At 67.5% G+C, this 57,671-nt stretch carries 47 protein-coding genes; 20 read left to right on the top strand and 27 right to left on the bottom strand.

Translation table 11 applies throughout. The annotated features are described in order from the left end of the window. Window positions 1-740: 740 nt before the first annotated feature. The 8 genes from WKC72_RS40175 to WKC72_RS40140 all read left to right on the top strand — a co-directional run bounded on the left by WKC72_RS40175 (window position 741) and on the right by WKC72_RS40140 (window position 10,543). Window positions 741-1,505 carry a DeoR/GlpR family DNA-binding transcription regulator gene (locus WKC72_RS40175; protein ID WP_370185521.1) on the top strand — a complete coding sequence of 255 codons (765 nt, stop codon included), beginning with the start codon at window positions 741-743 and terminating at the stop codon, window positions 1,503-1,505. Window positions 1,506-1,595: 90 nt separating this feature from the next. Then, complete coding sequence (locus WKC72_RS40170) at window positions 1,596-3,119, top strand: amino acid permease (protein ID WP_370185519.1); 1,524 nt, start codon at window positions 1,596-1,598, stop codon at window positions 3,117-3,119. After that, window positions 3,116-4,546 carry an FGGY family carbohydrate kinase gene (locus WKC72_RS40165; RefSeq protein ID WP_370185517.1) on the top strand — a complete coding sequence of 477 codons (1,431 nt, stop codon included), beginning with the start codon at window positions 3,116-3,118 and terminating at the stop codon, window positions 4,544-4,546. The genes WKC72_RS40170 and WKC72_RS40165 overlap by 4 nt, the downstream gene beginning before the upstream one ends. Then, window positions 4,543-5,991 carry an NAD(P)/FAD-dependent oxidoreductase gene (locus tag WKC72_RS40160; protein ID WP_370185515.1) on the top strand — a complete coding sequence of 483 codons (1,449 nt, stop codon included), beginning with the start codon at window positions 4,543-4,545 and terminating at the stop codon, window positions 5,989-5,991. Before WKC72_RS40165 ends, WKC72_RS40160 begins: the two co-directional genes overlap by 4 nt. Further along, window positions 5,988-7,235 (top strand): NAD(P)/FAD-dependent oxidoreductase, encoded by a 1,248-nt coding sequence (locus tag WKC72_RS40155; protein WP_370185513.1) that lies wholly within the window; start codon window positions 5,988-5,990, stop codon window positions 7,233-7,235. Before WKC72_RS40160 ends, WKC72_RS40155 begins: the two co-directional genes overlap by 4 nt. Window positions 7,236-7,536: 301 nt before the next feature. Then, the gene (locus WKC72_RS40150) at window positions 7,537-7,920 is read left to right on the top strand and encodes a DUF1937 family protein (protein WP_370185511.1); all 384 of its coding nucleotides are present in this window, start codon (window positions 7,537-7,539) and stop codon (window positions 7,918-7,920) included. A 663-nt stretch (window positions 7,921-8,583) separates the two neighbouring features. Continuing rightward, complete coding sequence (locus WKC72_RS40145) at window positions 8,584-8,805, top strand: hypothetical protein (protein WP_370185509.1); 222 nt, start codon at window positions 8,584-8,586, stop codon at window positions 8,803-8,805. A 613-nt stretch (window positions 8,806-9,418) separates the two neighbouring features. Continuing rightward, window positions 9,419-10,543 (top strand): calcium:proton antiporter, encoded by a 1,125-nt coding sequence (locus WKC72_RS40140; protein ID WP_370185507.1) that lies wholly within the window; start codon window positions 9,419-9,421, stop codon window positions 10,541-10,543. A 112-nt stretch (window positions 10,544-10,655) separates the two neighbouring features. Here the strand turns inward: WKC72_RS40140 and WKC72_RS40135 are convergent, their stop codons facing one another. Both WKC72_RS40135 and WKC72_RS40130 read right to left on the bottom strand, forming a co-directional pair. Beyond that, window positions 10,656-11,819, bottom strand: coding sequence for a sorbosone dehydrogenase family protein (locus WKC72_RS40135; protein ID WP_370185505.1), 1,164 nt, complete (start codon window positions 11,817-11,819; stop codon window positions 10,656-10,658). Window positions 11,820-11,943: 124 nt separating this feature from the next. Beyond that, window positions 11,944-14,649: a cation-transporting P-type ATPase gene (locus WKC72_RS40130; protein WP_370185503.1), complete on the bottom strand. Its 2,706-nt coding sequence runs from the start codon at window positions 14,647-14,649 to the stop codon at window positions 11,944-11,946. Window positions 14,650-15,123: 474 nt separating this feature from the next. Between WKC72_RS40130 and WKC72_RS40125 the strand changes: the two genes are divergently transcribed. From WKC72_RS40125 to WKC72_RS40105, 5 genes are all read left to right on the top strand, one after another. Next, window positions 15,124-16,083 (top strand): HAMP domain-containing sensor histidine kinase, encoded by a 960-nt coding sequence (locus WKC72_RS40125; protein ID WP_370185501.1) that lies wholly within the window; start codon window positions 15,124-15,126, stop codon window positions 16,081-16,083. Between the two features lie 2 nt (window positions 16,084-16,085). Beyond that, complete coding sequence (locus tag WKC72_RS40120) at window positions 16,086-16,742, top strand: response regulator (protein ID WP_370185499.1); 657 nt, start codon at window positions 16,086-16,088, stop codon at window positions 16,740-16,742. Window positions 16,743-16,792: 50 nt separating this feature from the next. Then, window positions 16,793-19,759: a UPF0182 family protein gene (locus WKC72_RS40115; protein WP_370185497.1), complete on the top strand. Its 2,967-nt coding sequence runs from the start codon at window positions 16,793-16,795 to the stop codon at window positions 19,757-19,759. Window positions 19,760-19,990: 231 nt separating this feature from the next. Beyond that, window positions 19,991-20,248, top strand: a complete 258-nt coding sequence (locus WKC72_RS40110; RefSeq protein ID WP_370185495.1) for a hypothetical protein — start codon at window positions 19,991-19,993, stop codon at window positions 20,246-20,248. Between the two features lie 218 nt (window positions 20,249-20,466). After that, on the top strand, window positions 20,467-21,774 hold the full coding sequence (locus WKC72_RS40105) for a hemolysin family protein (RefSeq protein ID WP_370185493.1): 1,308 nt from the start codon (window positions 20,467-20,469) through the stop codon (window positions 21,772-21,774). A gap of 1,155 nt (window positions 21,775-22,929) precedes the next feature. Here the strand turns inward: WKC72_RS40105 and WKC72_RS40100 are convergent. The 16 genes from WKC72_RS40100 to WKC72_RS40025 form a co-directional block, all read right to left on the bottom strand. Next, window positions 22,930-23,343 (bottom strand): hypothetical protein, encoded by a 414-nt coding sequence (locus WKC72_RS40100; RefSeq protein ID WP_370185491.1) that lies wholly within the window; start codon window positions 23,341-23,343, stop codon window positions 22,930-22,932. 277 nt (window positions 23,344-23,620) lie between these two features. Next, window positions 23,621-23,782, bottom strand: a complete 162-nt coding sequence (locus WKC72_RS40095) for a hypothetical protein (RefSeq protein ID WP_370185489.1) — start codon at window positions 23,780-23,782, stop codon at window positions 23,621-23,623. A gap of 897 nt (window positions 23,783-24,679) precedes the next feature. Beyond that, a complete protein-coding gene (locus WKC72_RS40090; RefSeq protein ID WP_370185487.1) occupies window positions 24,680-25,033 on the bottom strand; it encodes a hypothetical protein in 354 nt (117 codons plus the stop codon). Next, on the bottom strand, window positions 25,030-25,491 hold the full coding sequence (locus WKC72_RS40085; protein WP_370185537.1) for a hypothetical protein: 462 nt from the start codon (window positions 25,489-25,491) through the stop codon (window positions 25,030-25,032). The genes WKC72_RS40090 and WKC72_RS40085 overlap by 4 nt, the downstream gene beginning before the upstream one ends. Before the next feature lie 145 nt (window positions 25,492-25,636). Continuing rightward, window positions 25,637-27,838, bottom strand: a complete 2,202-nt coding sequence (locus tag WKC72_RS40080; protein WP_370185485.1) for a heavy metal translocating P-type ATPase — start codon at window positions 27,836-27,838, stop codon at window positions 25,637-25,639. After that, window positions 27,822-28,109 (bottom strand): DUF1490 family protein, encoded by a 288-nt coding sequence (locus WKC72_RS40075; RefSeq protein WP_370185483.1) that lies wholly within the window; start codon window positions 28,107-28,109, stop codon window positions 27,822-27,824. The genes WKC72_RS40080 and WKC72_RS40075 overlap by 17 nt, the downstream gene beginning before the upstream one ends. A gap of 135 nt (window positions 28,110-28,244) precedes the next feature. After that, complete coding sequence (locus WKC72_RS40070; protein ID WP_370185481.1) at window positions 28,245-29,774, bottom strand: ABC transporter ATP-binding protein; 1,530 nt, start codon at window positions 29,772-29,774, stop codon at window positions 28,245-28,247. Then, a complete protein-coding gene (locus tag WKC72_RS40065) occupies window positions 29,771-30,613 on the bottom strand; it encodes an ABC transporter permease subunit (protein ID WP_370185480.1) in 843 nt (280 codons plus the stop codon). Before WKC72_RS40065 ends, WKC72_RS40070 begins: the two co-directional genes overlap by 4 nt. Next, a complete protein-coding gene (locus WKC72_RS40060; protein WP_370185478.1) occupies window positions 30,610-31,560 on the bottom strand; it encodes an ABC transporter permease in 951 nt (316 codons plus the stop codon). Before WKC72_RS40060 ends, WKC72_RS40065 begins: the two co-directional genes overlap by 4 nt. Then, window positions 31,557-33,137: an ABC transporter substrate-binding protein gene (locus WKC72_RS40055; RefSeq protein WP_370185476.1), complete on the bottom strand. Its 1,581-nt coding sequence runs from the start codon at window positions 33,135-33,137 to the stop codon at window positions 31,557-31,559. Before WKC72_RS40055 ends, WKC72_RS40060 begins: the two co-directional genes overlap by 4 nt. Before the next feature lie 63 nt (window positions 33,138-33,200). After that, window positions 33,201-34,037, bottom strand: coding sequence for a trans-aconitate 2-methyltransferase (locus tag WKC72_RS40050; protein WP_370185474.1), 837 nt, complete (start codon window positions 34,035-34,037; stop codon window positions 33,201-33,203). Beyond that, the gene (locus tag WKC72_RS40045; RefSeq protein WP_370185472.1) at window positions 34,034-35,290 is read right to left on the bottom strand and encodes an MFS transporter; all 1,257 of its coding nucleotides are present in this window, start codon (window positions 35,288-35,290) and stop codon (window positions 34,034-34,036) included. The genes WKC72_RS40050 and WKC72_RS40045 overlap by 4 nt, the downstream gene beginning before the upstream one ends. Further along, window positions 35,287-36,318, bottom strand: a complete 1,032-nt coding sequence (locus tag WKC72_RS40040) for an enolase C-terminal domain-like protein (protein ID WP_370185470.1) — start codon at window positions 36,316-36,318, stop codon at window positions 35,287-35,289. The genes WKC72_RS40045 and WKC72_RS40040 overlap by 4 nt, the downstream gene beginning before the upstream one ends. Beyond that, window positions 36,315-37,388: a PLP-dependent cysteine synthase family protein gene (locus tag WKC72_RS40035; RefSeq protein ID WP_370185468.1), complete on the bottom strand. Its 1,074-nt coding sequence runs from the start codon at window positions 37,386-37,388 to the stop codon at window positions 36,315-36,317. The genes WKC72_RS40040 and WKC72_RS40035 overlap by 4 nt, the downstream gene beginning before the upstream one ends. Then, a complete protein-coding gene (locus tag WKC72_RS40030; protein WP_370185466.1) occupies window positions 37,385-38,218 on the bottom strand; it encodes a Rossmann-like domain-containing protein in 834 nt (277 codons plus the stop codon). The genes WKC72_RS40035 and WKC72_RS40030 overlap by 4 nt, the downstream gene beginning before the upstream one ends. Beyond that, complete coding sequence (locus WKC72_RS40025; RefSeq protein ID WP_370185464.1) at window positions 38,215-39,498, bottom strand: ATP-grasp domain-containing protein; 1,284 nt, start codon at window positions 39,496-39,498, stop codon at window positions 38,215-38,217. The genes WKC72_RS40030 and WKC72_RS40025 overlap by 4 nt, the downstream gene beginning before the upstream one ends. Window positions 39,499-40,211: 713 nt before the next feature. On the opposite strand from WKC72_RS40025, the gene WKC72_RS40020 reads away from it, so the two are divergent. Together WKC72_RS40020 and WKC72_RS40015 are read left to right on the top strand one after the other, a co-directional pair. Continuing rightward, window positions 40,212-40,697 carry an Rrf2 family transcriptional regulator gene (locus WKC72_RS40020; protein WP_370185462.1) on the top strand — a complete coding sequence of 162 codons (486 nt, stop codon included), beginning with the start codon at window positions 40,212-40,214 and terminating at the stop codon, window positions 40,695-40,697. A gap of 67 nt (window positions 40,698-40,764) precedes the next feature. Then, a complete protein-coding gene (locus tag WKC72_RS40015) occupies window positions 40,765-41,982 on the top strand; it encodes an NAD(P)/FAD-dependent oxidoreductase (RefSeq protein ID WP_370185459.1) in 1,218 nt (405 codons plus the stop codon). A 539-nt stretch (window positions 41,983-42,521) separates the two neighbouring features. Here WKC72_RS40015 and WKC72_RS40010 read toward each other — a convergent pair. The 8 genes from WKC72_RS40010 to WKC72_RS39975 form a co-directional block, all read right to left on the bottom strand. Continuing rightward, on the bottom strand, window positions 42,522-43,325 hold the full coding sequence (locus tag WKC72_RS40010; RefSeq protein ID WP_370185458.1) for an alpha/beta fold hydrolase: 804 nt from the start codon (window positions 43,323-43,325) through the stop codon (window positions 42,522-42,524). Next, window positions 43,318-44,451: a cupin domain-containing protein gene (locus WKC72_RS40005; RefSeq protein WP_370185456.1), complete on the bottom strand. Its 1,134-nt coding sequence runs from the start codon at window positions 44,449-44,451 to the stop codon at window positions 43,318-43,320. The genes WKC72_RS40010 and WKC72_RS40005 overlap by 8 nt, the downstream gene beginning before the upstream one ends. A gap of 26 nt (window positions 44,452-44,477) precedes the next feature. After that, entirely contained in the window at window positions 44,478-45,458 is a 981-nt protein-coding gene (locus WKC72_RS40000) for an aldo/keto reductase (RefSeq protein ID WP_370185454.1), read from the bottom strand. Then, window positions 45,458-46,387, bottom strand: coding sequence for an NAD(P)-dependent oxidoreductase (locus tag WKC72_RS39995; RefSeq protein WP_370185452.1), 930 nt, complete (start codon window positions 46,385-46,387; stop codon window positions 45,458-45,460). The genes WKC72_RS40000 and WKC72_RS39995 overlap by 1 nt, the downstream gene beginning before the upstream one ends. A gap of 89 nt (window positions 46,388-46,476) precedes the next feature. Further along, a complete protein-coding gene (locus WKC72_RS39990; protein WP_370185450.1) occupies window positions 46,477-47,196 on the bottom strand; it encodes a FadR/GntR family transcriptional regulator in 720 nt (239 codons plus the stop codon). Between the two features lie 120 nt (window positions 47,197-47,316). Continuing rightward, window positions 47,317-48,705, bottom strand: a complete 1,389-nt coding sequence (locus WKC72_RS39985; RefSeq protein ID WP_370185448.1) for an MFS transporter — start codon at window positions 48,703-48,705, stop codon at window positions 47,317-47,319. Between the two features lie 63 nt (window positions 48,706-48,768). Continuing rightward, on the bottom strand, window positions 48,769-49,557 hold the full coding sequence (locus tag WKC72_RS39980; RefSeq protein WP_370185446.1) for an HpcH/HpaI aldolase/citrate lyase family protein: 789 nt from the start codon (window positions 49,555-49,557) through the stop codon (window positions 48,769-48,771). A 130-nt stretch (window positions 49,558-49,687) separates the two neighbouring features. Then, window positions 49,688-50,749 (bottom strand): ester cyclase, encoded by a 1,062-nt coding sequence (locus tag WKC72_RS39975; RefSeq protein WP_370185444.1) that lies wholly within the window; start codon window positions 50,747-50,749, stop codon window positions 49,688-49,690. 110 nt (window positions 50,750-50,859) lie between these two features. Here WKC72_RS39975 and WKC72_RS39970 point away from each other — a divergent pair, with 110 nt between their 5' ends. From WKC72_RS39970 to WKC72_RS39950, 5 genes are all read left to right on the top strand, one after another. After that, window positions 50,860-52,251, top strand: a complete 1,392-nt coding sequence (locus WKC72_RS39970) for a four-carbon acid sugar kinase family protein (RefSeq protein WP_370185442.1) — start codon at window positions 50,860-50,862, stop codon at window positions 52,249-52,251. A 58-nt stretch (window positions 52,252-52,309) separates the two neighbouring features. After that, window positions 52,310-53,167, top strand: a complete 858-nt coding sequence (locus WKC72_RS39965) for a class II fructose-bisphosphate aldolase (RefSeq protein ID WP_370185440.1) — start codon at window positions 52,310-52,312, stop codon at window positions 53,165-53,167. 53 nt (window positions 53,168-53,220) lie between these two features. After that, window positions 53,221-54,222: an ester cyclase gene (locus WKC72_RS39960; protein ID WP_370185439.1), complete on the top strand. Its 1,002-nt coding sequence runs from the start codon at window positions 53,221-53,223 to the stop codon at window positions 54,220-54,222. 121 nt (window positions 54,223-54,343) lie between these two features. After that, on the top strand, window positions 54,344-55,675 hold the full coding sequence (locus tag WKC72_RS39955) for a lyase family protein (RefSeq protein ID WP_370185438.1): 1,332 nt from the start codon (window positions 54,344-54,346) through the stop codon (window positions 55,673-55,675). Continuing rightward, window positions 55,675-56,688: an asparaginase gene (locus WKC72_RS39950; RefSeq protein WP_370185436.1), complete on the top strand. Its 1,014-nt coding sequence runs from the start codon at window positions 55,675-55,677 to the stop codon at window positions 56,686-56,688. Before WKC72_RS39955 ends, WKC72_RS39950 begins: the two co-directional genes overlap by 1 nt. 683 nt (window positions 56,689-57,371) lie before the next feature. Here WKC72_RS39950 and WKC72_RS39945 read toward each other — a convergent pair. Further along, window positions 57,372-57,506, bottom strand: coding sequence for a hypothetical protein (locus WKC72_RS39945; protein ID WP_370185434.1), 135 nt, complete (start codon window positions 57,504-57,506; stop codon window positions 57,372-57,374). Window positions 57,507-57,671 lie beyond the last annotated feature (165 nt).

The following is a 57,671-nucleotide window of genomic DNA, read 5'->3' as shown; positions in this document are numbered from 1 at the left end:
GCCGTCGGCCAGACCGGCCGATCCCGCGCTCATACCAGTTTCTGGTCCTTCACTAGGGCACGCACAATGGCGCGATCGGTCGGACGCCACGGCCACTGCCTGTCCCGCGGACCGATATCGGTCGCGGCGCCGGCCAGGAAGGTGCCGAGCCGCCTTCGCGTGGCCCTAGACGGCGGTCGATTCCGAGATCTGTTTCTATGACTACACGCGCGGATAGCCCGGTACCGCCCCGGACGCAGTCCTTGGGGAAGATCGGTGACCACCCGGCCCGCGAAGCGTTCGAGTTCCAGATCCAGGCCGTTGCCGGGTCGAGGAACTGAGCGCCACCGACGGGATCGTAATCGGCCTGTTCTGCGGTACGACGTCTACCCTGTCGACCCCTCCCTGGTGTCATCCCGTCGTTCAAGCACAGCGCGGTGCCTACTTGACGATGCGCTGAGGTCGGCCCCGCAACCTTCCCGCCGATGGCGGGAAGCAATCTAGGCATCGCGCGACTCTGCCTGCCGGAGGTTGCTTCCCATGCACCGGGCTCCAGCGGCGTCCGACCGGGCGAGAATCGCCAACTCGCCCGACGGGTACGGATTTCCCGGAAGAGGGCCGGAGAGTGCCCCTATCGCGGTGTCAGTGTCAACAGGTCCGTTCGTGGTGTGGCCCAGTTCTCATTTCCGGGTTGACTCCCGACGGGCGAAATAGCACACTTACAGTCACATACAGTCAGTCGCCCACAAGGACGGTCACCGATGCTTCCCGTTGAACGCCACAAGGCCATCGTGAACGCACTCAATTCCGCGGGCGTGGTCAGCACTGAGGGGCTGGTGCAGCTGTTGGGCGTTTCCCAGGAGACCGTCCGGCGCGACCTCGCGTTGCTCGAGGAGCGCGGCACACTCCGGCGGGTGCACGGCGGAGCCGCGAGCCTTGTTGCCCGCGGCGGTGAGGAGCCGTCCTTCACCGAGCGCTCCCAACTCGAACACGAGGCCAAGGCGGAACTCGCCCAGGCCGCGGTCAGCTTGATCCACACCGGTCAGACCATCGTGATCGACATCGGAACGACCGCGGTCGAGGTCGCCCGCGCGATTCCCCACAGCTTCCGCGGAACCGTTGCGACGCCGTCGCTACTGGTGGCCGCGGAACTCGCCGAACGTCCAAGCGTCGACCTGCTGGTCTGCGGCGGCCGGGTACGCAAAGGCGATCTGGCGTGCGCGAATGCTCACGCCAAGGCGTTCTTCACCGATCTGTACGCCGATCTGGCGTTCGTCAGTTCCGGTGGGCTCGACACGGAGATCGGTTTGACCGACTTCCATCTCGACGAGGTCGATGTCCGCAAGACGATCCTCGCCAACAGCGCACACAGCTACGTGCTCGCCGATTCCTCCAAGATCGGCCGGGTGGCTCCGCACCGGGTATGCACTCTCGACACCTTGGATGGCCTGATCACCGATTTCCCTGTCTCACAGGACATTGCCCAGGCATTCAAGGACGCCGGTGGAGTGATCCTGACGGCGTGAGCGCGGGAGCCACCACCCCAAATGAAAGCGGGCGACGTTGCAGCGTCGCCCGCGGGATCGAACACCCAACTCCAGTCAGAAAGACGATCCATGAGCCATCATTCCACACCCCCAGATTCCACTGGTGTCGGTGAGTTCGGCTATACCGAGTCCCTCGAGCGCTCCACCGGCCGTTTCGCCTCGTTCGCTGTCGCCTTCGCTTTCGTCTCCATCGCTACCGGCATCTTCACCACCTACGGCAGCGTGCTCACCACCTCCGGCCCGCTCGGCATCTGGACCTGGCCGATCGTCGTCGTCGGACAGCTGGCGGTCGCATTGATCCTCGGGTCCCTCGCCGCCCGCATCCCGGTGACCGGTTACGCCTATCAGTGGGTGTCGCGACTGGCCAACCCGGTGCTCGGATGGATCACTGGATGGATCTCGTTCACCTTCTTGGCCATCGTCGTCGTCGCGGTCGACTACACCGTCGCCTCCACCGTGCTACCCGCATTGTTCGAGTTCCACGGCACCGCCACCACCAGTTTCGTCATCACCGGGATCGTGCTGATCCTGCAGGGCCTGTTGGTCGGGCTGTCCACCAAATGGACCGAGCGGGTCAACAATTTCGCGGTCACCGCGGAACTGATCGGCATGGTGGCGCTGGTCGCATTGCTGCTGATCGTGGGCGTCGTCGCCCACAAGCTCAACATCGGCAACCTGTTCGAACGTGGGGACATCCCCGCGGAGGGGTACTGGAGCTTCGGTACAGCCACCTCCGCCGGGCCGTGGATGATGGGCTTTCTGCTCGGCGCGTTCACCATCGTCGGCTTCGAATCCGCGGCCAATCTCGCGGAGGAGACCAAGCGGCCCGAGATCGTCGTTCCGAGGGCGATGTGGCAAGCAGTGCTCGCCTCCGGCGGTCTGGGGTTCCTGTTCCTGCTCGCGGTCACCGCATTAACCGACGACCCGGTCGCACTCGCGCAGTCCGGCACACCGGTCGCCGACGTCATCCGTTCGGTGCTGGGCTCCTACGTCGGAACCGCGCTGCTGGTACTGGTCGCCGTCGCGATCTTCGCCTGCGGGCTGGTCATCTTGATGACCGGTGTGCGGCTGGTGTGGGCGATGTCGCGAGACGAGCGCTTCCCCGCCTGGCAGTACCTGCACAAGGTCTCGCCCCGGTTCAAGACCCCGCTCAACGCGACCGTCCTCGTCACCATCGTCGCCGCGCTGATCCTCGGGATCTTCTCCACCCGCACCGACGCCCTGTTCAACCTGTTCGCCGCCGCCACGTTGTTGCCGTCGATCATCTACGCCATCACCGTCGCGCTCTACATCGTCAAGCGACGCTCACTCCCCCCGACCAACGGATTCCAGTTGGGGCGCTGGGAAATTCCCGTCCTCGCGGTCTCCGTGGTGTGGTTGGTGTTCGAGCTGTCCCTCTTCCGCGACGCCTCGTTCCGCGACCCGTGGCTGTACGTCCTGGTCATGGTCGTCCTCGGCGGCCTCTACCTCGGATTCCTCCTGATCACGCGCGGCACCCACGGCCTGCGGATGCCCGAAATGCGGTCGATCGACGCCGAACTCGACGCCACCGCCACCGAGACCGAAGACACTGGATTGGAGTCGGCGAAATGACCGTCCTCGCCATCGACCAGGGCACCTCGGGCACCAAAGCGGTCGTCCTCGACCCCGAGGAAGGAGTGGTCGGGGTCGCCGAAGTCCCGATCCACCCGCACTACCTGGACGGTGGTGGCGTCGAGCAGGATCCGGGCGAACTGCTCGAATCGGTCCTCCACGCCGGACGCAGTGCCATCGCGGACGCCGGCCGCCCCGTTCACGCCATCTCCCTGGCCAACCAGGGCGAAACCGTGCTTGCGTGGGACCCGCAGTCCGGAAGACCGCTGACACAGGCCATCGTCTGGCAGGATCGGCGCGCCGAAGGCCTGTGCCGGGACCTCGACTCCCACAAAGAGGAGATCGCCGCTCGCACCGGGCTGGTGCTCGACTCGTACTTCTCCGCCCCGAAAATGGCCTGGCTGCGCCGCAACGTCGAAACCGCCGGCGTGGTCACCACCTCCGACAGCTGGCTGATCCATCAGCTCACCGGAGCCTTCGTCACCGACGCCTCGACCGCGAGCCGCTCGCTCGCCGTCGACCTCGACGGATCCGACTGGAGTGGCGAACTGCTGGCACTGTTCGGCCTCGAGGGCGAACACCTCCCGCAGATCGTCGCCAACGACGTCGTGGTCGGCACAACATCGGCGTTCGGCGGGGACGTTCCGGTCGGCGGCCTGGTCGTCGATCAGCAGGCCGCCCTGCTCGCCGAGGGATGCCTCGACGCCGGAATGGCCAAGTGCACGTTCGGCACCGGCGCCTTCCTGCTCGCCAACACCGGAACCAGCGCGGTGCGCTCCGGTTCCGGACTGACCTCGTCGGTGGCCTGGCGGACCGCGGACACGACCTCGTACTGCATCGACGGGCAGGTCTACACCGCGGCCTCCGCCATCCGATGGCTGTGCTCGCTGGGCATCATCAACAGCGCCCACGACCTGGACTCGGTCGCCGCCGCCGACAGCAACGGGGTGCTGTGTGTGCCCGCACTGGCCGGCCTGGCCGCCCCCTGGTGGCGCTCTGACGCCACCGCCTCGCTGGCGGGGATGTCGCTCTCGACCGGCCGCGGACACGTGGTCCTCGCCGTTCTGCAGGGGATCGCCGCCCAGGTCGGCGAGTTGATGTCGGCGATCGAATCCGACATCGGCACTCCGCTGGCACGGTTGCGGGTCGACGGCGGTCTGACGCAGTCGAAGGTCCTGATGCAGGCCACCGCGAACATCCTGCAACTCCCCGTCGACGTCTATCCCTCCGCACACGCGACCGCGCTCGGCGCCGCCGCGCTGGCCGAGCTGTCGCTGAACCCGAGCCGAGGCGTGCGTGACGTCGTCCCGGCCTGGGATCCCGCCTCATCCTACGAACCGCAATGGGGTCCGGACCGGGCCGCCGAATTCCGCACGGCATGGCGCGAGCTCGCCGCCACCACCCACAACACTCAGGAGTCATTGTGAACACCCCGCCAGTCCACGACGTAGTCGTCATCGGGGCGGGCATCGTCGGCTCGGCGATCGCACGCGAACTCGCCGGCTACGAGCTCTCGGTCGCCTTGCTCGACGCCCGCGCAGACGTCGGCGACGGCACCAGCAAGGCCAACACCGCGATCTTGCACACCGGATTCGACGCCAAACCCGGCACCCTCGAATCAAAGATGGTCAGCCGCGGCTACGGACTGCTGTCCGAGTACTCCGGGCGGACCGGCATCCCCGTCGAGCACACCGGCGCCCTGCTGGTGGCCTGGGATCAGGAACAGCTCGACGCGTTGCCCTCGCTGAAGAAGAAGGCCGAGGCCAACGGCTACACGAAGTGCCGCATCATCGACGCCGACGCCGTCTATGCCCAGCTTCCCCACCTCGGCGACAGGGCACTCGGCGCCCTGACCGTCCCTGACGAATCCATCATCTGCACCTGGACCACCAACCTCGCGCTGGCCACCGACGCCGTCAACCGCGGTACCACCCTGCTCACCAGTCACGCCGTCGGCGCCATCGAGGTCGGCGACGAGGTGACCACGCTGCACACCGGTCGTGGCCTGGTGCAGGCGAAGTGGGTCGTCAACGCCGCCGGACTCGGCGCCGACGTCCTCGACGAACAGTTCGGGTTCAAACGCTTCACCGTCACCCCCCGCCGCGGCGAGCTGCTCGTCTACGACAAGCTGGCCCGTCCGCTCGTCGACAAGATCGTCCTGCCGGTTCCCACCGCCCGCGGCAAGGGTGTGCTGGTCTCCCCCACCATCTACGGCAACGTGATGCTCGGCCCGACCGCCGAGGACCTCGACGACAAGACCGCCACCGGCACCTCGCAGGCCGGCTTCGACTTCCTCCTCGACAAGGGCCGGAAGTTGATGCCCCAGCTGCTCGATGAGGAGGTCACCGCCACCTACTCGGGGCTGCGCGCGGCCACCGACCACGGCGACTACCTCATCGAAGCAGATCCCGAACAGCGCTACCTACTCGTCGGCGGCATCCGCTCCACCGGACTGACCTCGGGAATGGCCGTCGCCGAATACGTCCGCGACCGCCTCGAAGACGCCGGACTGAAACTGGTCACCAGAGCCGAACTGCCCGCCCCGCCGCACATGCCCAACATCGGCGAAGCCTTCACCCGCCCCTACCAGGACGAGCAGAAGATCGCCGCCGACCCCGCCTACGGCGAAGTGGTGTGTTTCTGCGAGCGCGTGACCAAGGGCGAGATCCGCGACACCTTCGACTCGGTCATCCCCCCGTCCGGGCTCGAAGGACTGCGGCGCCGCACCCGCGTGATGAACGGCCGTTGCCAGGGATTCTTCTGCGGCGCGGAGGTGCAGAACCTGATCGACCAGCGCGGACAAACGCCCTGCGGACGTGAACGACACAGCGCCCCCCAGACAGGCACGATGAAGCAGGAGATCGGACGATGAACACCGCTGTGACCACCGACGTCGCCATCGTCGGCGGCGGACCCGCAGGACTGACCGCGGCGGCCGAACTGGCCCGAGATCGGTCCCGCAGTGTCCTCGTCCTCGACCGTGAATCGGTCGCCGGCGGCATCCCCCGGCACTGTGACCACCTTGGCTACGGCATCCGTGACATGAAAACCTTCATCACCGGCCCCGCCTACGCGCACAAGCTCGTCGACAAGGCCACCGCTGCCGGCGCCCAGATCCGGACCAACGCCACCGTCACCGGCTGGGCCGACGACCGCACCCTCGAGGTGACCTCCCCCCAGGGACGCCTGACGGTCGACGCCCGCGCCATCATCCTGGCCACCGGCGCCCGCGAACGACCCCGCCCCGCCCGGCTGATCCCCGGGGACCGCCCGTCCGGGGTCTACACCACCGGGCAACTGCAGAACCTGGTCCACCTCCACCAACGCAAGGTCGGCACGCGCGCGGTGGTGGTCGGCGGCGAGCTGGTCAGCTGGTCGGCGGTGCTCACCCTCAAGCACGCCGGCTGCAGCACCGCCCTGATGACCACGACCTATCCCTCGCCCGAGTCCTACGGCGTGTTCAACCTCGCCGGCAAGTCCCCCATCCTCGGCGTCGAGGTCGCCACCCGCACCCGGGTCACCAACATCATCGGCAAGCCCGCACTCGAGGCGGTGGAGATCGAGAACATCGACACCGGGGAACGCCAGATCATCGACTGCGACACCCTGGTGCTGACCGGAGACTGGATCCCCGACCACGAACTCGCCCGCATCACCGGCCTCGACATGGATACCAAAACCAAAGGCCCCCTGGTTGATACCGCACTGCGGACCAGCCGTGACGGTGTCTTCGCCATCGGCAACCTGCTCCACCCCGTCGACACCGCCGACATCGCGGCCCTCGACGGCCGGCACGTGGCCGAGTCGGTCCGGAACTACCTCGGCGGCCGCCCGCCGGTGCACGAAGGTGTCCGGATCCTGGCGGATGCTCCACTGCGGTGGATCTCCCCCGGTGTGCTCCGCCCCGGCGACAGCGCCCCGGCCCGCAACCGGCTCCTGTTGTGGACCGACACCCTGGTGCGGATCCCGAAAGTCGTGGTGCGGCAGGACGGCAAGGTCATCGCCCGCAAGACCCTCCTGTGGCCGGCGTCGCCCGGCCGGGTTTTCCGGGTGCCCTCGAGCGTCCTGGACAAGGCCGACACCCGCGGCGGGCCCGTCACCGTCTCGCTCGGCTGATTCCCCTCGAACCCGGGGCAGGCTGGATCGGTCTGCGCGGTCCAGCCTGCCCCGTACCAAGAGAACACCCGTGATGCCTGAATCTATGCACTGCAACATGATTCGAACACGCTGGCAGCGACGATCGCGAGAAGGGTTCCCTCCGTGCCGGTGCACTCGGCGACGCTGAGGAGAGGAAGGCCGAGAATGTTGGCGGCGGCACGGCCCGAACCGCGTGCGAGACTCTCGCCCAGCTAACACACACAGGACACCTGCGCAGCCCATCCACGACTGAATGAATGCACACACCGAAAGGAACGCTATGAGGAAGATCTTCCTGGCCTGCCCTTACAGCCACACCGACCCGTCGGTCACCCATGATCGGTTCATCGAGTCGAACAAGGTGGCCGCCGCCATCATCGAATCCGGCAGTGCCGTCTTCAGTCAGGTCTCGATGTCCCATCCCATCAACCTGACCTTCGAGGGTAAGGACAAAGCCGAGATCGGCGACCTGTGGGCGCCCGTCGACGAGGTTTTCATGGACATGCTCGACGAGCTGCTCATCCTCGACCTACCCGGTTGGGACCAAAGCTCGGGCATCAAACGGGAGATCACCTTCTTCGAAACCCGCGGCCGCCGTGTCAGCCTGTGGTCGAACGTCTCCCACGAATTCGGTCAGAGCACCGTCACCGCCACCACTCAGTAACCCCGACCCACGGCGATGGGCACGTGCGTGGAATCGTCCATGCCCAGGTGAAGTACTCGGCATCCACAACCGGGTCTCTTCGGTTCGTACGCCGTGATGGTCGTCCCGCCTACCGATCTCGGCCGTCCGGCGGGACGAGCCACCCTAACTCCAGCTCATCCCCCGTCCCAACTATGGGAGAGAACCCGGCGACGGTGCCCCCTCGGGCCTGCGACAGTCCCCTCGGACAGGAAGGGACACCACCGCCGACGTCGTCGTCGCGCTCCCGAACGACCCGCCGGCACAGCTCCAGACCCTCGAACGCAGCGACAGTTCTTCTCCGGTCCGGTGACCTGCCCGTCGTGATCGGTCGACGACTCGGCGTCACTCCATCAGTCGGCGGCGTGTCGAGGCCGACCTCACCCTCGGGATGACTCGTGCACCTGTCACCTCGCGGATCCGCCGATCATCTGAAATAGTCTCCCTAACTTCGAGCACCGGGAGCGTGGGCTTTGACTGTCAGCGCGGCCACCGATCCGCGGCCTACACACACTGCACATCGTCGCCGCCCACCCGCCGATCATCGGTTCCTCGGATTCGACACCCGCGTCTTTTCCGCATGCGCTGGCAATCCTCGCCGTCTGGCTGGTCTGGGCAGTCATCGTTCCGGCCATCGATTCCGCGGTGAGGAGCCAAGATTCGACGGTTGCGCGCGACCGCCTCGCCGTCACCGACACGGTCTCGCTCGTCCCTGCCCCCGATTGGAACATCGACAGCGGCTTCCGCGTCGTCGACCACGGTGCCGACGATTCGTTCCCGGCGATCGGGCTCATCTATCAGCATCTGGGTCGTGACCTCATGTCGGCTGTCGGAAACGCTCAGGAGCAGTTGCCGCGACGTCGATGAACGCCGAACAGGACTGTGCGCTCGAACAGGTACGGGACACGTGCGCGGTCCTTCGAACCTTCACGGACGCCGAGAACATGGGGGGTTCCCACGTTGGTCTGGTACGGCACCTACCGGCTGCCCATGAAGCGATTCCCTCGCAAGTCCATAGAGCGACTTGGCAAGGACACCGTCGAAACACGAGCCCACCCTTCCCATACCCGGATCGCCCGCATGGGCCGCGTACAGACATCAACGAACGCCCCTGCGGTGTATTGAGATCCGCGAACACCGACCCGGGCGTCCCACCCGCGCGTTCAGGTCTACCGCGAGTTGTGTCACGGTTTCGGTGGCTCAGCTGCGGTTGTCGCCGACACCGCCCGAGGCTCCCCGTTTCGCCCAGCCGACGACATACAACCGGCCGTGGGTGCCCGCTCACCCTCACCATCAAGGCGACGGAGCTCCGCGGTCCGCCAACTGCCGGAACCTTAGCCCGGTTCGTCACACGCGTCCCGAGTCAGAGTGTTGACGAACGGTGTCGTGATGTTGTGTACGTAGCGGATTTCGGTCACAGATCCCTGGGAATCACCCGTTCCGGCACCCGGGACCCGAAGGGTGCTGGCACAGTTGAACCATGGCGCTTCGTTGGCGGTCGGCCATCACCATCTGGCCCCTTGTGAGTCCACCGGTCGCGATGGCCGTGCTCGCCGCCACCTGGGGACGCGACCTCGGCCCCGCGCTGGTGCTCGCGGTGGCACTGGCACTGATCGGCGCGGTCCTGGCGGCGGTCCATCATTCCGAGGTGGTCGCCCGCCGGGTCGGCGAGCCATTCGGGTCCCTGCTCCCTGCCGTCGCGGTCACGGTCATCCAGGTGGGGCTGATTGTGGTCTTGATGATCTCCGGTGGCCCCTCGACGGCGTCCCTCGCACGAGACACCGTCTTCGCCGCCGTGATGATCACCCTCAACGGCATCGTCGGGCTTTCGCTGTTCGTCGGCGCAGGGCGCCGCGGGGTCGTGTTGTTCAACGCCAAGGGTACCGGCGCCGCCCTCGCAACCGTAGCCTCGCTCATCACCCTTTCCCTGGTGTTGCCCACGTTCACCAGCAGCCCGCCCAGGCCCGAATTCTCCCCTTCCCAACTCGCTTTCGCTGCGGTGGTCTCGCTCCTGCTGTTCGGGATGTTCGCCCTTTCCCAGACTGGATCCCATCGCCGATTCTTCCCTCCGGCCGTCGCGGAGAATCTGCCCACTGAGATCGGACAGAGTCCCCGACCACCGACGGCCGCCATGGCCGGGCTGAGCCTGACCCTGCTGGTGGTGGCGTTGGGCGCGGTCGTGGGGTTGGCGAAGGTCGGAGCCCCCGCGGTCGAGGGCGCGGTCAGGGACGCCGCGCTGTCGCAATCCCTCGTCGGCGTCGTCATCGCCCTCCTCGTGCTGGTGCCGAACACCCTGACCGCCGTGCGGGCAGCACGGCGAAACCAGGTCCAGGCCAGCCTGAACCGGGCACTCGGATCGGCGATGGCCAGCATCGGGTTGACCATTCCCGCCGTCGCGGTCGCCTCGATCTGGATGGACGGACCATTGCTGCTCGGTCTCGGCCCGACGCAACTCGTGCTCCTCGCCCTCACCGTGGTGGTGGCGATCCTGACGGTGGTCCCCGGCCGCGCTACCCGACTGCAGGGCGGACTTCACCTGGCGGTGCTCACCGCCTATGTGGTCCTGTGCATTCACCCGTATCCGGCATCGGAGGTGCCGATGTGATGGAATTGGGCCGCCCGACTGCCAGCCTGCGCCTACGGCGTGCCGGTGAGTCGAGGTAGGTGTGCTGAGACCGGGGAATTCGCCCGTCGTTTCGGGTCGGAGGGTGGGAGTTTCACCGTCCGGCCGTGGGCGTCACGCGGAGTACCTGGTCGCCGTCGCCGTTGTCGGTGGTGACGAGCAGCGACCCGTCGGGCTGGGCGGTGACCGTGCGGATTCGGCCGTAGTTGCCGGCCAGTTCGGGTGGCGCGGTCTCGGCGACGACATGCGCGCCGGTGGGGTCGAGTCGCAGAAATAGCACTTTGCGGCCTTTCTGGACGCCGACGGCGAGGGCTCCGTCCCAGTCGCCCCAGCCCGGGCCGGTGACGAATGTGCCGCTGGCGGTGGCGATGGTGGCGGTTCCGGAACTCCATACCGCCTCAATCGCGGCGGGTACCCGGTCGAGGTCGGTCATCGGCACGGATTCGTCGTAGAACCCGTCGCCGGTATCGGGTTTCCATCCGTAGTTGCCGCCGGCGACGAGTCGGTTGACCTCGTCGTCGCGGTGGGTGCCCTGTTCGACGGAGTAGATGTCTCCGGTGCCCGTGTGCACTGTCAGCCCTTGGACGTTGCGGTGCCCGAGGGTGTAGACCGCACTACCGGGGAATGGGTTGTCCGCTGCTGGTGCCCCGGTGGCGGCTTCGATCCGTAACACCTTGCCGCCGAGGGAATTCAGATCCTGCGGCGCCGCCGCTTGGGTGGCGTCTCCCGTGGAGATCAACAGCGTCCCGTCCTGGTGCGGGAGGAGGCGGCATCCGCCGTGACGGCCGCGGTTACTGAGGGGCAGGCCGTCGATCAGCACGCCGGTGGGCGTCAGAGCGGTCCACTGGACGTTTGCGGTCCAGGATTGCACCCGGATGTCGGTGACCTCGCCCGCCGCATGGGTGTGACAGGTGTAGAGGGTGCGGGTGACCTCGAAGTCGGTGGCGAGGGCGATGCCCATCAGGCCCAGTTCGTGGTGTACGACGAGGTCGGGCAGATCCGCGGCGAGCACGGCGGTGGAACCGTTCGGGTGTTTGACGACGAAACGTCCGGAGCGCTCGCCGGTCAGCAGGGTGCCGTCCGGCGCGGCGACCACGTCCCAGGGATGGTCGAGATCGTCGATTTCGGTGACGACGTCCAGTGCTGGGAAGGCGAGCGCACCGTCCGGTGAGGGTGCGCCGCATGCTGTCGCAGCCGCGCAGCAGACTGCGAGCCCCGCAGCCCACGATGGCAGATACCGGTGTGGGTGTGTCGTCATGAGCGGCTTCCCTTTCTACTCGTGACGAGTCTGTGGCCTGCATGCAGGCGACACCACCATGGGATGCAGGAGTACAGCCTTGATGCACTGCGGAATCGAAATATCCATTGGGTGCTTCATTGCATCACCCAGCGTGGGCGATGGTGTTCCGGCGTCGGCTGCGGATCACCCACTTTTCGGCCTCGGCGACGAAGAACACGACGAGTCCCACGCCGAGGACCTTGACCCATTCGGTCGCCGTGAGCCCGGACGAGCCGAAGATCGTCTGCATGAACGGGGCGTAGGTGAACAGCACCTGCAGCACGATGCACGCGGTGATCGCGCCGAGCACGTATCTGTTGCCGAACAGCCCTTCCCGGTTCAGAACCGACGCTTTGATATGCCGGCTGTTGATCAGGTAGAACATCTCGGTGATCACGATCGCATTGACCGCGATGGTGCGTGCCACCTCGACGGTGGTGCCGGATTCGAGTTCCCACAGGAACAACCCGAGCGCACCGGACATCATGAGCACCGACACCAGGGCCACCCGCCAGACAAAGAACCCGGACAGTAGTGACTCGGTCGGTGGGCGGGGTGGCCGGCGCATCACGGAGGGTTCGGTGGGCTCGAACGCCAACGCCAGCCCGAGTGTGCTGACCGTGGCCAGGTTGATCCACAACACCTGCGCCGGGGTCAGCGGCAACGTCAGTTGGAACAGGATCGCCGCAATCACCACCAGTGCTTCGCCGCCGTTGGTGGGAAGCATGAACAGCACGAACTTCTTGAAGTTGTCGTAGACGCCGCGTCCTTCGCGGACCGCGGCGGCGATCGTCGCGAAGTTGTCGTCGACGAGCACCATGTCCGAGGCTTCCTTGGCGGCCTCGGTGCCGGCGCGGCCCATCGCCACCCCGACGTCGGCGCGGGTCAGGGCCGGGGAGTCGTTGACTCCGTCCCCGGTCATGGCGACGACCTGTCCACCGTCTTGGAGGGCCCGCACCAATCGCAGCTTGTGTTCGGGGCTGGCGCGGGCGAAGACGTCGGTCTCGGCGACGACGCGGCGCAGTGCCGGGTCGTCGAGTTCGTCGATCTGCGCACCCGTCACGGGCCGCGTCCCGGCGCCGAGGCCCATTTGCGCCCCGATCTCCGCGGCGGTGTCGGCATGGTCGCCGGTGATCATCTTGACGGTGATGCCCGCCCGGTGGCAGTCCCGCACCGCGTCGATCGCTTCCTGCCGCGGCGGATCGATAATCCCTACCAGGGCAAGCAGGGTGAACCCGTCCTCGACGTCGACGGCGTCGAGGATGCCGTCCGCGGAGGGGCGGTCCCGGTAGGCGAGGGCCAGAACCCGCAGTCCCTGCGCCGCGGTCTCGGTGGCACGGCGCTGCCAGTGGGTGCGGTCGATGCGGACCGCTTCGCCTGCGTCGAGGTGATGTGTGCACGCCGCGAGTACCCGCTCGGGGGCACCCTTGACGTAGATCCGCTCATCCCCCGCGGTGTCGCCGGGATGCAGGGTTGCCATGAAGCGCCGCTCGGATTCGAACGGGACCACGTCGAGCCGGGGCCACGCCGCCGCCGCGTCCGCCCGGGACAGCCCGGCCTTGACACCGAGCACCAGCAGGGCCGCCTCGGTCGGGTCGCCGTCGATCTCCCAGGAGTCGTCGGCCTCATAGAGCGTGGCGTCGTTGCACAGCACTCCGGCCCGCACTGCCACCTGCAGCGCCGGGTCGGCGTTCGGGTCGACGACAACCCCGTCGTCTTCGGTGAAGTCGCCGACCGGGGCGTATCCGACCCCGCCGACGTCGATGGAGCGGTGCGCGATGACCACCTTCTGCACGGTCATCTCGTTGCGGGTCAGAGTGCCGGTCTTGTCCGAACAGATCACCGTCACCGACCCGAGAGTCTCCACCGCCGGCAACCGGCGGATCACCGCGTGGCGCCGCGCCATCCGCAGCACACCCAGCGACAGGGTCACCGTCATGATCGCGGGCAGCCCTTCGGGGATGGCGGAGGCAGCGAGAGCGACGACGAGGGTGAACATCTCGGAAGGTGATTCGCCGCGCCAGACGATCCCGAGGAGAAAGGTGCCCGCGGCCGCGGTGAGGATCACGACGGCCAGCCACCGGCCGAACCGGTCGATCTGCCGCAACAGCGGGGTGGTGGTCTTGGCGATGCCCGCGAGCAACGCATTGATCCGGCCCAGTTCGGTGCCCACCCCGGTCGCGGTGACGACGCCGTCGCCCTGTCCGAACACGGCCACCGTGCCGGCGTAGGCGGTGGATCGGCGGTCGGCCAGTTCGGTGTCGCGGTCCACCGGGTTCGAGGTCTTGTCCACCGGCGCGGACTCCCCGGTGAGCGCGGCCTCGTCGATGCGGAGCTCGCGCACCCGGATCAACCGCACATCGGCCGGGACCCGGTCCCCCGAGACCAGGCGGACCACATCCCCGGGAACGAGGTCGGCGGCGGGGATCTCCACAATCTGTCCGTCGCGGTGGACACGAGCCCGAGGAGAGAGCATTGCGCGGATCGACTCGAGCGCGGATTCGGCTCGTCCCTCCTGGATGAAGCCGAGGATCGCGTTGATCACCACCGCCCCGAGCAGTACGGCAGTGTCCACCCAGTGTGCGAGGAATGCGGTGATTGCCGCGGCAGTCATCATGACGTACAGCAGCACGTTGTGGAACTGCCGCAGCAGCCGCCACCACCACCGGTCACTGCGCCCGGCAGGCAGCGCATTGGGGCCGTGAACGGCCAGGCGCCGTGCGGCTTCCTCCGAGGTCAGACCGGTTGGTGTCGAATCGAGCAGGTCCAGCGTCCCCGGCGCTTCCAACGCATGCCATGGGGGATCCATTGCCTGCACCTCATCTTCGGTGGGGTGACCCGTCGCATACCGGATTCACAGACCAATCCTGTTGCGCTGCTGCACCTATCACGGATTCGTGGCCGCGACCGCGCCTCGAATCCGCGCGACTCTCACACCGCTGGTGGTGTTGTGCAACGCTCCTGTGGGTGACTGGCCCGTGCTGATCGGCGACCGCTCGCGGGTGGACGGGTTCATCGTCACCCACACGAACGCACCGGCACAATCGGGTCTGACACCCATTTCTCGGGGGGTCGGACATGTAGCCGGGTTGACGACGGCACCTCGGGAGCCGGAAGAAATGGGTGCCGCCACCGATTGACGCCGGTTCGACTCCACCGGAAGGCTGATACTAGGGCAATGCCGACGGTCACCGGCAACCAAAGGGCACTGGACACGCGGGGCGCGGCGGTCACCGGAGACTCAGGGATGCGCACCACGTTCGCAACGAGGAGGCCGAGGATCGTGTCGTTGTTCTGGCGGATCTTCCTTCTCAACGCGGCGGTCCTCGTCACCGCGACCGCATTGCTGGTGTTCCTGCCCGTGACGGTGTCGACGCCGGTCCTGCTCACCGAGGCACTCATCCTGATCGCCGGCCTGGCGGCCACGCTTGTCGCCAATGCTGCGCTTCTGCGGATCGGGCTCGCCCCGCTGCAGCGGCTCACCCGCGCGATGAACACCATCGACCTCCTGCGCCCGGACCCCCGACCGGCAGCGACGGGACATGCAGGGATCGCGGACCTGATCGAAACCTTCAACACGATGCTCGACCGCCTCGAGGCCGAACGCGCCACCAGCAACGCTCGAGCGCTGTCTGCGCAGGAGGCCGAACGGCACCGCATCGCCCAGGAACTCCACGACGAGGTCGGTCAGACGTTGACCGCGGTCCTGCTCGAACTGAAAAGAGTCGCCGACCGCGCACCCGAGCCGACCCGCACGGATCTGCATCGTGTCCAGGAGATCACCCGCGAGAGTCTCGACGAGATCCGGCGGATCGCCCGCCGGCTGCGCCCGGGCGTGCTCGACGAGCTCGGATTGGTCAGTGCCCTGAAAGCCCTCGCAGCCGAAACCGCCGATCACAGCGGACTCGCGGTGCACCGGTCCTTCGAGGCCGATCTGCCCGACCTCGGAAACGACACCGAACTGGTCGTGTATCGCGTGGCTCAGGAAAGTGTCACCAACATCGCCCGGCACGCCCACGCCCGCCGCCTCGACATCGCTCTCCACCGTGCGGACACGGACGGAATCCAGCTCCGCATACGGGATGACGGATGCGGACTCGGCGACACCGCCGAGGGGGCCGGCATCCGGGGAATGCGCGAGCGGGCACTGCTGATCGGCGCGCACCTCACGCTCGGACCCGGCGTGAACGGCGGCGGCACCGAGGTGCGACTGGACGTGCCACAATCGAAACGAGGCCAGTGATCATGCCGGACACGACGACCCGCATCCTGCTCGCCGACGATCACGCCCTGGTCCGCCGCGGCGTCCGCCTCATCCTCGACAACGAACCCGACCTGACCGTCGTCGGCGAGGCCGGTGACGGCGCCGAGGCCATCGAGATGACCCGCCGCTATCAACCAGACCTGGTCATCCTCGACATCGCGATGCCGCGCCTGACCGGGCTGCAGGCCGCGCGGGAACTGTCCAAGTCGCGAGGCGATCTGCGCATCCTCATCCTCACGATGTATGACAACGAACAGTATTTCTTCGAAGCCCTCAAGGCCGGGGCGTGCGGATATGTGCTCAAATCGGTGGCGGACCGCGACCTCGTCGAGGCCTGCCGCGCCGCGATGCGCGACGAGCCGTTTCTCTATCCGGGGGCGGTGACCGCCCTCATCCGGAACTATCTGGCGCGCGCCGAAGACGGCGACGACATCCCCGATAAAGCCATCACGGACAGGGAGGAGGAAATACTCAAACTCGTCGCCGAAGGGCACACGTCGAAGGACATCGGCGACATCCTCGCCATCAGCATCAAAACCGTTGAGCGGCACCGGGCCAACCTGCTCCAGAAGCTCGGCCTGCGGGACCGCCTGGAACTCACCCGCTACGCGATCCGTGCGGGCCTGATCGAACCCTAGCGACGCCCGGTGTGGCCGGGTCGTCGCCGAAGAAGGAGGAGTTGTCCGTCATGGCCAGCCCACCGACCGAGAGAGTGCAGTTGCCGCGATCGGCAAAGGTGGTGCTCACCGGGGTGTTCGCCTTCACTACCGTGCTGATCATCGGACCGGTGGTGATCAACACGTACGCGGACTGGTTGTGGTTCGGCGAGGTCGGATACCGGACCGTCTGGGGCACGGTCATTCTCACCAGGCTCACGTTGTTGGTCCTGGTGACGATAGTGGTCGGCGGCACGCTGTTCGGGTCGATCGTCCTCGCCTACCGCTCACGGCCGGTGTTCCTCCCCAAGCCCCCAGGCCGTGATCCGGTCGAGCCCTACCGAACCGCCGCGATCAGCCGGAGACGGCTTCTAGGGATCGGGATCCCCGTCGGCTTCGGTGTCATCTGCGGCCTGATGTCCCAATCGCAGTGGACGACGGTGCAACTGTTCATGCACGGCACCTCGTTCGGAACGGTCGACCCGCAGTTCGGGCACGATGTCGGCTTCTACGCATTCGATCTGCCGTTCTACCGGTTCGTGCTGAACTGGTTGTTCACGGCGATCCTGCTCGGGTTCCTTGCCAACCTGACGACGCACTACCTGTTCGGCGGGGTCAGGGTGACCGCCACGTCCGGCGCCCTCACCCTGGCCGCGCGGGTCCAACTCGCGGTCCTCGCGGGGACCCTGGTCCTGCTCAAAGCCTTCGCGTACTGGCTCGACCGGTATTCCCTGGTGTCGAGCAGCCGCAAGGAACCGACCTTCACCGGCGCCGGATACACCGACGTTCACGCGATACTGCCGGCGAAACTGATCCTGCTCGCCATCGCCGTCATCTGCGCGGCCGCGTTCTTCGCCGCAATCGTCCTACGCGATCTACGGATCCCCGCGATGGCCACCGCCCTGCTGGTGCTGTCCTCGATCCTCGTCGGCGGAGTCTGGCCGCTGCTGATGGAGCAGTTCTCGGTCCGCCCCAACGCCGCCGACGTCGAACGCCCCTACATCGAACGTAACATCGACGCCACCCGGCAGGCCTACGGAATCGGCCCCGACACGGTCGACTACACCAGCTACCCCGGTATCGGGACGACATCGCCGAGAGATGTCCCCGCGGACCGCACGACCATCGCCAACACCCGACTGCTCGACCCCAACGTGCTCTCCCGCACCTTCACCCAGCAACAACAACTCAAAAACTTCTACAGCTTCCCGGCAACACTGGACGTCGATCGGTACGTCATCGACGGTGAACCCCGCGACTACATCGTCGCCGCCCGCGAACTCTCCCCGGACAGTCTCACCGGCAACCAAACCGACTGGATCAACAAACACACCGTCTACACCCACGGAAACGGGTTCGTCGCCGCACCGGCGAACCGGGTGAATGCCGCCGTGCGCGACGCCACCCGCGACACCGCCAACAGTGACAGCGGCTATCCGATCTATACGGTCAGCGACATCGCCTCCCAGGGCTCCGACCGACAGGTCATCCCCGTCGACCAGCCACGCACCTACTTCGGCGAAGTGATCGCACAGGCCAAGCCCGACTACGCCATCGTCGGACACGTCGAGGGCTCCGAGGCCCGCGAATACGACACCGACACCTCGAAATACACCTACACCGGCTCAGGTGGCGTGCCGATCGGGAACTGGTTCCACCGCTGGGTTTTCGCTGCCAAGTACACCGAACGCAACATTCTGTTCTCCCGGGCGATCGGGCCCGATTCGAAGATCCTCTACAACCGTGACCCCCGCGACCGCGTCGAGCGGGTTGCCCCGTGGCTGACGACAGACGCGAATCCCTATCCGGCGGTCGTGGGCGGCAAAATCGTGTGGATCATCGACGCCTACACCACCCTCGACGCCTACCCCTACTCGACACCCAACTCCCTACAAGCGGCGACCATCGACGATACGGGACGGGTCATGCCGCGCAACGAGATCGCCTATGCACGCAACTCCGTGAAAGCCACCGTCGACGCCTACGACGGCACCGTCACCCTCTACCAGATCGACGAACACGACCCCGTCCTGCACACCTGGATGAACGTCTTCCCCGGCACCGTCGAACCCCCATCGGCGATCTCCGACGAGTTGCGTGCCCACTTCCGCTACCCCGAAGACCTGTTCAAGATCCAACGCGAGATGATCGCCAAATATCATGTCAACGACCCCCGAGAATTCTTCACCACCAACGCCTTCTGGTCGGTGCCCAGCGACCCGACCGTCGACGACAACCCCCACCAACCCCCCTTCTACGTCCTCGTCGGGGACCAGGACACCGCCGGGCCGTCATTCCGATTGGCAAGTGCCATGGTCGGATACAACCGCGAATTCCTCTCCGCCTACATCTCCGCGCACTCCGACCCGGAAAACTACGGCAAGATCAGCGTCCTCCAGTTACCCACCGACACACTCACCCAGGGTCCGCAACAGATCCAGAACTCGATGATCTCCGACACCCGCGTCGCCTCCGAACGCACCCTGCTCGAACGATCCAACCGAATCCAGTACGGCAACCTGCTGACACTCCCCATCGCCGACGGCGGCGTCCTGTACGTCGAACCCCTCTACACCGAAAGGATCTCCTCGGCACAGGACAGCTCCACCTTCCCGCAACTCTCCCGCGTTCTCGTCAGTTACCGGGAACCCGGAACCGGCGGCGTCCGCGTCGGATACGCACCCACCCTCGCCGAAGCCCTCGACCAGGTCTTCGGCCCCGGCACCGGCCGTGCGGCGACCGCACCGGGCGGCGACGCCGCCACCGCACCACCACCCCCGGCGGAACCACCGCCATCACCGCAGGAATCACTGCCGGGCGGCCCAGCCGCGCCACCATCACCCCCGCCACCGGCGGCGGACACCACCGCGGCTCTCGAACTGAAAGCCGCACTCGAACAGCTCCGCGACGCCCAACGCCGCGGCGACTTCAGCGGTTATGGAGCCGCCCTCGACCGCCTGCAACAAGCAGTCGACGCCTACCTCATCACCGGCGGATAAACACTTCGGCCGTAATGAGATGAGGCACTGAAGACGCTTCATCAAGCGCCGCTGAAAGGACAGTGCATGTCGATGACCCATATAGGTTCCGCCGGAGGAGGTTCGCCGATGGGCAGATCCTCAGATCACACTGTGCTCAACCGAACGAGCGACCACCCGTGCCTCAGTGGGTCACAATGAACTCGACCCGGTTCCGGTACGACCCAGCCTGAAATGTGCGGTTCGAGTGCGATGAACACCAGGCCAATCGAGATCCGCGACCTGCAACCCTGGTGGGTGGCGGCCGCATTCGTATGCGGCTGTGTCGCGGTGATCCTGATCTCGCCGATCCGTGTTCTCGTTGCCGCGACGCTCATCACCTTCGCCGGACTCCTCGCCTTCCACACCAGCCGGTACCGCCGCATCGGTGCACGGGCAGCATCCGTCAGCGCCGGTTTAGCGATTCCCGCACTGCCCCTGTCCGTACTCCACTTGGTCGACTCGCTCTGACCACCCGAACCAAGGTCCCTCGCTCCGGGGACGTCGCCGGCCTCGCCCGCGTAGTGAGTGCGTCCCCTTCGGCGGACGGGCGCGGACCACCGAACCTCGATGTCCGATTTGTCCGATTTGACTACACTGAAGGTCACCGCAGATCGACGTCGCCTCCGAGGGGAAAGGACCATGGGTCACCGTCACAGACCCCGGCCGCTTCGAGGTAAGTGGCCCCGATGAACGCCACTGTGGTCAATACCGGACTGGTGCTGATTTTCGTGCTGGTCGGCGGCGTGTTCGCGGCCACCGAGATCGCGTTGGTGTCACTGCGCGAGGGCCAGATCCGACGCCTCGAGCGGCGCGGGGGCCGCGGGGCACGGACCGCCGCACTGGCCCGCAACCCGAACCGCTTCCTGTCCGCGGTGCAGATCGGCGTCACGGTGGCCGGGTTCCTGTCGGCCGCCTACGGCGCCTCCACCATCGCGCCCGCCCTGGCGCCGACCCTCGAGTCGTGGGGGCTGCCGCCCGGGCCCGCCTCGGCCATCGCGCTGATCGGCACCACCCTGACGATCGCCTACCTGTCGCTGATTCTCGGCGAACTCGTCCCCAAACGCATTGCCCTGCAACGTGCCACCGGAGTCTCGCTGCTGACCGCGCCCGCGCTGGACCGATTCGCTACCGTGATGCGCCCGGTCATCTGGCTGCTGTCGGCCTCCACCGACCTGCTGGTCCGCATCCTGGGCGGCGACCCGAGGACCACGAACGAGGCGATCACTCACGACGAGTTGCGCGATCTCGTCCTCGGTCACACCGCAATCGCCGAGAACGAGCGCCGCATCCACTCGGAGGTCTTCGACGCCGGCCAACGGTCCCTGGCCGAGGTCATGCGTCCGCGGACCGACGTCCGGTTCCTGTCCGCCGACACCCCGGCGGCGAAGGCGGGGCAGCAGGCGCTGGAATGGGGGCACAGCCGATACCCCGTCATCGGGTCCTCCTTCGACGACATCGTCGGATTCGTCTACCTCCGCGACCTGCTCCGCGCCGACCAGTCCGAGGCCACCACCGTGGCCGACGTGTGCCGGCCGGTCCTGCAACTGCCCGCCTCGAAACCGGCGCTGGCAGCGCTGGCGGACATGCGACACGACAATCGTCAGATCGCGATCGTCGTCGACGAATACGGCGGCACCGCAGGCATTGCCACCCTCGAGGACATCGTGGAAGAAATCGTCGGCGAGATCGGTGACGAGTACGACGACCCCACCGGCGCCGAACCATCACCGATGCCGCCCCACCGACCCGTCGACGGGCTACTGATCGTCGAAGATTTCGAGGAGGCGACCGGCATCGCGCTGCCCGACGGCCCCTACGAGACGGCCGCCGGCTTCCTGCTACACCGACTCCAGCGCGTCCCCCAACTCGGTGACAGCATCACCTTCGACGGCCACATTCTCACCGTCAGCGCCCTCGACGCGCGCCGCATCTCCCGCATCCGGGTCACCCGCCGGGCATCGGATCCGCGGCGCCCCGCCACCGACCGGCCCTAAGCCGAGGGTCATCCCGCGCTCGACCACAGTCAGAGCTGATCAGGGCGATCCGGGCGCGCCGCGACGGCCCGAGAAGACACTCCCACGATCCGCCCGCCGCGCATCGACAGAGGCGCGGGGCAGCCGAACACTCTCACCTCATCGGAAGTGAAGGTGGGTGCTGGAATCGACAGCCTCCGATGCTGAGCTGCCGTCCTTGCCGGTGACTATCGCTTGCCCCTCGGACCCGACTTGCTGCTGCACGTCGTCACCTCGCCTCCGCGCTCACGCAATCCTCGCCTGCGCCGACTACGCACGACAGAACAGCAGGAACCAATTTCCTCACGGCCGGCCTGCGGACGGAGTCGTCGAACACCGGTCCATAGTTGGCACTCCACATAGGAGTCGCCGTGCGGAGTGACGGAACCCCACCGGCCCCGGCTACCCAACATGGGGGTGGCCGGTGGGATTCCTCTCGCCAGCTCATGATGCCCGAGTGCCTCACCCCAGTTCAAACGAGGGTGACACAACTGCTGCGGCACGCCCATGGAGCAGCAATTTATGCTGGCGGAAACCCGATCAGCCCAGTCTGCGAAGCCAAGCCGATGGAGCCCCCGCCCTCGCCCGATCCCTGAAATCGGACGAGACTCGAAACCCACCATGAGAGGGCGACATCTCGAGGACTGCAGCCAGCCCAGTAGTACAAAGACTAGACCTAGACATAGTCAAGTACAAGTAAAGGAGCGGGACCGTTGCGGACCCCTTGAAATCCACCCCAGCCCCGCATCCTCAGGGTAACGAATCGCATGAGCGGACGTGTTCCTCCCTCGCCGACAGCTCCTGTGCGGGCCCGCTGCTCACCTACAACACTGCGAGACATCACCATGCACCCGAGAGCGTTCACCGTCACACCAGATCTCGTACGTTCGAAAGCCGGACCCGAGGAGAGCGATCGAAGTTACACCAGTCTACAGTTAAATCGTGTGCTGAAGTCCAGCGACCCAATTGTCGACCGCACGTGAAAACTAGTGGCGGTGTAAGCGGCCGCTGATGCCTACGCGAAAACCGGAGTCGAACTCCTCAGTTCAGATCGGTGTGGTGGTCGCGCACGAGGTGGTGGTGGCATCGCGTCGGGGATCGTCGCGCGAGTCGGTGCGGCGCTGCCCCGGCGCGCCATCACCGTTCGCGACCGCTCGACGGTTGACGATTGTGGCGTGAGTTGGCGGGCTGCGGTGCTGCCGTGGGTCCCGGTGCGGTGTCACGGCACAACGCTTCGGCCCGCTGTTGTGCCTCGGCTAGATCCGTGAAGTCCTCACCGGCCCAGTAGTTTATCTTTCGGCGACCGGATCCGCGCCGGAACGGCGGGCGAACCCGCTGCTGAGCGTAGTCCAACCAGCCCTGCGACAGCCGCGGATTGACCGCGTCCGCCTCGGTCACCACCGCCTTGAGATTGTCCGGGATCAGGACCCTGAAGGCACCGTCGAAGAAAGTCCACGCCGCCTCGCAGCCGGCGATCACCGCCGCCGCCAGGGTCTGCGAGTACGTCAGCCACACGAACATGTGCCGCGAGTACACGGCGGTGAAGATCAACGCGTGCACCTTGCGGCGCCGCCCGGTGTCCGATCGGGCAGGTAGCCCAGGTAGCCGAAGTCGATCTGGCATTCACTGGCTTCGATCGCCGTCGACGACCCGGACGGTGGTGTCCTTACGGCCGAAACCGCAGCGCTCGGTGGCGAATCGGTGCAACGTCCGATACAGCCGCCACGCAGCCCTGGCGGGCCAGCAGGGTTCCCAATTTGGTGATCGTCAGCGGTGGATGGTTCCCGTCGCCGGCCTCCCACACGTTGATCTGGTCCTCGAACCCCAGCTACCCGTCCCAGGCGGGCCCGTGCCCGTTCGGTCGTTCCGGGCGCACCGTCTCGATCACCGCACCGATCAGCCCGTCGTCGAGGGCCCAGGCCCCGTCGTTGCGCTGCAGGCCCGCGGCCTGGGCGGCCTCGACATACTGGCGCGCGCGTTTGCGGTCCACCCCGCAGTGCGCCGCAATCCCGGTGTACGGGACCCGCGTACTCCGAGCCAGATCCGGAGCACTTCCTTGACTTCGTTCGCGTTGACCTCCCGAAATACCCTGTCCGTCCGCCTTCGTGACCGGGGATACCGACACGACGATCAAACGATCGATCCGGCGGGACTTCGGCGCGACGCGCCGGGGTGGTCCCATGACTGGCAATCCGTGGTCCCATGAGGGTGGCAGAAGTCAGGTCAAGGCGGCCCCATGCTCATGGCAAGCGACACAGGCAGATGACCCCTTCTCGTCCACACTCGATCTGGCTCGACGCCGAGTAGGAGGAGGAGGTTCATGAGCTACGAGTCGTCTACGACGGGAGCCGCTACCCGCTCGCCGATGCAGCCACCGCCCACAGCCTCAAGGAAGCAGTCAAGGGGATCTTCACACGGGCCGGCACCGGAGGATTCGTCGGCTTTGTCAGCCACAATTCGACGGTCCGCCTCCTCGCTACGCCGGCGACTCCGCTCGCGATCCGTGGCAGCAACGAACCGGATCCCAACGTGGTCTACGACTGGTAGCCCAGCCTGTGCATCGAACTACAGGCGTCTGATATCTCCGGCAGCGGAAGAACACATTCAAAGTACAGAGCCAGCAATCACGGGTAGCTTGGTCATGTGCCGATGCTGCTGCCTGCACCTCCGGAATCGGAAACCTCACCTGGCACGATCGATCTCGCTGAGTGGACGGTGAACTCGGCGCGCTCCTCTGAGCTGCCTCTGCTCGTGAACACACACGGACAATTTCCCGCTGAATGCGGTGCCTAGAGGCGCCCGACTGGCGACAGTACGCCTTTTCGGTTTTGGCTGACCACCCGACTTCGATGACGCCCGGCTCGGGCCATTATCCTCTCCGGCAACACTATTCGGTCTGTTTGGGATGTCCTGTACCCGCATACTTCAGCCACAACGTGCGGTGCTCGATGTCCAGCACGTACCAGACCCGACCACCGGCGGTGACCTCGTACTGCCACTGCTCCATCTCCACCCGGTTGTGCACTCCGGTCGCGAGCTTGCCCTTCAGCCGGTGATGACGGGTCGTTGACTCCTGCGTGACCGTGCGGCGTCGCAGTTCCTCGTACGCCACCAGCGTGTTTGCCGGTGCCTGCCGGCACAGCTCGTCCCACCCCTTTACCGCATCAGTGGTCGCGAACCGCAGGTCCCACAACTCTCCGGCCGCCGGCGGCGCGACGCGCTCACCCCGCTTCGGGCTCACAGCTCCGGCACCGGCACGGCCCCGAAGTCACCAGTAGACGGCGTCGACAGGATCCGGGCGAGCTCCGGATCTGCATACACCTCCGCGGTGTGGCGCCACGTCTCGATCGTGCGAGCAGGGGGAGCCGGATTGTCCAGCGACGAACCCGCCCGCAGCGATGCGATCAGCTCGTCGACGAAGTCGGCGAGCTCCTCACCCGACAGGTAGCTCACCCACGGGAAGGCCGCCGCGACGACTTTGCGGACCAGAGCGCCGTCATCGGAGTGCAGCAGGGCGTCGACCATAGCCGTCGCCGCCGCGAGTACCTCCCGTTCCTGATCCGCCCGCGCCGCCGTCATCAGCACCAGGTCCTCGTCGTCGCGCCGTGTCACCCGCAGTGGCCGCGCCCCCGACCGCTGCCACTCCGACAGTGTGGCCTTCCCCTTGTTCTGAATATCCGAGAACGGCACCTCACCCACAGACATACTTTCAATGTACTTTTAAAGTACCGGGTCGGCAAGGTGCGGGATGACGAGGCACCGACCATCACGCTTGCGCAGGTGACGATGGGCGGACCCGAGTCCGCCGAGGCAGGCTTGACGGATCTGCATCTGTTGGACGAGCTCAGAGTGTGTAGCGGATCAGCCGCGAGCTGTTTCCGACCACGGCGACGGACGAGGCATTGTGCAGGACGGCGGCGAGGACCGGGGAGAGGGCGCCGCCGGCGCTGACGAGCAAACCAATGGCGTTGACAGCGATGGACATTCCGTAATTTTGCGCGATGACGGCGACGGCGTGTCGGCCGAGGTCGCGGACATCGAGGAGCCGGTCCAGATCGTCGCTGGCGAGCGCGACGTCGGCCGTCTCGACGGCCACATCGGTGCCGGCCAACCCCATCGCGATCCCGATGTCCGCGGCCGCCAGCGCCGGGGCGTCGTTGGTGCCGTCCCCGACCATGGCGACGACGTAGCCGGCATGCTGTAGTGCGCGCACCGCTTCGAGTTTATCGTCGGGCATGACCTCGGCGCGCCATTCGTCGATGCCGAGCTCGGCGGCGACCGCGGCCGCGGTGTCCGGGTGATCGCCGGTCAGCATCACGATCCGTTTGACCCCGTCAGCGCGGAGTTTACCCAGCACGGCGGCGGCATTCGGTCGGGCCTCGTCGCGGAGGCTGATCAACCCGACGAGGGTTCCGTCGACGGCCAACAGGAGCGGGGTTTCCGCCTGGCTGCGGAGCCGGCTGACCCACTCGGCGGCCTCGCCGGTGACGGTGATGTTCTCGGTGCGCAGCAGCGACGGGCTGCCCAGGAGGAGGATGCGACCGTCCGCGATGGTCCGCATCCCGAGTCCGACGAGGACCTCGCATTCCTCGTGCGGAGGAATCTCGATGTGCCGTTCCTCAGTGCTACGAATGACGGCGGCGGCCAGAGGGTGGCGGGAGTGGATCTCGGAACTGGCGGCGTAGGCGAGCACTTGCTCCGGTGTCCAGGCGTCGTCGAACGCGACGATGTTGGTCACCACCGGCCGCCCGACGGTCAGGGTGCCGGTCTTGTCGAACACCACCGCATCGACGCGGCCGGCGTGTTCGAGGTGCGAGCCGCCCTTGATGAGAATGCCGCGGCGGGCACCGTTTCCGATGGCCGCGCTGATCGCGGTCGGGGTGGACAGGCCGACGGCGCAGGGGCACGCCACCAGCAGCATCGTCATCGCCCGGCGCACATCGCGGGTGAGCAGCAAGGTCACCGCCGACAATACGAAGGAGGCAGGCACGAAGCGGCGGGAGAAGTTCTCTCCGACGGTCTGGATCGGGGCCCGATCCTCCTGGGCCTGCTCGACCCGGGTGATGATGCGTCCGATGGTGGTGTCCTTGCCCACGGCGGAGGCGGTCACCACGAGGCGACCGCGGATGAGAACGGATCCGGCATGGACACGATCGCCGGTCTCGATGCTGACGGGCAGGATCTCACCGGTGATCGCCGACTGGTCCACGATGGCGTGACCGTCGACAACGATTCCATCGACCGGGAGGGCCACGTGGTCGTGGACGATGACCTCGTCGCCGACCTCGAGTCGCTCGACGTCCACCGACACCTCGGAGCCGTCGGCGAGGCGCACCCAGGCGGTGTCCTGCGTTCCGGTCAGCAGATCCGAGATCGCCCGGCGGGTGCGGCGCAGGGTCAGGTCCTGCAGGTACTCCCCGATGTTGAGCAGCCACAGCACGGTCAGGGCCACCACGTTCTCCCGGAGCACCAGGCTGGCGATGGTGGCCGCCGATACCAGCGCATCGGTTCCGGCGGAGCGTTTTCCGACGAGCGAACGCAGCGCCCCGCGCAGGAACGGGTAGCCGGTGAAGACGGTGGCACCGGTCGCGACAAGACGGCCGGTGGTACCGAGCATCGGTGGGCGGCGCAGGGCGTACCGGCGGAAACCCAGCAGGGTCAGGGCTGCGCCGCCGATCGCCATGCGCAGGACGTCGCCGTTGGTGACGTCCGCCGATCGGGGCGGCCGATGCGGAACGTGTGATGGGGAGGTCTTCTGCCCGGTGGCGATTGCGTCGAGGATTTCGTGCAGGTCGGCTCGTGTGCGGGAGTACCAGATAACGACCGCTGCGGTGCGTGGGTAAGCGTGGACCGCCCGCACCCCGGAGATCATGGTGACGGCGTCCTCGACGGCGACTGCCCGTCCGGGGCTGGATTTGAGCCAGTCTGCCTGGATCCGGAGGCGCCCACCGGCATGGGCCACGACCCGCAAGCCTTCCGGCAGGTCGGCATCGGTCAGCGCACCGGTGGGTGCGGGGGCGGCGCCGACGTCAGTGAGCGTGCCCATGCCCATGCCCATGCCCGGGTTCGGTGGGCAGGGATGCCTCCTCGCCGATCCGCTCCTTGGCTTCTGCCACGACATCGGAGACCGCGAGCCGGGCGGACTCGGCGCCTTCTTCGGCCTTGCGGACCCCGCGCAGGCCCCAGGCCGTCGCCGTCACCGCGGCGCCCCGCACCGGGGTCTTTCCGACGAGTTTCTTCACCCCTTCGTATGCGGCTACCCCGACCGCGCCGGTCACGACCGTCGACGCAGCCTTCACTACCAGTGCGTGCAACATGAACCCACTTCTCGTCACGGATCCCGTGCCCGCACCCATGTGCCCGAGCCGGCAGGACCTCTCTACCGGGGACTTGCGTCCCATGCTAGTTCGCGCAGCGCCGCTCGACCTGCACAAAGAGGGAACGGCCTTTGGCTACTTTTGGCGGCTGCAGCTTGTGGCCTGTGGGCTGCCGCGCACCGGTCGCGGCGCACCGGATGATCGTCGTTCGTGCATGTCGATGACCTCGTCGGCGACGGTCTGTACGACGTGGGCGTCGTGGCTGATCACCATCAGGGAGATCCCCCGGGTTCGGGTGAGTTCGGACAGGATGTCGAGCACGCGCCGCTGCGAGACGGGGTCCAGGCCGGTGGTGATCTCGTCGCAGATCAGGACCGACGGGTCCACCGCCAGTGCCCGCGCCAGCGCGGCGCGCTGCGCTTCACCACCGGAGAGGGTGGCGGGGCGTGCGAGCGCGATCGTCCGATCCAGGCCCACCTGCTCCAACGCGGTGTGGGCCGCCGCTGCTGCCTCCGCGGTCGTGGCGCCGCGCAGCCGTACGGGTCCGCGCACGATCTGTTCCCACACGCTTCGGTACGGGTCGAAGGCCGCTTTGGCGTCCTGGAAGACGTACGCGATCGCGGCGATGTCGCGGCGGGTGCGGTTGTATATCGTTTCTGCCAGTGGTCGGCCGTCGAGGAGGACCCGGCCGGCCGTGGGCCGGTGCAGGCCTGCGACGACTCGGGCCGCGGTGGTCTTGCCGCAGCCGGAGGGACCGACCAGGGCCACGCATTTCCCCGGATCAACCGAGAGTGAAAGATCCCGCAGCACCGGGGTGGTGCGGAAACCGGCCGAGACGGCGTCCATCGTCAATCGGGTGCTCACCCTCGTGGTGGGGCGGTGGGTCCGGCTGGGTCGCACCGCTGGGGACTGCGCCTGAACCAGCGCCCGGGTCTGCTCCTGCGCCGGCGCCTCCAACACCCCGGTCTCACCGGTTTCGATCACCCGCCCGTCTGCCATGACGATCACCTGCTGGGCCACCGCCCGCACCGCGTCCAGGTCGTGCGTGAGCAGCACGACCGTCAGACCCTCACCCGCCAGCCGGGCGATCTCGTGAAGGACGGCGGCCCGGTTCGCCGGGTCCTGCCCGGTGGTCGGTTCGTCCGTGATCAGGCAGGTCGGGTTCGTCAGCAGGGTTTGGGCGATGACCAGGCGTTGCTGTTGACCACCCGAGAGTTGGTGCGGGTAGCGGCGCAGCATGGCCGGATCGCTCGGGAAGCCGGACCGCTGCAGTGCTTCGGGCACCGACACCCGGTGTCCCGCCCGGTGGGCGGCGCGTTCGATGTCACGGAGCACGGTGCCGATCCGCAGAACCGGGTTGAGCACCGAGGATGGTTGCTGCGGTACATAGCCGAACCGCACCCCATCTGCGCGCACGTCGTCAGTGGTCACCTCGACGCCGGGCCGGTGCTCGCCCATCAGGGCGAGTGCGGTGGTGGTCTTTCCGCTGCCGGAGCTGCCGATGATCGCGGTGACGCCACCGTCGGGGATGTCGAGGTCGACGCCCGCGACGAGGACCCGGTCCGGGGTCCGCGCGGTCAGTCCGCGTACCCGGATGGCGCTGCGCCGAGTGGGTTCGGCGACGGTCACCGGCACTGCCTCGGCCACCGGCACTGTCTCGGTCATCTCGAACTCCTCGGGGAGAACTCTCGCGTCACCGAGCGGGCGCCCGCGTCGAACAGCAGATTCACGCCCATCGCCAGCGCGATGATCATCACCGCGGGGACGACGACGCCCCAGGGCACCAGGGTGATGCCGGCGCGGTTGCGGTCGATCATCACCGCCCAGTCGGTGCCGGCGGAGTCCACGGTCAACCCGAGGAAGCTCGCGGAGGCGACCAGGTAGATGGCGCCGACGAACCGCAGTCCGGCGTCCGCGGCGAGCACCGGGAGCAGCGACCGCCCCAGGTAGCCGATGTTTCGGCGCCACCACGTTTCGCGTTGCAGCCGTAGCGCCTCCATCGCCGGGGTGTGCGCCGTGTGCAGGGCCGAGGCCCGCACCAGACGCGCCGCGTCCGGGAACAACAGGACCGCCACCGTCACCGCCAACACCACCGCGTCGGCGTCGGTGAGCGCGACCACCAGGAGCAGCAGCATCATCGAGGGAAGCGAGAGCAGCAGATCCAGCGGGCGCATCAGCGACTCGTCGACCATCCGGCGCCGCGCGGTCGCCGCGGCCACCCCCCACGGCACCGCGAGCAGGTAGGTCAGCAGGACCGCCGCGGTGGCCACCAGCACCAGCGAACGCCCGCCCAGGAGGAGCTGTGTGAACACATCGCGCCCCTCGGAATCGGTACCGAGGAGCCACTTTTCGCCGAGGGTGAACGCCGGACCGCGGGCCGCCGGTTCGGCAACCAGCGGTCCCAGGACCGCGATCAGCAACGGGACGGCGGTGAGCAACAGACCGACGAGGTAGCGCGACTTCGGAAGTCGGCGCCGGGCGACCTCCGGTCCGAGGACGGTCATGCGGCCTCCCCTGCGGTGGGGTTGAGCCGGAACGCCGCGATGTCCGCAATCGTGTTCACCGTGACGGTGACCAGGGCGAACAGCGCCACCAATCCCATCAGCAGCGGGAGGTCGCGGCTGCTGACAGCGCTGACCAGGACCTGACCCAGTCCACCGAGCGCGAAGACCGCTTCGACGACCACGACCCCGCCGAGCAGCCAGTCCGCCACGCGGGCGAGATGTTGGACGGCGGGGGTGAGCGACCCGGGCAAGGCGTGCCGCCACACCACCCGACGCAGCGGCACCCCCAAACGCACAGTGTGCCGGATGTGTTCGGAGTCAAGGGTGGTGATCATCGAGGCGCGCACCAACCGCGACAGCGAGCACACCGGCCGGATCACCAGCACCGCCACCGGCAGCACCCATAGCTCCGGCTGCCACAGCAGCGGCCCGCTCGCCCCGACCGCAGTGGGGGCGAACACCCCCAACCCCACCGCGAACACCGCGACCAAGATGACCGCCAGGGCGAACTCCGGCGCCGCGTACAGGGCCACGGCCACCCCGGAGACCGTCCGGTCGACCCGGCGGCCCCGTCCGACCGCGGCGGCTACCCCCAGCAGCACCGCCAGCGGAATGAGCACCATCAGTGCGAGCGTCGCCAGGGTGAGCGTCGGTGCCAGTGCCGCGGACAGAATCTCGGTGACCGGGCGGCCGGAGACCGCCGAGGTGCCCAGATCGCCTCGGAGCAGGCCAGCCATCCAGTCACCGAATTGGGTGAGCAGCGGTCGATTGAGCCCGAGGGTTTCCCGCAGCTGCGCGATCCGCTCCGGGTCCGCATCATCGGCGGCGATCACCACCGCGGCGTCCCCCGGTAGCGCCGCCGCCACCGCAAAGACGCCGCCGAGCACCCCCAGCACCTGGGCCAGGCCGAGCGTGACCCGTACCCCGGCGTACCGGGTGAGGATCACGACAGCCAGGCCTTGTCGAAGCGGGCGTAGCCGAGGGTGTTGGAGGGTGCGTTCTGCGCCATGCCGGCCAGGTTCGGGGCGAGTCCGTGCAGGCCGTCGGAGAACCCCCACACCAGTAAGCCACCCTCGCTGTGCAGCTGCGCTTGCATCTGCTGGTAGGCGCGGGCGCGCACCGCGTCGTCGGTGCTTTCGCTGGCGGTGGCGAACAGGGCGTCGAAGTCGGGTCGGCGCCACTGGGTGTAGTTCTTCGACGAGGTGGACAGCATCCGCTGTGCCAGATGGGTTTCGATGGGCATGGCCCCGGACCGGAAGCTCGACAGCACCCCCTCGTCGAGGGTCCGCGTCCAATACGTGGAGCCTTCACCGACTTTCACGTCGATCTTCAGTCCGGCCCGTCCGGCTTGTTCGGCGAGGATGTTGGCGGCTTCGACGAATCCGTTGGTGGCGCTCGTGGTCTGCAGCTCGATGGTAGTGTTCTGCGCTCCGGCCTTGCGGATCAGCGCCTTCGCCTCCTCCAGGTCCAGGTGGCGCTGGGCCAGGTCGGCGGCGTAGTACTTGGTGTCGCGGCCGAACAGGTCGTTGCCCACCACCCCGGTGCTGCCGAGCACGGTGGAGACCAGTTCCTCGCGGTCGACCAGGGCGAACATCGCCCGGCGTAGGTCCAGGTTGTCGAACGGCGGTCGGTCCACCTTCATCGCGAACCCCGACATCGCACTGCGGGGTGAGCGGAGGATCTGCACCCTCGCGTCGTGTTCGTAGGTGCGCGCCGAAGTGACCCCGAGGTCATCGGCGTACTCCACCTGCCCGCCGAGCAGGGCGTTGATCCGCGCGGTCTCGTCCGGGGCGGTGAGGATTTCGAGTTCCTGCACGTGCGGGGCGCCGTCCCAGTAGTCGGCGAATCGGGCGGCGACGAACGAGCGGCCCGGCTCGAACGAGGTGAACGTGAACGGGCCGGACCCGACCGGCCGGGTGAAGTCGGTGGCGCCCTCAGGGATGATGTACGCGCCGAACGCGGCCAGCACGTTCGCCAGGTCACCGCAGGGCCGGGCGCACACGAATTCGATGCTGCGATCATCGAGCTGGCGGGACCGGGCGATGTCGATCACCTCGAGCGAGGCCCGCGGTCGCAGCGCGTTCTTCGGGTCCAGGATCCGCTGGTAGGAGTACAGCACGTCCGCCGCCCGCACCGGCCTGCCGTCGTGGAACACCGCCGGGCGCAGCCCCACCGTCCAGGTGGTGGCGTCGACGTTGGGGCGCCAGGCGATGGCCAGCCGTGGCACGGGACCGAGGTCGTCGCCGTACTCGACGAGCTTGTCGTAGAGGGCGTTCGAGCGTGCCACGTCGGCGTACAGGTTCGCCTTGTGCGGATCCAGCACTTCCTGCGCGCCGCCGCCGGCGAACACCGCCCGCAGCCGGCCGCCCTCGCGGGGCGCGGCGGTCGCCGCGGTGGTGCTGTCGCCACCCGTGCTGCAGGCACCGAGCAGTACGGCGCCGGTCGCGGCGGCGCCCAGGCCGAGGAACGAGCGCCGGTTTAGGACCGGCAGTGGGGACATCGGTGATCGGGGGGCCGGATTCATCGGGTGTATCTCCTTGACAGGGGAAGGAAGAGAACGGTGGTTGCCGGCTGAGCGCGGGCTGGGTCAGATCGCCTGCGCGATGACGTGCAGCCGGTCCCCCGACATCAGGCTCTCACCGAGGTCGGGGAGGGCGCCTGGGGCGGATCCGGTCGGCCAGCCGGCATCGGTCCGGGGGCCGGGCGTGTCGAACATCGCCCGCACCGCGAACCCGGCGCGGCGCAAGTGCCCGGTCAACTCCAGCGGGAACAGCAACCGCCACGCGGATGTCTGGACGAGTTCGTCGGCGGTATCGGGGATGCGCCAGTGCCGGCGCCGGCGGAGCAGTTGGGCGGCGTGGTCGATCCACAGGGTGGTCTCCGCCCGCCAGGTACGGCCCTGCCACGAGAAGAACGAGTGAGTGGGGTGGTCGAGCAGCTCGGTGTTGCCGAGAAAGAACGCGCCGTTACGCATCTCCGCCACCAGCAACCCACCGGTGCGCAGGTGGGCACGGCAGCAACGCAGGCACGACTGAAGCTCGCTGTCGGTGTGGCAGTACAACAGGGAGCTGTCCAGGCAGATGACCGCGTCGAGTGTCTCGTCGACCTGGAAGTCCCGCAGGTCGCCCAGCGCCGCCGTCACCCCCGGATAGAGTTGCCGCGCATAATCCACCATCGCCGCCGACTGGTCGAGTCCGACACAGCGGTATCCGCGGCCGGCCAGATAGCCGAGATCGCGGCCGGTCCCGCACCCCAGGTCCAGCACCGCGGCGGGCCGGGTGGGTGAGCACGGAGCGACGTCCGGCAGATACGCCTGCAGGACGTCGTCGACGAACCTCGCCGCCGTGCGGTCGGGGTCGGGAAACCGCGCCTCGTACAGCGCCGGGTTGTCGGTCAACAGATTTCGGGCCTCGGCAGCGGTCATGGCCGCGCTCCGACCGGGTCGGCCAGCAGACCACGGCGCTGGAGCAGCCACACTCCGGCCGCCGATCCGAGCCCGAGCGCGATGCACACCAGCGCACCGGGCCACCCGGATCCAATGTCGATGCCGTACCCGATCAGGGCGTTGCCCCCGGCGGCCACGATCCCGGACACCAGATAGAACATCCCGAACAAGGTTCCGGAGATCCGTGAATCCCCATACGCCGGAATCAGTTCCATCACAAACGGTTGTGCGATCATGATCCCCGATCCAAGGACCAGGGCGGAGAGCACCAACGCGGCCAACGCGGCCACGACCCGCCAGAGCTCAGCTCCGGGGTCGGCCCACAGCACCGGCAGCAGCACCACGAACGCGCCGCCCATCAGAGCCAACCCGGTGGTGATCGCGGTGCCGCGGCTGGTCCGGCTATCGAACCACCGGGTCAGGCGTACCTGGAACAGCAGGCTGAAGACGGTGGTGGACAGGAACACCGCCGCGACCGCCCCGCCCCAGTCGGTGATCCGCCCGGCCAGCACCGGATACACCAGATACATCTGCGTCTGCAGGGCGAACATCCCGAGCATCGCCAGGGTGAACAACACGAAGCGGCGATTGGCCACCACCACCCGCCAGCCGCGGAGCACCGTCGTCTCGGCGGGTTCCACGGGGTGGGCGGGCAGGAACCGCATCTGCGCCAGGGTGAGCGCGGCGAAGATCACCGCCGACGCAATCGCGACGGTGCGGAAGTCCACCGCCAACAACGCGCTACCGATCAGCGGCCCGGACAATGCCCCGGCCTGGGCGAAGACGTTGAACACCGCGAACGCCTCCGCCCGCCGGGTGGGTTCGGCGACCGCGATGTAGGAGCGCACCGCCGGGTTGAACAACGCCCCCGCCAGTCCCGACAGGATCGACGCGAGCAACAGCAGCAGCACACTGGTGCCGAAAGCGAACACCGCGAACCCCACCGACCGCAGGGCGCAGCCGGCGATGATCACCCGGTGCGGCCCCAGCCGGTCGGCGGCGGTGCCGCCGATCAGGAACAATCCCTGCTGGCTGAGGGTGCGGACCCCGAGAACCAGGCCGGTGATCGCCAGGGACAGGCCGAGGTTTCCGGTCAGGTGCATCGAGAGATAGGGCACCAGCATGTAGAAGCCGGTGTTGACGCCGTACTGATTGAGCACCAACAACTGCACCGACCGGGGGAAGCTGCGCAGCAGCGCGAACGTCCCGGGCTTCGAGACGAGTTCGGTCATCGCGGTTCCTCACTGTCTTGTCGGTGCACGCCGAGACCGGGCCGCCCGCTCGGACGCAGCACCCCGTCCTCACCGCCCAGCCCGGTCCACGGGTCCCGGGCGAGCAGCAGGTGACCGTCCAGGTCACACCACCGCGCAACCGACGCCAGGTGCACCGCCGGCGCGATGCTCAACGAACTACTCGCCAGGCAGCCGAGCATCACGTCCATCCCACGTTCCCGGGCGGCGGCGGCGAGCCCGTGGGCACGGTAGATTCCGCCGCACTTGGGCAGTTTGATGTTCACCGCATCCGCGAGCCCGTCGAGGTCGTCCAGGTCGGGCAGGGAGTGGACGGCCTCGTCCGCGATCACGGGCACGTCCGTGCGGCTGCGCAGCTCACGCTGTCCGTCTCGGTCCGACGCCGGAAGCGGCTGCTCGAGTGCGACCACCGGCAGTCCGCGAGTATCCGCGAGCACCCGCAGCGCGGTCGCCGCCGTCCACGCTTCGTTCGGGTCGACGATCAGTTCGGCATCGGGTGCGGCCGCGGCCACCGCGGCGAGCCGCCGAACCGACGCGGCCTGGTCAGCATCGGTCTTCACCTTGAGCAGCCGAAATCCCTGGGCCATCAGGGAGGTAGCCTCGGTGGCCATCGCCTCGGGTGTTCCGATCCCCAACGTCCGGGTGATGGGAACCTCGGTCCGCAGTGGCAGCCCGAGATGAACAACAAGAGGCTGGTCGTCCGTGCGTGCCCGCAGTTCCGCGACCGCCGACCACACCGCGGCAGCCACCGCCGGATGCACCGCCGCGAGCGCGCGGTCCAGATCGGCGCCGTCGCGGCCGCAGTGCTCCCGGGCGTGGTGCAAGTGCTCCTCGATCCGGTCCACATCCAGCTGTGCGTGGGGTGAGGTGACGACTTCGCCGCGGCCGAAGTGGTCCGAATCCGGGCCGGTCACCGTCACGGTCACGGCTTGCCGGGTGGACATGACACCACGACTGATCCGGAACGGATGCGTGAGTTCGAGGGTGTCGACGGTCCAGGTCAGTCTCATACTGCGGATACCTCCGCCTTGTCGGTGAAAGGGTGCGGTGATCGCACTGTTCGGCATCGGGTCCAGCACGCGGTGGGGTCGTGGCAGTCGTCGATTTCGTGGGGTGAGGCGCGGGGCGGGTCGAGGAGACCGCGACGGCGGCACCAGTCGTCGTCGAAGATGCTGCGCAGGTAGCGGTCCGGGCCGTCCGGGAAGATGGTGACCACGGTGCCCGGCCACCGGGCGGCCGCCCACCCGGCGACGGTCGCCGCCGCACCGGTGGACCATCCGCCGGTGTGGAAACCGCCGCGGGCCAGGCCGCGGCAGGCGTGCACGGCCTCTCGTGGACCGACCCAGTGCACCTCGTCGAACATCTCGTAGCGCACATTCCCGGGGTGCACGCTGCTGCCCAGTCCGCGCATGACGCGGTGCGTGGCGGGTTGACCGAAGATCGTCGATCCGAGCGCGTCGACGCCGATGATCCGCAGGTCCGGCCATGCCTGCCGCAGCCTCAGCCCGACCCCGCTGCTGTGCCCGCCGGTGCCGACACTGCACACCAGCACCTCGGCCCGGTCGACCCCCGCCTCCGCGAGTCCGGCGACGATCTCATCGGCCAGTCCGTAGTAGCCGGCCGCATTGTCCGGGTTGTCGTACTGATTCGGCCAGTACGCGCCCGGATCCACTGCCAGGAGGCGGTGCAGGGTGTCGAGACGGGCCTGCTGCCACCCGCCCGTGGGATGCGGTCTCTCGACGATCTCGAGGGTCGCGCCCAACGCCCGCAGCAGATTCCGCATCGGCGGTTCCAGTTCACGGTCCACCACCAGCGTCACCGGGTGGCCCAATGGTTGCGCCACGTACGCCAAACCCACGCCCAGGGTGCCACTGGTAGATTCGACGATCCGCGCGCCCTCGCGCAACTCCCCGCGCCTGCGGGCACCGATCAGCATCGACAGCGCCGAGCGCGCCTTGAGGCCGCCGAACCCGAGAGACTCGATCTTCGCGAAATAACCCGGATGCGGCTGCGGCACCGCGGTGTGGATGTGCACCAACGGGCTGTGACCGACCCGTGCGAACGGTTCGATCACGGTCATCGGCGACACACCGCCCGGTAGAGGTAGAGCCGGCTCGTCTCACCCGTCAGCCAGAAGAACGGATACGGCTCCGCCGAGAGGGCATCGACACCGCGGCCGAGCAGCTCGCGGGCCACCGCCGCCCCACTCTGCGCAAACAGGGTGACCGGCACCGGCCGCCCGCTGGCCGCCACCGATTCGAGGAGCCGGTCGAAGCTGCCGTTGCCGAGCATCATCCCGCTCGCCAGCACCGCATCACAATGGTCGAGGACCTCGGCGAAGTCGGTGACGATCGGCTCACCCCACTCCGTGGTGCCGCCCTTCAGATCGCACGGCGCATACCGCACACCGCGCTCGCGCAGGCAGGCGAGCAACGAGTTGACCACCCCGATCACCAACACCCGCCCGCCCCACGGTGCGTCGACCAGCCCCGTCACCGCCTGCGCCCGGGCGAGCGATCGCTGCAACGAATCCCCCGGCTCCACCTGCACTGTGTCCGCGCGGGCATCGGACGCGTGCGGGCGCAGGTGCGCAAGGTAGGCGTCGAGGGCTGCGACCTGAACCGAACGTTCGTGGTGGCCGAGTAACTCGGCGACCGGCACGCCGGCGCAGGCGTGCACCACCTCCGGATCGACCGACCCGGGCTCGACCGCACACGAACCCGTCGCGGCGCCCACCCGCAGGCTGATCACCTGATTGCGGTAGCCGCCGCCGCGCCCGGTGTGCCGAACACCCTGAAAGGTGGTGAAGGCCGTCGACACCGTGACGCCGCCCGCGGAATTCAGGGCCGGGTCGGTGCGGTAGCGGTCGAGCAGCGCGGCGACGGCACCGGTCTGTGCAGAGGCGGTCACGGTGTGGGCTCCGCGCCGTAGCTGACCGAGATCGACGACAGCAGGGCCTCGGCGAGCGGCCGGGCCCCGGCCCGCTCGGAGGACACGGTCACCACGGAGCCCAGATAGCTGTTGTTGTCCTCCCCCACCGTCGTTCGGTGTCCCGGCGCCTTGAACACCGACGCCACCACCGCCGGATGATCAGCGAGCGCTCCGACGCCGTGCAGGTCGGTGAGGACTCCCACCTCGGTCGGTACCAGCATGCTCACTGCGGCGCTCGAGGGCCTCGCCGCGCCCTGTCCGGGGTCCGGGGCAGCGGCGGGTTCGCGGCCGAGGGCGAGTTCGACCGCGACCGTCGGCAGGTTGATGCCGGTGACGTGCCGGATCAACTCGGTGATCTGATTGCCCGCGGGGCGCGGGTTGATCTCGATGATCCGCGGCCCGGCCGCGGTCAAGCGGAGTTCGGTGTGCACCACCCCGTGATCGAGCCCGACCGCGACGATCGCGGCTTCGGCGGCGGCCACCAACTGCGAGCGGTCCTGCTCTGTCAGCTCGGCGGGAAACATGTGCCCGGTCTCGACGAAACCCGATGCACCGCCCAGGCTCTTGTCGGTCACCCCGACCGTGCGCACCTGCCCGTGCCGAATCCAGCTCTCCACGCTGAACTCTCGGCCGTCGAGCAATTCCTCGAGCAGTATCACCGGTTCGCGTCGTTGCCCGCGCGCGTTGACCTCGAATCGGCGCAGGTCCCCGGCTGCGGCTTCGACTGTCTTCCAATCGCCGGCGCGGCGCACGAACATCCCCGCGCACAGATCGGTCGGCTTGACCACCAACGGGAAACCCACGGTCTCGGCCGCGGCCCGCAGCGCCGCCCGGTCGTCGACGGGCGCCGTGGCGTGGCGGGGCCCCGGGATGCCGGCCCGCTCCAACGCCGCACGGGTGCGGGCCTTGTCGCAGGCGATGTCGACCGCCTCCGGTGTGGGACCGGGAACCCCCAGCTCGGCGGCGATCGTCGCGGCCGTGGGCAGGTAGTAGTCGCAGCTGGTGAGGACACCGTCGAGCGGCGCCTCCGCGTGAATCCGGCGGGCCGCGTCCAGGGCCGCGGCCGGGTTGTTGGTCTCGGCCGTCACCACGGCCCGGCCCGAGCGGAGTGGATGCGGGGAGCCGTCCGGTAGAGCGTCCGGGTAGTGCTCCGGTCGCCTTGTCAGGAAGGTGAACTCGACCCCCAGGTCGGCGATCGCCCTCGGCAGCAACGTGCCCATCGCACCGACCCAGCTCTCCACCAGCAACAGGTGTGCCACACGTGTCCTTCCGCTTGCGTGTTCCGAACAACCGACCCCGCAAAAGCTACTGACAATCGTTATCGTTAGCAAGATGGAGTTCCGGAACGCCGTTCGACGACCTCGCACGTTCGGCCGCGTCGTCCACGCGTCGACCGTGGCCCTGACCACCCTCAGACTGGCGAAGCTGACCACCCCACTGTCGCCGCCGGGCCCGCAGCCGGCGCGAGGATCGCTCAGCGCCGCCGAGGCCCTCCGACAGCTGTCACCGACTCATCAGGCGCCGACAGACAACACCCCCATCCCGCTCTGGCACAGGGCCATCGGTGGACCTCTTTCTTCGATGCGTGCTTGGCCATACACACCGAAGATCCCGATCGCCCTCTCTACGTCGGAGCCGCGCCGCTCAGACCGCAGGCGCGCCTTCCGGCAACAGCTCAGCCGAGATCCTTGGCTCCGAAACCGTGGTCGAGTCCGTGTGACCCTGCTGCAGATTCTCTGCGAAAGTCCGAGGAGATGGAGCGCGAATCGTTGAGACCGTCTTCACCGCAGCGGCTTCCACTACTTCCTCCGCGGACGCCGGACCCGCCTCCGCCCGATCCGCGAGGGCAGACGCGGTCGCCGCCCCTACAACCAACTCTTCATGCGGTGAGCGAACCGGGCGGGCAGCGCCCTGATCCGGGTCGGACACCGGAGGCTTGACAGCGACAATCCTAGACATTTATTGTCCAGATATGCAGATGAGTCGAGGCGTCGAGTGGGCGGTACACACACTGCTCAACCTCGCCTGGCTGGGAACCAACGAGCCGGTCTCCACCGCCGACCTCGCCGCCGGCCATGACCTGCCTCCCGCGTACCTCAACAAGCAACTGCAACTGTTGGTCAAGGCCGGCCTGCTCAGCTCGACCCCGGGGGTGCGGGGCGGGTTCCGGCTGATACGGTCCCCCGAGTCGATCACCATGCTCGACGTGGTGGACGCCATCGAGGGGACCGGCCCGGTGTTCCGGTGCGCGGAAATCCGCCGGTGCGGTGTGATCGGTACCCGCAGTCGCGCAGCCGATTTCACCACCGCTTGCGCGGTCAACAGCGCCATGGGCCGCGCCGAGGTGGCGTGGCGGGACGCGCTCGCCGCGCAGACACTGGCGGCCGTGAAGGCAGGGGCCGAGGCGCATGCCCCCACCGTGCCCTCGGTGGTGCAGCGCGTCCTCGGACACGACTGACCGTTCGATCCCCCTTTCCCTTTTTCGCGCGCGGTGATCCGGGCGCCTACTCAGGAGGTAATTCTGGATGAAAAGTATCCTGGTTATTGGTGGCGGTTTCGCCGGTGTGTGGAGCGCCGCCGGCGCCGTCCGGGTCGCCCGCGCACACGGCGTCCCGGCGTCGGAGCTGACCGTGACCCTGGTCAGCAGCGGTGACGACCTGGTGATCCGGCCCCGGCTCTACGAGGCCGACCCGGAATCGATGCGGGTGGCCCTGGACCGGGTCCTCGGACCCATCGGCGTCCGGCGGATCGCCGCAACCGTCACCGACATCGACACCACCACCCGCACGGTCACCGCCCTCGGACGCGACGCCCACCCCCTGGCCCTCGATTACGACCGGCTGGTCCTGGCTACCGGCAGCCAACTGGTGCGCCCCACGCTGCCCGGCAACCAGCATCTGTTCGACGTCGACACCCTGACCGGTGCTGCCGCCCTCGACCACCACCTGCGGCGCCTGCCCGAACGACCCGCCCACGCCGGACAGTTCACCGCCGTCGTCGTCGGTGCCGGCTTCACCGGCCTCGAGATCGCCACCGAACTGACCGGCCGACTCGACGAACTGACCCCCGACGGTTCCCGGCCGCGGGTGCTGCTGGTGCAGCGGACATGCGAGCTCGGACCCGAACTCGGACCCGGGCCCCGCCCACACATCACCGCCGTGGTCGACGAACTCGGGATCGAGAAGCGCCTGAACACCACCGTAGAGAAGGTCACCGCCGACACCGTCACCCTCTCCGACGGCGAGGTGATCCCCGCCGCGACCGTCATCTGGACCGCCGGCATGACCGCCAGTCCCCTGACCGCCCGCATCCCCGGCCAGCACGACAGGCTGGGCCGCCTCGCCGTCGATCAATACCTGCGGGTGGCGGGCGTCTCGGACGTCTACGCCGCCGGCGACACCGCCGCCGCCGAAGCCGAGGCCGGTCACACCGTCATGCAGAGCTGCCAGCACGCGGTCCCGTTGGGCAAAACCGCCGGACACAACGTCGCCGCCGGATTGCTGGGCCTGGAACAAGTCCCGTTCGCACCGGACCCCTATGTCACCTGCCTCGACCTCGGCCCAGCCGGTGCCGTCGTCACCGCAGGCTGGGACCGCACCGTGCAAACGACCGGGCCCGAGGCCAAACAACTCAAACAACAGATCAACGCCGACTGGATCTACCCACCCATCGACGACGCCACCACCATCTTGACGCTCGCCGACTACCACACCACCTGGCCCACCGCCGACGTCAGCGCCTGACCGACGCCCCGACAGGGTCGGATCGCCACCTCGATGCGTGCCTGAATAGTCGGCGAGTCGACTGTCCGCACCCCGGATATCCCCGCGTCAACGGCGCAGACTTTCCCCGGTGGGACACGACGCAGCTCCCGAGATCAGCGGTCCGACACGGGTACACAGTGGATACGGACGAATTATCGGAAGCACATGTCACAACGCGGTTACCCTGCGGCACAGGGACACCCCTCAAGGAGCTGCGATGAAGGTGTCGCCGCATCCCCCCCGGGGACCAGCGGTCGGCAGTACCCCCTCTACCGGGGCGATTGTCGATGCGCGTGGCCACTCGACGGGGCAGCGTGGTGGCGATCATCGACGAGGTTCTCGTGCACGCGGCGGACAACTGATGCTGCAAGTCTCAGCCGATCGTGCCGACACCACTGATGCTGTCCCTCCCACCCCGGATCCGTCGACGACAGGCGATTCGGCCGTTGACCACTGCCCCCACGGTGCCCGACCACCCTAAAATCGCCCGCAGCGGGCAGGGATGGGGAGAAATCAAGTCAATGCGCCGCATACGTCAGCATCTGCGGTTGAGCATCCGCTTCCGTTTCGGTCTCGGTTGGTTCCGACTTCCTGGTGTCGGTGAGCCACCGGGACAGGAGGTGTCCGATCGTGTCCGGTCGCTCCAGCGGGGACAGATGCCCACTCTCCGGCACGATCTCGAATCTCGACTCGGGAAGTTGCGCCGCAATGTCGCGCATCGTCTGCACCCCGCACAGAGCGTCTTGTTCCGCGGCGAGGACCAGGCTGGGGCACCGGATGTGGCGCAGAGCGTCGCTGTAGTCGATGCGCGATTCCTGCGCGTGCAGTTGAGCGCGCAGGCGTTCCTCTCCGGTGTCCTGGGCCATGGCCAGGACTCGCGAGGCCAGCGTGGGGTCCGCTGTGAGGGAGTGCGTGGACACGAGCTGGGACAGGAGGCGTTGTTGTTCCGATACGGCCGATGCGCCGTTGTCGAGTCGGGTGGCCGCCTCCTGCCACCCGCGGAACTGGTCCGGCCGTGGGGACCGTGCGTTCGTGGAGAGCAGGGCGAGGCCGGTGATGCGCTGCGGTGCAACCGTGGCCAGGTGCATGGCGACGATGCCGCCCAGGGACAGGCCGATCACCGTGAACTTCGGGGGCGCGCTCGCCAGGATGTTGTTCGCGATCGACGAGATCGAATTCCGTTCTAACACGGCGTGATGGATGCGGGCTCGGCGGGGGAACTGGGTGACGACACCGGCCCAGAGCTGTTCGGTGCACAGCATCCCGGGCAGGAGCACCACATGGTGGGGCTCGGCGTGGTCCGGCTCGGTGGTGTCAGTCATCCTCGGAGCTCCGGGACACCACCGACCAGGGTGCGACGTACCCGTTGGCGTCGAAAGCGACGTCCTTGTCGCGGGCACGTTCGATCACTTCCAGGTCCCATTGGATCCGAACGCGGCCGTCGCCGCCGTTGACGACCACGATCTCGCCGTCGCCGTCGTCGAGTTGTTCGAAGCGGCGCCATGCTCCGGCGGGAATGGACAGGGTGTCGCGGGGGTCGAGGACGACGGTGCGTTCGTCGGCGCCGGTGTTGAGGGTGATCTTCCATTTCCCGCTGCGGACGATGAGTGCCTGCGGGGCGTCGTGCCGGTGTTGCAGTAGGCCTTCACCGGTGTGGGCGCGCAGCCATGCGAGGTTGAACCCGTGGGGGTTGTAGACCCGGGGTTCCTGGTTGCGGTCTTCGGTCATGCCGAAGCCGATGACGAGCGCGAGCTGGGCCTGACCGCCGGGCAGGGTGCTGCACAGGAACGGGCGGTCGGACCATACTCGGTCGTCTTCGGTGGTGACCCGCCGCCGCATCTGCTCGGGGGTGTAGGGGCGCAGTGCGTCGATCTCCTGTTGCGGCATCGGCCGGATCAGGTCGACGTCGGCGGGCTCGCCGTCGGCGGATTCGACGAGTTCGTTGTCCCGGGTCAGGTAGAGCCCGTAGTTCGCCGCGTCGCGCAGCACCGAGGGACCCCAGAGGATGCCGCCGGTGTCGTCCATGCCGAGGACGGTGAAGAGCCAGCCGTCGTCGGGGCCGATGTTGGTGAAGCCGCGGTAGATCCACGTCGGGACGGTCACGACGTCGCCGGCGGTGGAGTGGTAGTCGCCGGCGTTGCCGTCGACGCCCCAGCGGAACAGCCATTCGCCGCTGAAGTTGAGGAAGACCTCGGCGGTGAAGTGCATGTGCAGGTTGTTGGTGATGCCGTGCGGCATGGCGGCGGCGCCGACGTTGAAGCCGTGCGGCTCCCGCAGGTTGATCACCTGATCGGAGTTCTGTGAGACCCCGGATCCGATGAGGGCGTAGTTTTCCTTCTTGTCCGATCCGGGGGTCTTGCAGTCGATGAAGGCCTGGTTGCAGCTGACCAGGTCGGCGCGGCGGATCGTTCGGCGGTCGAGTTCTTGCTGGGTGACGATGGTGTTCACGGGTCGACTCCTCGCGAGGTTCGGGTTCAGTTCGGGATGGTCAGGCAGGCAAGCAGTTCCGCGTCGGTCGGGTCGAGTTCGATCGTCAGCGCGGTCCAGCTGCCGTGCAGTTGTTCGACGGTGCGGCAGCCGATCACCGGGACGGTGGGGATGTCGCAGTCGATCAGCGCGCGCAGCGCGAGCGCGGTGGCTTCGACCGCGTACTGGTCCGCGAGTCGGTGCAGGCGGTCCGCGGTGCGGGTGTTGTCGGGGGTGTCGTAGCGTTCGACCGACTCGGGCAGTGCTGCGGTGTTCCGCATCTTGTCGAAGTAGCCTTTGGCCTGGGCCGAGTACGGGACGGCCGGCAGCCCGGTGGTGCGGTGGAAGGTGAGAAGGTCCGCGTCCATGTAGGTCAGGTCGGGTGCGACCCGTTCCGGCTTGGGTGCGGCCAGGCTCCATTCGAGCTGGTTGGCGACGAATCCGCGGGCGCCGGTGCGGTGCGCGCAGTCCGCCGCGGCCGTCAGTCTCGCGGCGGAGAAGTTGCTGGCCGCGTAGTACCGGATCGCACCCTCGGCGACGAGGGATTCCATGGTGTCGAGGATGTCGTCGATGGGACGGGCCGGGTCGTCCCGGTGCAGGTAGTACAGGTCGATCGGCGCGCCGCCGAGGTTCTGGACGCTGGCATAGGCGTCGGCGCGCAGTGAGGCGGCGTCCAGGCGCGGACCGGCGGGGTGGTGCAGGTCGGGGTGACCGCCTTTGGTGGCGATCACCATGTCTCGTCGGCCGCGGGCCGAGAGCCAGCGCCCCACCGTCTTTTCGCTGCAGCTGCGCTCGACACCGGGCACCCAGTCGGCATAGGCCAGTGCGGTGTCGAGGAAGTTGCCGCCGAGTTCGGCGTATGCGTCGAGAAGGGCAAAGGACTCGTCTGCATCGAGTGCCGAGCCGAACCGGTTGCCGCCCAGGCACAGCCGCGAGACCGTCAAGTCCGTGCCTGCCAGGGCGGCCCGGTCGTGGAGGACGGCGGCCACTACGACTCACCGCCATCAGTAGCTCGGACATCTGCCGATCGGTCCAGGGCGGCCATCTCTTCGAAGGTCTCGAGCATCGACCAGATGTCCTGCTTGCCGGAGCCGCCGGCCTGGCGTTGGGTCATGATCTGGCGTACCGCGGAGGTCAGGGGCATCGGGATACGCTGCTCGCGGGCAGCGGAGAGCACGATGTCGAGGTCCTTGGCGGCGGTGTCGATATCGGACGGTGGATCGTCGAAGTCCCGTTTTTTGAGCATCGGAGCCTTCAGGGCGAGTTGCACGGAGCCGAGCGGCCCCTCAGTGAGGATATCGAGCATCTGCTCGAAGTCCACGCCGCCCTTTTCCCCCAGCGTCAGAGCCTCGCCCATCAGGGCCGCGTACACACCGACGATGGTGCTGTGCACCAGCTTCAGGTAGGCGGCGACCTCGCCGGAACCGACGTAGAGGATCCGCTTGCCCAGCGCTGTCAGGACGGGTTCGGCGCGACCGAAATCGGCGGAGGATCCGGAGGCGAAGATGGTGAGCTCACCGGCCTGCGCCAGCCCGATGCTCCCGGCGACTCGCCCGCGAAGGTAGGCGATGCCCGCCGTCGACAGCGCCGCGCCGACCTCGGCGGACGCGGACGGAGACACGGTACTCAGGTCGCAGTACAGGTGTCCGGGCCGGGCGCCGTGCACGATCCCGGACTCCCCGAGCGTCACCTGTCGCAGCACTGCGTCGTTCATGATGATGGAGAGGCTGATATCCGACGCTGCGGCCACCGCGGCGGGCGAGTCGGCGATCTGCGCCCCGCGCGCGGCAAGCGGTTCACACTTGGACCGATCGATGTCGTACACGACGACAGGGTGGCCGGCTGCTACGAGGTTTCCGGCCATCGGACCGCCCATGCGTCCCAGTCCGATGAAACCGATTACGGGTGATCTGTCCATACCTGGAGACCGTACTGCGAAAACCACCCAAGGTCAACCGGTCGACCAATTTTGATACGTGGGCAGGTAGCCACGAGCTCCCCGGGCCTCTAGTGGCCGATTGTGTTGGCCAGGTTGCGGTTTGCGCTTCGCATGTGGGCGAACATGGCCGCCCGCGCGGCCTCCGCGTCGCCCTCTTCGATGGCTTCGAAGATCGGCAAATGTACCGAGAGCGAGGATCGGGTCTCCCCCGCCGCGGTGATGACCCGGTTGGTCCAGACCTGCAGGAGTGAGCGGATGCTCGAGAGCACACCCGCCAGCACCGTATTACCGCTGAGTTCGGCGATCTTGAGGTGGAACTGGACGTCGGCGGCGATGTAGCGGGCGAGGTCGGTGTCGGCGTCCTTCATCTCGTCGACGATGGCGCGGAGTTGCGCGAGCCCCTCCGGGGAGCGCCGTTTGGCCGCCAGTCCGGCCAGGATCACCTCGACCTCGGCGCGGGCCTCGGTCAAATCCTGCACTCGGCGTTCACCCAGCAGAAGACCCCATTCGATGATGCGCGGCAACAGATCCGAGCTGGATCCGGCCAGGTAGGTTCCGTCACCCTGGCGCACATCGAGCAGCCCGAGGAGGGTGAGCGATTTGAGGGCCTCCCGCACAGCGGAGCGCCCGACGTCGAGGGTGTCCGACAGCGCTCGCTCGGACGGGATCTTCCCGCCGGGCGGTATCTCCCCGGAGAGCAGGAATTCGATGAGACGATGCGCCAATTCGACGCTCGCCGGTTGCCGGCGTTCGACCTTCGCCAGCATCGATCCGACCTGCTGAGACATGACCCAGCCCACCCTTCGAGTTCACTGGAACGAGCGCACGACCGTCATGTGCCCGACCGGTCGACCATACTACGAGAAGTGGGCACCGGGGCATAGCGCCCCGATGCCCACATGATGCGGTCAGTTGTCGTAGGTGGCGTCGGCGAGTCGGGTGCCCTTGGTCTCCCGGAACCCGAGCGTCACACAGAGCAACGAGATGAGCGCGATGGAACACACGTAGATCGGGACGGACCAGATGGTGCCGGTGACCGAGTTCAGGAAGGTCGCCACCAGCGGTGCGGTACCACCGAAGATGCCGAATCCCAGGTTGTAGGCCAGGGCGCTGGCACTGTAGCGGACCTTGGTGGGAAACATCTCGGCCATGCTCACGGTCAGCGCCACCGAGATCAGCATGATCGGAATGATGTAGATCAGCTGGGCGATCAGCGCCGCGGTGAAGGTGTGCGCCAGCAGCACCCGGAAGGCGAGCGGAACGCAGACCAGGGTGGACAGACACGCGGCGATCAGCATGGGCTTGCGGCCGAGTCTGTCGACCAACAGCCCCGAGACGACCAGGCACGGGATCAGCACGCCGAGTGCGATGAAGTTCGCCGCCAGCGCCTGCTGCTTGGGCATGTTGATCGGGTCGCCCTGCAGGTAGCCGGGCAGGAAGGTGGCCCAGGTGTAGGAGAGCACGGCGTTGGTGATGGCGAAGCCGGCGAAGATGAGGATCGGCTTCCACTGGGTCCGGAAGGCGTCGAGCAGTGGTGCCTGGGAGATCTTTTCTTCGTGCCGGCCCTCGGCGATGGCCAGTTTCTGCTCTTCCTGCAGGCGGCGGAATTCCGGGGTCTCGGGGATGCGCAGCCGCAGGAACAGGCCGAACAGGGTGAGCGGCATCGCGACCAGGAACGGGATCCGCCAGCCCCAGGTTTCCATTTGCCCGTCGGTGACCAGGCTCGCGACCAGCACGGACAGTCCCGCACCGCAGAGCAGCCCGAAGAACACACTGACCGACAGGAAGCTGGTGTAGAAACCGCGCCGTTTCTGGTCGGCGTACTCGACGATGAACGCCACCGCGCCGGCGTATTCACCGCCTTGGACGAGGCCCTGCAACAGTCGGACGATCAGCAGGAACATCGTGGCGGCGAAGCCGACGGTGGCATAGGTGGGCAGCACGCCGATCAGCGTGGTGAGCACACCCATCGAGATGATCGCGACGGCGAGGGCGTTGCGGCGGCCGAGCCGGTCGCCGAAACGTCCGAAGATCATGCCGCCGAAGGGGCGCACCAGGAAGGAGACGGCGAAGCCGGCGTAGACACCCAGCATCGCGGCGGTCTGGTTCTCGCCGGGGAAGAACGAGGCGGCCATGTACGGGGCCAGATAGCCGTAGATTCCGTAATCGAATTGTTCGATGAAGTTGCCGACGGTTCCGGCCAGGATCGGCTTGCGCAGCGATGTCGTGTTCCCATCCGGTGGACGGGGATCTGCCGTGGTGACGGGCGCGGGGGTGGTCTCGCTCCGGGTGGTCATGGTGGGGGCCTCCGAGAATGGTGTGGGCAGTGTATCGGGATCGCCGGTGGATCTGAAGGAGTGTCAGTAGCCGCTGGCGTCGGCGGTGAGGGTTCGGTGGCCGCGCACCGCGTCCAACCGGCGGGTGGCGGCGTCGCGTAGATAGGAGATGTCGTTCCCGGGGGTGATGAGGTCGAGCCCGAGATCGACCAGGTCGCGGGCAGCATCCTCGCCGCCGCAGAATGCGCCGACATACTTTCCCGCGCTGTGGGTGGCCCGGGCGATCACCTCGATCGCCTCACGGACGCGGGGGGAGATTGCGCCGCCGGCCGGCTCCCCGAGGGAGAGGGCGAGGTCGTTGGGGCCGATGTAGATCCCGTCCAGGCCGTCGACGTCGACGATCTCCTCGAGGTTCGCCAGCGCCCGGGACGACTCGACCATCGCCCAGGTCAGGATGGTCTCGTCGGCGAAATCCACGTAGTCGGCGCCGCCGTAGAGCAGCCCGCGGGACGGGCCGAAACTGCGCGTGCCGGCCGGTGGGTATCGGCAGAACGACACGAACTCGGCGCAGGCGGGTGCGTCGTCGATCGAGGGGCAGATGATCCCGTAGGCACCCGCATCGAGCAGCTTGCCGATCTCCGCGGAATCGCGGGACGAGCACCGCACCATGGGTATGGCGGGCCCGGCCGAGACTGCCTGCAGCAGATCGATCGCGGTGTCGATCCCGAACATGCCGTGTTGCAGGTCGACGGTGACGCTGTCGAAACCCATGTGCGACAGCGCTTCCGCGGCGTATGTACCACCGTTGGAAATCCAGGCGTTGGCTGCGACGGCGCCACCGGCCATGGTGGTGCGCAGAGAATTGGGGCGCATGTGCGGCCTCCTGATGAGTGAACGAGTCTGGCTGTTAGTCTAGGTAGATTGGTCTTCCGGTCGACCACTACGGGTGAGGTTCTATGGCGTCCGCGGTGGGGCGGCCTCGGGCCGCCCCACCGCGAACCCGTCAGGTGGTGGCCGGTTCTTCGCCCTGGGCGCGCTTGATCTGGGACAGGAGGGCGAGTTCGTCGTAGATGCGCCATTCCTTGTAGATCTTGTCGTCGCGGAACTGGAAGTGCGAGACCCCGAAGATTTCCACCGGAGTGCCCGTGACCGGGCCGTACTGCGGGACACCGCTGTAGGTGCCGTTCAGCACCCACAGGATCGACACCCGGGTGCCGTGGAAGGGGTCTTCGTTGAACGCGACGTCATAGATTTCGACCTGCGCGTCCGGGAAGGGACCGAAGAGGTGATCGAGTTCGGTCTTGTAACCGTCGTCGCGGGCATGGGTGCGGTGCCGGGTGGTCTCGATGACGATGTCGCGGCTGAAATAGCTGGGCACCAGGTTGCGCAGGTGCTGATTCCACACCTCGTCGATCATCGCGACGACGCGGGCATCCTCCTCGCGTCCGTGCTGCGGGCGCTTGCCGGACACCCCCTCGAGCAGCGGATTCGCGGGGGCGGCGCCGAGAAGTTTTCCAGCCTTCTCCCCGAGGAGCCCGGCGCTCGGGGCGAACGCGATCTGGCGGGCGATGGCGTCGATGTCGTGGCCGGACTGTTCGACCACCGCCCACTCGTCGCGGACCACCCATTCCTCGGCGATCATCGCATCGCGCACCAGGCAGACGGCGATGTTGCGGGAGGAGGTGTGTTTGAAGGTCGGGGGTCCGTACTGCCAGAAGCCTTCCTGCTTGCCGCAGTTGACGATCCGGTGCGAGCTGATCCAGCTGTTCTCGTCCCGCGTCTCCCAGATGACATCCTCGCCGGTGAACAGCCGGTGCGGATAGGCGGCGTTCTTCTGCAGGCACGCCTTGATGATGGGTTCGTTTCCGACGATGGTGCCGTAGGCGCCGTGCACCTTGATGTCGGGCAGGTAGTGCTCGCGGATCTGACCCATCCCGCGCGGCTCCCAGATCCGATCGGTCCACGAGAGGATGTAGTCCTCGGGATCGTCGTAGGGCGCGTACGCCGACGGCTTCAGCTCGATCATGATGCTCCGTTCCAGCAGGTCGTTTGTGATCGTGGCCACAGTAACCCCTCCCCGCCAAATTGGTCAACCGCTCGACCAATGCGTTACGGTGGGCTGCATCACGACGGCACACACGCCACCGAGAATCCACATGCAGGAGGACCGCCGAGATGGTGGGACATGGCTTGGTCGAACACCGTTCCCTGACCGATCGAATGATGCAGGCCCGTCGCCGGATCCTGGTCCTCGACGACGACCCGACCGGATCGCAGACCGCGGCCGGCGTACCGATCGCGACGGACTTCTCCGCGGAGTCGATCGAATGGGTGCTGCGCGAGGCCGCACCCACCGGCTTCGTCCTCACCAATTCACGCGCCTTGGACGCGGTCACGGCACGCGAACTCATCGGGGAGATCACCCGAACGGCGACCGAGGCCGCCGACCATCTCGGACTGGACCTGTCGATCGTCAGCCGCTCGGATTCGACGTTGCGCGGCCACTTCCCGCTCGAGGTGGATGCGCTCGCCGCCGCCACCGAGGGTGCTCCCGCGGTGGTGGTGCTCTGCCCGGCCTATCCTGCGGCCGGTCGGATCACCCGCGACGGCCTGCACCTGGTGCGCGCCGGCACCGAGTGGATACCGGTCGGTGAGACGGCATACGCGGGCGACGCCACGTTCGGGTTCACCAGTTCCACCCTGCCGGACTGGATCGAGGAACGCACGCACGGACGCTGGCCGGCGCGCGAGATCCGGGTTCTCACGCTCGCCGACATCCGCGGCGGCGGTCCCACCGGTATCGCTCGCATCATCGGCGAGGCCGCGGCGGCCCGCCCTCCGATGCCGGTCTGCGTCGACGCCGAGACCGAGGCCGATCTCGACATCGTCGCCGCGGGCCTCGAACTGTGCGAGGAGGACGGGGTGCGGACCCTCGTGCGCTGCGGGCCGTCGCTGGCCCGCGCTCGCGGCGGACTGCCCCACAGCGTCCGCGCATCCCGGCACAGCCTGCGGTCCGCACTCGACCGGGCCACCGGCGACCACGGCCTCGTCGTCGCCGGATCACACGTGGCGCTGACCACCGCGCAACTTGCCCATCTCGACACCCTCGCCGACATCACTACTGTCGAACTGCCCACCACCGAGTTGCTCGACCCGACGCGCCGCCAGGATGCCGTCGACGAGGCGGTCCGTCGCAGTGTTGACGCCCTCCGCGAGTGTGATGTCGTGCTGCGCACCGGCCGCACCGTCCAGGTCGGCCACGACGGCGCCGACAGTCTCCGCATCGCCGCCGCGGTGGCGTCGGCGCTCAGGTCGGCGGCCGCCGCCATCGTGGCCACGACCTCACCACGATGGCTCGTCGCCAAGGGCGGTATCACCTCCGCCGACGTGGTCACCGATGTTCTCCGGATGCGGCGGGCGAAAGTCCTGGGCCCTCTTCTCGACGGCATCGTCCCGGTCTGGGTCGACGAATCGGCATCGGGGCCGCTGTGTGTGGTGTTCCCGGGCAATGTCGGAGGCCCGGAAAGCCTGCGCGAGGCGGTCACGCTGCTGCGGGAACTCGACTGACACCGACAACGGCACCGATCACCACGTTCGTCAGTGCCACCACAAGGAAGGAGTGCCCATGCCCCGCGTCGCCCTGACCGAGGTCGTCGCCAGCGCCGAGCACGAGGGAGGGATCGTCGGTGCCTTCACCTGCTACACGCTCGAACAGGTCACCGGCGTGCTGCTGGCGGCCGAGAGCGCCCACCAGCCGGTGTGTCTGCTCCTCGCCGAGGCCGCCATGCGCCGTCCTGGCGGCCGGTTGCTGGCACGCACGCTCGTCACAGCGGCCGACAGCGCGCTGGTGCCCGTCGCGGTGCAACTCGATCACACCCACGATCTCGAGCTGATGGCACAGGCCTTGGACCTCGGCGTGACCGCCGTCATGGCGGATGGCTCTGCACTCCCCCTCGGTGAGAACGTCGAAGTTGTCACCGCCGCCCGCCGGCTGGCGGAACCCTACGGCGCCTCGATCGAAGCCGAACTCGCGCACGTGCCCGGGGACGAGGACTCGGCCACTGCCACGGAGGTGCAGTCGGTGACCGACGTTGCCCGCGCCGCCCAGTTCGTGGATCGGACCGGCACCGACCTGTTGGCCGTCGCCATCGGTAACGTCCACGGAACATACGCCAGTGCACCGAATCTCGATCTCACACTCCTGGCCGAACTATTCGCCGCGGTACCGGTGCCGCTGACCCTGCACGGCACCTCCGGAGTTCCCGAAGAACAGGTCCGCGGGGCGATTCGCCACGGGATCCGAAAAATCAACGTCAACACCGAACTTCGACAGGCGTACATCCGGGCCGCCCGGCGTGTCACCGCCGATGAGGTCCGCGGCTGGAACCTCCTCACCCCCGCGGACCGGCTCATCGAAGCCACCCGCGCTGTCACCGCCACCCACATCCGCCGCTGCCGCAACGCCCTCGCATCGATCAGCTGAACGTATCGGTGCCACCACCCCATACCCCTACCCGGTGAAAGGAAGCGCCCCTCATGCCACTCGCCTCCGACGTCTATGCCCCGTTCGACACCCCCGAGGACTACATCCTGGGCTGGACCGACCTGATCTGGGACGACTTCGGTCTCGGCCGCCTGCCCGAGCACTACGCGAAGGACGTGGTGGTGCACGGGGCGTACGGGCCGATCCGCGGCGTCGACGACGTGATCGCCGGCTCCCTCGTCAAGAAGAGCGCCTTCCCCACCCGCATCGGAACCGCGGAAGACGTGATCTGCGAACCCCGCGGAGACCGGGCCTTCATCAGCCACCACCGGGTGTTCCACTCCGGACCGCAGGCCGGTCTCGGCGTGTACGGTCCTGCCACCGTGAACAACTCGGAATCACGGAACATGGCGATCTGCCTGGTGCGAGATGGCCTGGTGGTCGAGGAATGGGTGGTCCGCGACGAATACCGCGTGGTCACCACGCTGGGACTCGATCCCGAAGCCGTCGCTCGCCAGGTCGCGTTCACCGACGAGGCTGCCGGCCTGTTCGGGACCGCGGCCCCCGCGGACGCGGTGCTGATCGGCGAGTCCGGGCCGAGGCCGGACACCCATCGTGTAGAGGCGGAGTTCATCGGCGAGTTCATCGCGGATGTGTGGAACAACCGCCGTCTCGAGCGCGTACCCGAGTTCACCCAGCGGGACCTGTTTCTCGAGACCACCCGCGCACGCATCCGCACCCGGGCAGTGAACTATCAGATCGACTTGACCCAGATGCTCGCACCGTTCCCGGACGCCGTGATCGAAACTCGGGACATCGCGGTCAGCACCGCCCCCGAACAGGGAACCCGAATCGGAGTCCTGTGGCGCCTGACCGGAACCTACTCGGGCGCACCGCTCTACGGGCCGGTCACCCACTCCCCCGTCGAAATCATGGGATCGTCCCAATTCCTGCTGCGCGAGGGTCGGATCATCCGCGAATGGCGGGTGTACGACGAGATCGCCGTCATGGCGCAGATCGCCACGGCCCGCGGCGACGTTCCCGCACCGCACTGACCCGGCGCCACGCGTCCCGAAGGCCGTGATCGTTCCGGCCGTCGGGCGCGGGGGCAACTCAGTCACCGCCACACCACCATTTCCGCGCAGGAGTTCCGCGTCACCCGAGAGGTCGACATCCATGGCCCACACCCACACCCCCAGGACGACCCAGCCGCTCTATGGGGAACAAACCACTCTGTCGTTGCACAACTTCCCCGGTCCGGGCCGCACCCTCGGCGATGTTCCCGCGTTTGTCCGCAACTATGCGAGGGTCAAACTCGCCGCGGCGCAGGCCAATCATGCTCTCGGCGTTCTCGATTCCCGACGGCGCGACGCCATCGTCGCCACGTGCCAGGAGATCGCAGCCGGTGACCACGCCGCCCAGTTCCCATCGGCGTTGTTGCTCGGCGGGGGCGGAACGACGACCAACATGAACGTCAACGAAGTCATCGCGGCGCGGGCCACCCAGCTGGCCGGTGTGCCGGTACACCCGAACGACCACGTCAACGCCTCACAGTCGACGAACGACAGCTACCCGACCGCGATGGCACTGACGGTGTTGGAGTTAGCCGAATCCCCCGTTCAAGCATTGAACGAATTAGCGGCCGCTCTAGAGGACAAAGGCACCGAGTTCGACGACACCCCGCACCTCGGGCGCACCTGCCTTCGCGACGCGGTCAGCCTCACCGCGGGCCAGTCGCATCGCTCCCAGGCCGCCGCGATTCGGCGGACCGCCGCCGGGTTGCGCGCTGCGGTCGACGCGATGCGCACGGTGCCCCTGGGTGCGACCGCGGTCGGCACCGGAATCGGAACCCCGGACGGGTACCGTGAGCTCGCCGTCGCCGAGCTGACCACCGTGACCGGCCGGCAACTGCAGTCGGCACCTGACCTCTTCGACGCCCTCGCGCACCTCGACCCGTATGCCGCCGTCGCCGCGGCCGGTGCCCGCACCGGTCTGACCATGGCCAAGGTGGCCGCCGACATCCGATTACTCTCCTCCGGGCCCGCAGGTGGATTCGGCGACCTGACCATCCCCGCGGTTCAGGCGGGGTCCTCGATCATGCCGGCAAAGGTCAACCCCGCCATCCCCGAATACGTGATGCAACTGAGCTACCGCATCCGCGGTGCCGCCCATACGATCGAATTCGCTGTCAGTGCTGGCGAACTCGAGCTCAATGTGATGGAACCGGTCATCGTCGACGCCCTCATCACCATCTTCGACGACCTGACGGCCGCAGCAACATCGTTCGCGCGGCGCTGCGTCAGCGGAATCACCTGGCACGGTCGACGGCGCGAGGAGAATCTCGCCGGCGCCTTCGATACCTGGGTCGCCCTTTCCGCCGCCGCCGGTTACGAGGCCACCACGGCCCGGTATCGGAGCGAACCCGTGTGCGCTTCGCCGACATCCTCGACGCACGATGAACAACGATCACCAGTCGGTCCGCTCGCGCAACAGGAAGCGTCGAACTAGTGGTAGACCATCGGCGAATCGTGTTGTGCACCCTCGGGGGAACCATCGCAGCTCGACCGCACCCGGCTTCGGGCCCTGGGGTGGTGCCCGGAGACCTCTCCCCACCACTTCGTTCCGCGTCCATCGTTCGTGGCGTCGACGTCGAGGTCTCCGAGCGCAGATTCGAGCAAGTAGCCTCGGCTGCGGTAGATTTCAGTACCATCCGCGAGGTTCTCACCCACGCAGAGTGGGAAGCCGACCGAGGGGCGACGGGAATCGTCGTCACGTGCGGCACGGACATGCTCGAGGAGATCGCCTTCGCACTGGACGTGCAGTGGTCGAATCGAGTGCCGCTTGTCGTGACCGGTGCCATGCGACATCCTGGCATCCCGAGCGCCGACGGACCGGCCAACCTCACCGCCGCGTTCCGTCTCGCGGCCGAATCCTCGTTTGCCGACCTCGGGTGCCTCGTGGTGATGAATGATCGCATCCACGCACCCTGGCAGCTGCAGAAACGGCATACCTCGAACACGGACGCGTTCACTTCTGTGTACTCCGGCCCGGTCGGCGAGGTCTGCGAGAACACCGTCCATTTCTATTCACGACCAGTCCGGAGACGTTCGATCACCGTCGCCCCGGACGCGCAGTTCCCCCCGGTCGCCCTGGTCAAAGCTGCCCTGGCCGACGACGGCCGCATGCTGGGAGCGCTGGTCGACCTCGGCTTTCGAGGACTGGTCGTCGAAGCTGCGGGAGGCGGATCGGTACCCCCGGCGTGGGCGGCCCCGCTGGAGATGCTCGCCCGAAAGTTTCCCGTTCTGTATGCCACCCGGACCGGAGCCGGGCCCGCCCTGCGATCCACCTACGGGGGTACCGGCGCCGAAATCGACCTGCAAATCCGGGGACTTATCCCCGCCGGCGTACTTGACGGCCTCAAAGCACGAGTGCTGCTGTGTGTCCTCCTTGCCGCAGGCGCCGACGACACCGTCATCCGCCACACGATCGACGACTATTCGGCTTCGGCGTCCAGTCAGTGAGTCAATCGCCAACCTCCCGGGGGGACATCCAATGTTGTATCGCGGGACGACGGAATCAGTAGCACCGGGCCCCGCTCGCGACCCAACGCAATCCGAACCGGAAATCCCTCTGGAAGTCGCGCATCACTCCCAGCGGGAACGGTGCAGGGTCGACTGCACAGGGTTCAGCCCGCTGCCGACACGGAGTTCACCTTTTTCGAGATCGCATCCCCACTAGTCCCCCAAGCGGAAGAGGCTCGACCTTTCAAGCACCTCGCGTACGGGTAACGCCAACGAACTCCCATCGATGGTTCCCCTACAGGGTCCGGGGTGCATCGTCGCGGTCACTAACACCAACCTCGCGGCCGAGGACACCCCGCTGTACTACCACGCGCTACGGCCCGCCCTTCGACCAGCGTCGATGTCGGAATATCCGCCGAGTGTGTGATCCACTGTGGTACCCAATCTCCGGGATCGCGGCGGCTGCCGATTGCTAGCTCGCGGCTCCACGATCTTGACGAACAGCGTGCGGCGCGGGCTTCAGTCGGTTCCGACCTTGGTCTACTCGCACCTCTACGCTTCCACCGATGTCCGCGTTCACGTTCACGTTCATAGGACTGGGACCGGGACGCGTCGCCCTCGAAAAGGACCGAGCCAGAAGGCCCCGCGGTTGCGTTGGGCACCAGGGGGACCGGCGCGGCCGTTCAGTTTCCTTCCGCGGAATATTTGGCGAGCAATCGTTTCTCGGTTTCGCCGACCATGCGAATGATTTCCTGCCGACATTCGTCGTAGCGCCGCACCTTCCGCAGTTCGTAGTCCCGGCGGTGCTCGTCGACCACCGGTTCGCCGATCTCGGCGTCGCGCCGCGTGGAGAGCAGCTGATTTCACACGCCGATGATGCGCCGACTCTTGCTCACCGACACCACTGAACGGTGAACTATTCTGTCCGCCCATGAGATTCGATGGGTATCGTCGTTGCCGAGGGAGGCGGTCAGGTCGCCCAA

It is taken from the genome of Rhodococcus wratislaviensis (assembly GCF_041228765.1).
Classification (GTDB): domain Bacteria; phylum Actinomycetota; class Actinomycetes; order Mycobacteriales; family Mycobacteriaceae; genus Rhodococcus_F; species Rhodococcus_F wratislaviensis.
Note: the sequence above shows the minus strand (reverse complement) of the source record. Positions and strands in the feature narration are given on the sequence as shown.

Excerpts from the sequence above, each read along its gene's own strand:
- WKC72_RS40175 (WP_370185521.1), top strand. The coding sequence starts at position 741 with ATGCTTCCCGTTGAACGCCACAAGGCCATCGTGAACGCACTCAATTCC.
- WKC72_RS40170 (WP_370185519.1), top strand. The coding sequence starts at position 1,596 with ATGAGCCATCATTCCACACCCCCAGATTCCACTGGTGTCGGTGAGTTC.
- WKC72_RS40165 (WP_370185517.1), top strand. The coding sequence starts at position 3,116 with ATGACCGTCCTCGCCATCGACCAGGGCACCTCGGGCACCAAAGCGGTC.
- WKC72_RS40155 (WP_370185513.1), top strand. The coding sequence starts at position 5,988 with ATGAACACCGCTGTGACCACCGACGTCGCCATCGTCGGCGGCGGACCC.
- WKC72_RS40150 (WP_370185511.1), top strand. The coding sequence starts at position 7,537 with ATGAGGAAGATCTTCCTGGCCTGCCCTTACAGCCACACCGACCCGTCG.
- WKC72_RS40140 (WP_370185507.1), top strand. The coding sequence starts at position 9,419 with ATGGCGCTTCGTTGGCGGTCGGCCATCACCATCTGGCCCCTTGTGAGT.
- WKC72_RS40135 (WP_370185505.1), bottom strand. The coding sequence starts at position 11,819 with ATGACGACACACCCACACCGGTATCTGCCATCGTGGGCTGCGGGGCTC.
- WKC72_RS40130 (WP_370185503.1), bottom strand. The coding sequence starts at position 14,649 with ATGGATCCCCCATGGCATGCGTTGGAAGCGCCGGGGACGCTGGACCTG.
- WKC72_RS40120 (WP_370185499.1), top strand. The coding sequence starts at position 16,086 with ATGCCGGACACGACGACCCGCATCCTGCTCGCCGACGATCACGCCCTG.
- WKC72_RS40115 (WP_370185497.1), top strand. The coding sequence starts at position 16,793 with ATGGCCAGCCCACCGACCGAGAGAGTGCAGTTGCCGCGATCGGCAAAG.
- WKC72_RS40110 (WP_370185495.1), top strand. The coding sequence starts at position 19,991 with ATGAACACCAGGCCAATCGAGATCCGCGACCTGCAACCCTGGTGGGTG.
- WKC72_RS40105 (WP_370185493.1), top strand. The coding sequence starts at position 20,467 with ATGAACGCCACTGTGGTCAATACCGGACTGGTGCTGATTTTCGTGCTG.
- WKC72_RS40080 (WP_370185485.1), bottom strand. The coding sequence starts at position 27,838 with ATGGGCACGCTCACTGACGTCGGCGCCGCCCCCGCACCCACCGGTGCG.
- WKC72_RS40075 (WP_370185483.1), bottom strand. The coding sequence starts at position 28,109 with ATGTTGCACGCACTGGTAGTGAAGGCTGCGTCGACGGTCGTGACCGGC.
- WKC72_RS40070 (WP_370185481.1), bottom strand. The coding sequence starts at position 29,774 with ATGACCGAGACAGTGCCGGTGGCCGAGGCAGTGCCGGTGACCGTCGCC.
- WKC72_RS40065 (WP_370185480.1), bottom strand. The coding sequence starts at position 30,613 with ATGACCGTCCTCGGACCGGAGGTCGCCCGGCGCCGACTTCCGAAGTCG.
- WKC72_RS40055 (WP_370185476.1), bottom strand. The coding sequence starts at position 33,137 with ATGAATCCGGCCCCCCGATCACCGATGTCCCCACTGCCGGTCCTAAAC.
- WKC72_RS40050 (WP_370185474.1), bottom strand. The coding sequence starts at position 34,037 with ATGACCGCTGCCGAGGCCCGAAATCTGTTGACCGACAACCCGGCGCTG.
- WKC72_RS40045 (WP_370185472.1), bottom strand. The coding sequence starts at position 35,290 with ATGACCGAACTCGTCTCGAAGCCCGGGACGTTCGCGCTGCTGCGCAGC.
- WKC72_RS40040 (WP_370185470.1), bottom strand. The coding sequence starts at position 36,318 with ATGAGACTGACCTGGACCGTCGACACCCTCGAACTCACGCATCCGTTC.
- WKC72_RS40035 (WP_370185468.1), bottom strand. The coding sequence starts at position 37,388 with ATGACCGTGATCGAACCGTTCGCACGGGTCGGTCACAGCCCGTTGGTG.
- WKC72_RS40020 (WP_370185462.1), top strand. The coding sequence starts at position 40,212 with ATGCAGATGAGTCGAGGCGTCGAGTGGGCGGTACACACACTGCTCAAC.
- WKC72_RS40015 (WP_370185459.1), top strand. The coding sequence starts at position 40,765 with ATGAAAAGTATCCTGGTTATTGGTGGCGGTTTCGCCGGTGTGTGGAGC.
- WKC72_RS40010 (WP_370185458.1), bottom strand. The coding sequence starts at position 43,325 with ATGACTGACACCACCGAGCCGGACCACGCCGAGCCCCACCATGTGGTG.
- WKC72_RS39995 (WP_370185452.1), bottom strand. The coding sequence starts at position 46,387 with ATGGACAGATCACCCGTAATCGGTTTCATCGGACTGGGACGCATGGGC.
- WKC72_RS39990 (WP_370185450.1), bottom strand. The coding sequence starts at position 47,196 with ATGTCTCAGCAGGTCGGATCGATGCTGGCGAAGGTCGAACGCCGGCAA.
- WKC72_RS39985 (WP_370185448.1), bottom strand. The coding sequence starts at position 48,705 with ATGACCACCCGGAGCGAGACCACCCCCGCGCCCGTCACCACGGCAGAT.
- WKC72_RS39980 (WP_370185446.1), bottom strand. The coding sequence starts at position 49,557 with ATGCGCCCCAATTCTCTGCGCACCACCATGGCCGGTGGCGCCGTCGCA.
- WKC72_RS39970 (WP_370185442.1), top strand. The coding sequence starts at position 50,860 with ATGGTGGGACATGGCTTGGTCGAACACCGTTCCCTGACCGATCGAATG.
- WKC72_RS39965 (WP_370185440.1), top strand. The coding sequence starts at position 52,310 with ATGCCCCGCGTCGCCCTGACCGAGGTCGTCGCCAGCGCCGAGCACGAG.
- WKC72_RS39960 (WP_370185439.1), top strand. The coding sequence starts at position 53,221 with ATGCCACTCGCCTCCGACGTCTATGCCCCGTTCGACACCCCCGAGGAC.
- WKC72_RS39955 (WP_370185438.1), top strand. The coding sequence starts at position 54,344 with ATGGCCCACACCCACACCCCCAGGACGACCCAGCCGCTCTATGGGGAA.